Source organism: Streptomyces sp. NPDC093795 (genome assembly GCF_044764665.1).
Classification (GTDB): Bacteria; Actinomycetota; Actinomycetes; order Streptomycetales; family Streptomycetaceae; genus Streptomyces.
The window spans coordinates 168,123-225,793 of sequence record NZ_JBIWIO010000004.1; the positions used below are offsets into that span (position 1 = coordinate 168,123).

General features: G+C 72.2%; 44 protein-coding genes (2 of these 44 cut by a window edge). 21 read left to right on the forward strand and 23 right to left on the reverse strand.

Annotation, left to right across the window (positions count from 1 at the left end; translation table 11 throughout):
• Positions 1-1,070: the 3' portion of a SpoIIE family protein phosphatase gene (locus ACIRB7_RS13030; protein ID WP_403596625.1), read on the forward strand. Its footprint begins 1,249 nt before the window's first position; the window shows 1,070 of its 2,319 coding nt (coding positions 1,250-2,319); the start codon falls outside the window, past its left edge; the stop codon is at positions 1,068-1,070.
• Here the strand turns inward: ACIRB7_RS13030 and ACIRB7_RS13035 are convergent, their stop codons facing one another.
• From ACIRB7_RS13035 to ACIRB7_RS13055, 5 genes are all read right to left on the reverse strand, one after another.
• Positions 1,071-4,016: a HAMP domain-containing protein gene (locus tag ACIRB7_RS13035; protein WP_403596628.1), complete on the reverse strand. Its 2,946-nt coding sequence runs from the start codon at positions 4,014-4,016 to the stop codon at positions 1,071-1,073.
• A 58-nt stretch (positions 4,017-4,074) separates the two neighbouring features.
• Positions 4,075-4,500: an STAS domain-containing protein gene (locus ACIRB7_RS13040; protein WP_403596631.1), complete on the reverse strand. Its 426-nt coding sequence runs from the start codon at positions 4,498-4,500 to the stop codon at positions 4,075-4,077.
• A 56-nt stretch (positions 4,501-4,556) separates the two neighbouring features.
• On the reverse strand, positions 4,557-5,048 hold the full coding sequence (locus ACIRB7_RS13045) for an SRPBCC family protein (protein WP_403596634.1): 492 nt from the start codon (positions 5,046-5,048) through the stop codon (positions 4,557-4,559).
• Positions 5,049-5,137: 89 nt separating this feature from the next.
• Positions 5,138-5,473, reverse strand: coding sequence for a DUF3040 domain-containing protein (locus ACIRB7_RS13050; protein ID WP_403596636.1), 336 nt, complete (start codon positions 5,471-5,473; stop codon positions 5,138-5,140).
• Between the two features lie 135 nt (positions 5,474-5,608).
• Positions 5,609-7,408, reverse strand: a complete 1,800-nt coding sequence (locus ACIRB7_RS13055; protein ID WP_403596639.1) for a thiamine pyrophosphate-requiring protein — start codon at positions 7,406-7,408, stop codon at positions 5,609-5,611.
• A gap of 113 nt (positions 7,409-7,521) precedes the next feature.
• Between ACIRB7_RS13055 and ACIRB7_RS13060 the strand changes: the two genes are divergently transcribed.
• From ACIRB7_RS13060 to ACIRB7_RS13070, 3 genes are read left to right on the forward strand one after another with little or no spacing between them, the layout of a single operon-like run.
• Positions 7,522-7,821 carry a hypothetical protein gene (locus ACIRB7_RS13060; RefSeq protein WP_403596641.1) on the forward strand — a complete coding sequence of 100 codons (300 nt, stop codon included), beginning with the start codon at positions 7,522-7,524 and terminating at the stop codon, positions 7,819-7,821.
• Positions 7,822-7,876: 55 nt separating this feature from the next.
• Positions 7,877-8,581: a nucleotidyltransferase family protein gene (locus tag ACIRB7_RS13065; protein WP_403596644.1), complete on the forward strand. Its 705-nt coding sequence runs from the start codon at positions 7,877-7,879 to the stop codon at positions 8,579-8,581.
• A gap of 49 nt (positions 8,582-8,630) precedes the next feature.
• Positions 8,631-9,011 (forward strand): hypothetical protein, encoded by a 381-nt coding sequence (locus tag ACIRB7_RS13070; protein ID WP_403596646.1) that lies wholly within the window; start codon positions 8,631-8,633, stop codon positions 9,009-9,011.
• 123 nt (positions 9,012-9,134) lie between these two features.
• On the opposite strand, the gene ACIRB7_RS13075 is transcribed toward ACIRB7_RS13070, so the two are convergent.
• On the reverse strand, positions 9,135-10,277 hold the full coding sequence (locus ACIRB7_RS13075; RefSeq protein WP_403596649.1) for an alpha-lytic protease prodomain-containing protein: 1,143 nt from the start codon (positions 10,275-10,277) through the stop codon (positions 9,135-9,137).
• Positions 10,278-10,518: 241 nt separating this feature from the next.
• On the opposite strand from ACIRB7_RS13075, the gene ACIRB7_RS13080 reads away from it, so the two are divergent.
• Positions 10,519-11,478: an adenosine kinase gene (locus ACIRB7_RS13080; RefSeq protein ID WP_403597661.1), complete on the forward strand. Its 960-nt coding sequence runs from the start codon at positions 10,519-10,521 to the stop codon at positions 11,476-11,478.
• A 48-nt stretch (positions 11,479-11,526) separates the two neighbouring features.
• Here the strand turns inward: ACIRB7_RS13080 and ACIRB7_RS13085 are convergent, their stop codons facing one another.
• The 3 genes from ACIRB7_RS13085 to ACIRB7_RS13095 all read right to left on the reverse strand — a co-directional run bounded on the left by ACIRB7_RS13085 (position 11,527) and on the right by ACIRB7_RS13095 (position 15,224).
• Positions 11,527-12,411 carry a geranyl diphosphate 2-C-methyltransferase gene (locus ACIRB7_RS13085; RefSeq protein ID WP_403596651.1) on the reverse strand — a complete coding sequence of 295 codons (885 nt, stop codon included), beginning with the start codon at positions 12,409-12,411 and terminating at the stop codon, positions 11,527-11,529.
• Positions 12,412-12,426: 15 nt separating this feature from the next.
• Positions 12,427-13,656 carry a family 2 encapsulin nanocompartment cargo protein terpene cyclase gene (locus tag ACIRB7_RS13090; protein ID WP_403596654.1) on the reverse strand — a complete coding sequence of 410 codons (1,230 nt, stop codon included), beginning with the start codon at positions 13,654-13,656 and terminating at the stop codon, positions 12,427-12,429.
• A 155-nt stretch (positions 13,657-13,811) separates the two neighbouring features.
• Positions 13,812-15,224, reverse strand: coding sequence for a family 2B encapsulin nanocompartment shell protein (locus ACIRB7_RS13095; protein WP_403596656.1), 1,413 nt, complete (start codon positions 15,222-15,224; stop codon positions 13,812-13,814).
• 341 nt (positions 15,225-15,565) lie between these two features.
• Here ACIRB7_RS13095 and ACIRB7_RS13100 point away from each other — a divergent pair, with 341 nt between their 5' ends.
• Both ACIRB7_RS13100 and ACIRB7_RS13105 read left to right on the forward strand, forming a co-directional pair.
• Complete coding sequence (locus tag ACIRB7_RS13100; RefSeq protein WP_403596659.1) at positions 15,566-17,023, forward strand: basic amino acid/polyamine antiporter; 1,458 nt, start codon at positions 15,566-15,568, stop codon at positions 17,021-17,023.
• 49 nt (positions 17,024-17,072) lie between these two features.
• A complete protein-coding gene (locus ACIRB7_RS13105) occupies positions 17,073-18,335 on the forward strand; it encodes an arginine deiminase (RefSeq protein WP_403596660.1) in 1,263 nt (420 codons plus the stop codon).
• 79 nt (positions 18,336-18,414) lie between these two features.
• On the opposite strand, the gene ACIRB7_RS13110 is transcribed toward ACIRB7_RS13105, so the two are convergent.
• The 5 genes from ACIRB7_RS13110 to ACIRB7_RS13130 all read right to left on the reverse strand — a co-directional run bounded on the left by ACIRB7_RS13110 (position 18,415) and on the right by ACIRB7_RS13130 (position 21,429).
• Positions 18,415-18,921, reverse strand: coding sequence for a DUF1269 domain-containing protein (locus ACIRB7_RS13110; RefSeq protein WP_403596663.1), 507 nt, complete (start codon positions 18,919-18,921; stop codon positions 18,415-18,417).
• 47 nt (positions 18,922-18,968) lie between these two features.
• Complete coding sequence (locus tag ACIRB7_RS13115; protein ID WP_403596665.1) at positions 18,969-19,592, reverse strand: hypothetical protein; 624 nt, start codon at positions 19,590-19,592, stop codon at positions 18,969-18,971.
• 130 nt (positions 19,593-19,722) lie between these two features.
• The gene (locus ACIRB7_RS13120) at positions 19,723-20,817 is read right to left on the reverse strand and encodes a chemotaxis protein (RefSeq protein ID WP_403596667.1); all 1,095 of its coding nucleotides are present in this window, start codon (positions 20,815-20,817) and stop codon (positions 19,723-19,725) included.
• 124 nt (positions 20,818-20,941) lie between these two features.
• The gene (locus tag ACIRB7_RS13125; protein ID WP_403597664.1) at positions 20,942-21,238 is read right to left on the reverse strand and encodes a DUF1269 domain-containing protein; all 297 of its coding nucleotides are present in this window, start codon (positions 21,236-21,238) and stop codon (positions 20,942-20,944) included.
• A complete protein-coding gene (locus ACIRB7_RS13130; RefSeq protein ID WP_403596670.1) occupies positions 21,184-21,429 on the reverse strand; it encodes a DUF1269 domain-containing protein in 246 nt (81 codons plus the stop codon). The genes ACIRB7_RS13125 and ACIRB7_RS13130 overlap by 55 nt, the downstream gene beginning before the upstream one ends.
• A gap of 88 nt (positions 21,430-21,517) precedes the next feature.
• Between ACIRB7_RS13130 and ACIRB7_RS13135 the strand changes: the two genes are divergently transcribed.
• From ACIRB7_RS13135 to ACIRB7_RS13160, 6 genes are all read left to right on the forward strand, one after another.
• The gene (locus ACIRB7_RS13135; protein ID WP_403596672.1) at positions 21,518-21,958 is read left to right on the forward strand and encodes a hypothetical protein; all 441 of its coding nucleotides are present in this window, start codon (positions 21,518-21,520) and stop codon (positions 21,956-21,958) included.
• A gap of 72 nt (positions 21,959-22,030) precedes the next feature.
• Positions 22,031-22,795, forward strand: a complete 765-nt coding sequence (locus ACIRB7_RS13140) for a hypothetical protein (RefSeq protein ID WP_403596673.1) — start codon at positions 22,031-22,033, stop codon at positions 22,793-22,795.
• 127 nt (positions 22,796-22,922) lie between these two features.
• Positions 22,923-27,068, forward strand: a complete 4,146-nt coding sequence (locus ACIRB7_RS13145) for a molybdopterin-dependent oxidoreductase (protein ID WP_403596675.1) — start codon at positions 22,923-22,925, stop codon at positions 27,066-27,068.
• A 138-nt stretch (positions 27,069-27,206) separates the two neighbouring features.
• Positions 27,207-28,298 (forward strand): sugar ABC transporter substrate-binding protein, encoded by a 1,092-nt coding sequence (locus ACIRB7_RS13150; protein ID WP_403596678.1) that lies wholly within the window; start codon positions 27,207-27,209, stop codon positions 28,296-28,298.
• A 99-nt stretch (positions 28,299-28,397) separates the two neighbouring features.
• A complete protein-coding gene (locus tag ACIRB7_RS13155) occupies positions 28,398-29,183 on the forward strand; it encodes an ATP-binding cassette domain-containing protein (RefSeq protein WP_351215717.1) in 786 nt (261 codons plus the stop codon).
• Positions 29,180-30,442: a sugar ABC transporter permease gene (locus ACIRB7_RS13160; RefSeq protein ID WP_403596681.1), complete on the forward strand. Its 1,263-nt coding sequence runs from the start codon at positions 29,180-29,182 to the stop codon at positions 30,440-30,442. Before ACIRB7_RS13155 ends, ACIRB7_RS13160 begins: the two co-directional genes overlap by 4 nt.
• Positions 30,443-30,447: 5 nt before the next feature.
• Here the strand turns inward: ACIRB7_RS13160 and ACIRB7_RS13165 are convergent, their stop codons facing one another.
• Entirely contained in the window at positions 30,448-32,190 is a 1,743-nt protein-coding gene (locus tag ACIRB7_RS13165; protein ID WP_403597667.1) for a BCCT family transporter, read from the reverse strand.
• A gap of 221 nt (positions 32,191-32,411) precedes the next feature.
• Between ACIRB7_RS13165 and ACIRB7_RS13170 the strand changes: the two genes are divergently transcribed.
• Both ACIRB7_RS13170 and ACIRB7_RS13175 read left to right on the forward strand, forming a co-directional pair.
• Positions 32,412-33,095 carry a GntR family transcriptional regulator gene (locus ACIRB7_RS13170; RefSeq protein ID WP_403596683.1) on the forward strand — a complete coding sequence of 228 codons (684 nt, stop codon included), beginning with the start codon at positions 32,412-32,414 and terminating at the stop codon, positions 33,093-33,095.
• Positions 33,096-33,287: 192 nt separating this feature from the next.
• Positions 33,288-34,307: an amidohydrolase family protein gene (locus tag ACIRB7_RS13175; RefSeq protein WP_403596686.1), complete on the forward strand. Its 1,020-nt coding sequence runs from the start codon at positions 33,288-33,290 to the stop codon at positions 34,305-34,307.
• A 69-nt stretch (positions 34,308-34,376) separates the two neighbouring features.
• Here the strand turns inward: ACIRB7_RS13175 and ACIRB7_RS13180 are convergent, their stop codons facing one another.
• Complete coding sequence (locus ACIRB7_RS13180; protein WP_403596689.1) at positions 34,377-34,751, reverse strand: VOC family protein; 375 nt, start codon at positions 34,749-34,751, stop codon at positions 34,377-34,379.
• A gap of 407 nt (positions 34,752-35,158) precedes the next feature.
• Between ACIRB7_RS13180 and ACIRB7_RS13185 the strand changes: the two genes are divergently transcribed.
• The 4 genes from ACIRB7_RS13185 (at position 35,159) to argB (ending at position 39,652) form a co-directional block, all read left to right on the forward strand.
• On the forward strand, positions 35,159-36,739 hold the full coding sequence (locus ACIRB7_RS13185) for a polysaccharide lyase family 1 protein (RefSeq protein ID WP_403596691.1): 1,581 nt from the start codon (positions 35,159-35,161) through the stop codon (positions 36,737-36,739).
• A 189-nt stretch (positions 36,740-36,928) separates the two neighbouring features.
• On the forward strand, positions 36,929-37,648 hold the full coding sequence (locus ACIRB7_RS13190) for a beta-glucanase (RefSeq protein WP_403596694.1): 720 nt from the start codon (positions 36,929-36,931) through the stop codon (positions 37,646-37,648).
• A gap of 146 nt (positions 37,649-37,794) precedes the next feature.
• Positions 37,795-38,526, forward strand: coding sequence for a hypothetical protein (locus ACIRB7_RS13195; protein WP_403596697.1), 732 nt, complete (start codon positions 37,795-37,797; stop codon positions 38,524-38,526).
• 190 nt (positions 38,527-38,716) lie between these two features.
• Positions 38,717-39,652, forward strand: coding sequence for an acetylglutamate kinase (gene argB, locus ACIRB7_RS13200; protein WP_403596700.1), 936 nt, complete (start codon positions 38,717-38,719; stop codon positions 39,650-39,652).
• Positions 39,653-39,703: 51 nt separating this feature from the next.
• On the opposite strand, the gene ACIRB7_RS13205 is transcribed toward argB, so the two are convergent.
• From ACIRB7_RS13205 to ACIRB7_RS13225, 5 genes are read right to left on the reverse strand one after another with little or no spacing between them, the layout of a single operon-like run.
• The gene (locus tag ACIRB7_RS13205; protein ID WP_403596702.1) at positions 39,704-39,934 is read right to left on the reverse strand and encodes a hypothetical protein; all 231 of its coding nucleotides are present in this window, start codon (positions 39,932-39,934) and stop codon (positions 39,704-39,706) included.
• A complete protein-coding gene (locus ACIRB7_RS13210) occupies positions 39,931-41,505 on the reverse strand; it encodes an amidohydrolase (protein ID WP_403596705.1) in 1,575 nt (524 codons plus the stop codon). Before ACIRB7_RS13210 ends, ACIRB7_RS13205 begins: the two co-directional genes overlap by 4 nt.
• A 56-nt stretch (positions 41,506-41,561) precedes the next feature.
• On the reverse strand, positions 41,562-42,443 hold the full coding sequence (locus tag ACIRB7_RS13215) for an ABC transporter ATP-binding protein (RefSeq protein WP_403596707.1): 882 nt from the start codon (positions 42,441-42,443) through the stop codon (positions 41,562-41,564).
• Entirely contained in the window at positions 42,440-43,522 is a 1,083-nt protein-coding gene (locus ACIRB7_RS13220) for a FecCD family ABC transporter permease (RefSeq protein ID WP_403596710.1), read from the reverse strand. Before ACIRB7_RS13220 ends, ACIRB7_RS13215 begins: the two co-directional genes overlap by 4 nt.
• Positions 43,519-44,625 carry a FecCD family ABC transporter permease gene (locus tag ACIRB7_RS13225; RefSeq protein WP_403596712.1) on the reverse strand — a complete coding sequence of 369 codons (1,107 nt, stop codon included), beginning with the start codon at positions 44,623-44,625 and terminating at the stop codon, positions 43,519-43,521. Before ACIRB7_RS13225 ends, ACIRB7_RS13220 begins: the two co-directional genes overlap by 4 nt.
• Positions 44,626-44,786: 161 nt before the next feature.
• On the opposite strand from ACIRB7_RS13225, the gene ACIRB7_RS13230 reads away from it, so the two are divergent.
• Entirely contained in the window at positions 44,787-46,493 is a 1,707-nt protein-coding gene (locus tag ACIRB7_RS13230) for an ABC transporter ATP-binding protein (protein WP_403596715.1), read from the forward strand.
• On the forward strand, positions 46,490-48,376 hold the full coding sequence (locus ACIRB7_RS13235) for an ABC transporter ATP-binding protein (RefSeq protein ID WP_403596718.1): 1,887 nt from the start codon (positions 46,490-46,492) through the stop codon (positions 48,374-48,376). The genes ACIRB7_RS13230 and ACIRB7_RS13235 overlap by 4 nt, the downstream gene beginning before the upstream one ends.
• Before the next feature lie 76 nt (positions 48,377-48,452).
• On the opposite strand, the gene ACIRB7_RS13240 is transcribed toward ACIRB7_RS13235, so the two are convergent.
• Together ACIRB7_RS13240 and ACIRB7_RS13245 are read right to left on the reverse strand one after the other, a co-directional pair.
• Positions 48,453-48,662, reverse strand: coding sequence for an MbtH family protein (locus tag ACIRB7_RS13240; protein ID WP_189830048.1), 210 nt, complete (start codon positions 48,660-48,662; stop codon positions 48,453-48,455).
• Positions 48,659-57,671, reverse strand: the 3' portion of a protein-coding gene (locus tag ACIRB7_RS13245) for an amino acid adenylation domain-containing protein (RefSeq protein ID WP_403596721.1). 5,486 nt of this gene lie beyond the right edge of the window; the window shows 9,013 of its 14,499 coding nt (coding positions 5,487-14,499); its start codon lies beyond the right edge, outside the window — the gene reads right to left on this strand; it ends in the stop codon at positions 48,659-48,661. Before ACIRB7_RS13245 ends, ACIRB7_RS13240 begins: the two co-directional genes overlap by 4 nt.

Below are 57,671 nucleotides of genomic sequence, written 5' to 3' on the forward strand. Positions count from 1 at the left end.
AGACGGTGTGGTCCGAGCAGGCGTACGGAATCTTCGGCATGTCCCGGCACGAGGCCCCGGTGCCGCTCCTGGCCCTCCGCGGGCGGATCCACAGGGACGACGGCGAGGCGCTGACCGGTCTGCTGACGACCCTGACGGAACGCGGGGCGGGCGCGCAGACGGTGCTCAGGGTCCTGCTCCCCGACGGCTCGGTGCGTCATGTCCGGGTGGCGGCGGAGCCGCTTCTCGACGGCGAGACGGTCACCGGCTGCGTCGGGGTCTACCAGGACGTGTCGGCGAGCAGACGCACCGAACTCGCCCTGACGGCGACGTTCGACCACCTCAACGCCGTCCGTGACCAGGCGGACGTCAGGCATCAGCTCGCCCTCCAGCTCCAGCGGGCGATCGTTCCCGAGGTGCCCGCCCTCCAGGAGCTGCCGGGCGGCCTCGTGGTGGCCTCCCGGTACCGGCCGGCGGCCGAGGAGTACCAGGTGGGCGGCGACTGGTACGACGTACTTCCGCTGCCGAGCGGCAAGGTCCTGGTGGCCGTCGGTGACATCGCGGGGCACGGGATCGACTCCGTCACCGGCATGGTCGCCCTCCGCAACGCGCAGCGGGCGCTCGCCTTCACCGGCCGGGGTCCCGGGCAGCTCCTCGGCTGGCTCAACGAGGTCACGTTGCGGACGGGCGGCGGGAGCACCGCGACGGCGGTGTGCGCGCTGTACGACCCCGAGGACGGCGAGCTCGTCTGGTCGAGCGCCGGGCATCTGCCCCTGCTGCTGCTCAGGGAAGGCCGGGCGACGCTGCTCGATCCGCCCCAGGACATCCTGCTGGGGGCGACGGCCTCCTCCAGGTACCAGGAGCGCCGTACGGCGCTACGGCCGGGCGACACCCTGCTGCTGTACACGGACGGCCTGGTGGAGCGGCGCCATGACGGCCTGGGCACCGGGCTCGGCCGGCTGGTCGAGGCGGCGGAGGAACTCGCCGCGGTGGAGGACCTGGAGCAGCTGGTGGACGGTCTGCTCGGGATGGTGACGGGAGACACCGACGACGACACCAGCGTGGTGGCGGTACGGCTCCGGGAGAGGTAGTCAGTGCGCCGGTCTGTTCGTCAGCCCGCGCCGGATCATGACCAGGAGTTCCGTCTGGTCGACCGGTTTGGCGAGGTAGTCGTCGGCGCCCGCCTCCAGGGCGCTCGCCCGGTCGCCTGGCATCGCCTTCGCGGTGACGACGATGATCGGGAGGTCGGCGCGGCCGGGGAGTCGCCGGATCTCCTCGATGGCCCGGTAGCCGTCGGTCCCGGCCATCATGACGTCCATGAGGACCAGCCGGATCTCCTCGTGGGCGGCCACCAGGTCGATGCCGCGGCGCCCTCCGTCGGCCGTGAGGACCCGCAGTCCTTGTGCTTCGAGGACTTCGGTGAGCGCGTACACGTTGCGGGTGTCGTCGTCGACCACGAGGACCGTGCCGCCGGCGTACTCCGGTCCTTCCGCGCCGGCGGACGTGCTCGCGAGGCCGCCGTCGCGTCCCTGCGGGTCGTCGGCCGGGGTGGTGGTGGCCGGTTCGCGGGGCACCGCCCGCTCCGGGAGGTGGAAGGTGAAGGTGCTGCCCCGGCCCGGCATGCTCTCGACGGTGATGGTGCCGCCGAGGAGCCTGGCGACCTCGCGGCTGATGGAGAGGCCGAGGCCGGTCCCGCCGTACTGGCGGGCGGTGGTGCCGTCGCCCTGCTGGAAGGCGTCGAAGATGTGCCGGAGGCGGTCGGCGGGGATGCCGACGCCGGTGTCGGTGACGCGGAAGGCGAGGACGGGGCGGCCGTCGCGCAGGGCGGCCGGGGCCTCGTCGGGGGGTGTGTGGGCGACGGTCAGGTCGACCCGGCCCGTGTCGGTGAACTTCAGCGCGTTGGAGAGCAGGTTGCGCAGCACCTGGCGGAGCCGTCCCTCGTCCGTGGTGAGGTAGCGGGGTACGTCGGGTGCCACGGTCACCGAGAAGTCGAGCCCGCGTTCGTCGGCGACCGGGCCGAAGGTCGACTCCAGGTACTCCAGGAGCTGGGACATGGCGAAGGGCTCGTGCCGGACCTCCATCTTGCCCGCCTCCACCTTGGAGAGGTCCAGGATGTCGTCGATCAGCTGGAGCAGGTCGGATCCGGCGGAGTGGATGACCTCGGCGTAGTCGACCTGTTTCTGTGTCAGGTTGCCGTCGGGGTTCTGGGTGAGCAGCCGGGCCAGGATGAGGAGGCTGTTGAGCGGGGTCCGGAGTTCGTGGCTCATGTTGGCGAGGAACTCGGACTTGTACATGGAGGTGCGGGAGAGCTGCTGGGCCCGGGTCTCCAGCTCCTGCCGTGCCTGTTCGATGACCCGGTTCTTCGATTCGATGTCCTTGTTGCGTTCGGCGAGGAGCGCGGCCTTCTCCAGGAGTTCGGCGTTGGAGCGCTGGAGTTCCCGCTGCCTGGCCTGCAACTCCTCGGTACGGGAGCGGAGTTCGTCGGCGAGGGTACGTGACTGGCCGAGCAGCGCGTCGGTGCGCAGGTTGGCGACGAGGGAGCTGAGGACGGCGCCCGCGCTGTCCACGAACCGGTCGAGGAAGTCGCGGCGCAGGCCGGTGAAGGGGTGCAGGGAGGCGAGTTCGACCGCGCCGAGCACCTGGTCCTCGACCACGATGGGGAGCACGATCAGGGCGCGGGGTTCCGCGGAGCCCACGCCGGAGGAGATCGTGACGTAGCCCGGCGGCACCGGGTCGACGACGAGGGGGCGGCGGCCGTGCGCCGCCTGGCCGACGAGTCCCTCGCCGGGGCGGAACCGGCGCGGTTCGCCGTCCTCCGTCGCGTCGGGGAGTCCGTACGAGGCGGCCATGACGAGGCCGGGGCCGCGCTCGTCCTCCTCGGCGACGAAGAAGGCGCCGTACTGGGCGGAGACGAGCGGCGGTACCTCGGCCATGGTCAGCTCGGCCATCTCGGGGAGGCCGCGGGTGCCCTGGAGGAGTCCGGTGATCCGGGCGAGGTTGGTCTGCAGCCAGTCCTGTTCCTGGTTGGCCTGGGTGGTGGCGCGCAGGGACTCCACCATGGCGTTGATGTTGTCGCGGAGTTCGCCGACCTCGCCGGGGGCGTCGACGGTGATGGAGCGGGTGAGGTCGCCCTCGGCGACGGCGCTGGTGACCTCGGCGATGGCGCGGACCTGGCGGGTCAGGTTCCCGGCGAGCTCGTTGACGTTCTCGGTGAGGCGCATCCAGGTGCCGGAGACGCCTTCGACCTCGGCCTGGCCTCCGAGCTTGCCCTCCGTGCCCACCTCGCGGGCCACCCGGGTCACCTCGGCGGCGAACGAGGACAGTTGGTCGACCATGGTGTTGATGGTGGTCTTGAGTTCCAGGATCTCTCCGCGCGCGGAGACATCGATCCGGGTGGTCAGGTCGCCCTGGGCGACGGCGGTGGTGACCTGGGCGATGTTGCGCACCTGGTTGGTGAGGTTGTCGGCCATGGAGTTGACGTTGTCGGTGAGGTCCTTCCAGGTGCCCGACACCCCGCCGACGGTGGCCTGGCCGCCGAGTTTGCCCTCCGTGCCGACCTCGCGGGCCACCCGGGTGACCTCCTCGGCGAAGGAGGAGAGCCGGTCGACCATCGTGTTGATGGTCTCCTTCAGCTCCAGGACCTCGCCGCGGGCGTCGACCCTGATCTTCTGGGTGAGGTCGCCGCGCGCGACGGCGGTGGCGACCTGGGCGATGGAGCGGACCTGTGACGTGAGATTGTCGGCCATCGTGTTGACGCCGGTGGTGACCTCCTGCCACACCCCGCGCGCCCGCGCTTCCCGGACCCGGCTGCCGAGGAGGCCCTGCCCGCCGACCTCTCCCGCGACGCGGGTGACTTCCGAGGTGAGCAGGGAGAGCCGGTCGACCATGTCGTTGTACACGCCGGCGATCTCGCCGAGGACGCCGTCGGAGCCCTCGGCCAGGCGTACGGAGAGCTCGCCGTCCCGTACGGCGGTCAGCCCGGCGAGCAGGCGTTGAAGCCCGTCGTCACCGATCTCGCCGTTCTCGCCGTTCTCCACCACCCCACACTAGGTCGCGGCCGGAGCGGGGGCCTCCGGAGAACGGCCGCCGCGGGTCCTAGGGCGGATCCGCCAGCGCCTCGTCCGTGTCGCCGTACACGCGGAAGACGGTCCGCGCCCCCGTGATCTCGAACATGCGGTCGACCGGAGCCCGGAGTCCCGCGAGGTCCAGGCGTCCGCCGTCGCCCTGCATCTTCAGCCGTGCCTTGAGGAGCAGGTTGAGTCCGGTCGAGTCGCAGAACCGCAGTCCTGAGCAGTCGACGACGACGCGGCCGGACCCGGTGTTCTCCTCCAGGGCGTCGCGCAGGGGCGCGGACGTCCCGTAGTCGAGCTCGCCCCGGACGGCGAGTACGACGGTCCCCGAGGGGGTGTCGGGCCTGACGAGGACGGCGATGGGCTCCACCGGGTCGTCGTCGGCCGCGCTGTGGGGCGTTCCGACGCGTCCCGTTCCGATGTCTGCCTCCGCACGGTTGTCACCCTGCATAGGATCGCGAGCCTCCTTCCCGTCGCTGGTGTCACCTCGGCGCCGAAGGGCCTCCCCTACGGCTGTGCGTCCCGCCCCTCGGTGGGTTCCTGGGCTTCGCCGGGCCGCAGCCTGCCGCGCCAGCCCCCTGTCGCCCTGTCGTGCTCCTCGATGAACTCCTTGAAGCGGAGCAGGTCGCTGCCGACGCGGCTGTCGACCATGCCCACGGCCGCCGCCGCCTTCTCGGCGACGCCCTCCGGTTCGAGTTCCATCGCCAGCGTCACTTCCGTGTGGGAGTCGTCGAGGCGCTGGAAGGTCACGACGCCCTGCTGCTTCACGTCCCCGCCGACGGTCCGCCAGGCGATCCGCTCGTCGGGCAGCTGGTCGACGATCTCGGTGTCGAACTCGCGAGTCACCCCGGCGACCCGCGTCCGCCAGTGGCAGTGCCGGTCGTCGAGCTGCCGGACCTCCTCCACGCCGTCCATGAACCGGGGGAACTCCTCGAACTGCGTCCACTGGTCGTAGACCTCGCGCACGGGGGCGTCCACCCTGATCGTGTCGTGCACCATCGCGGTCATCTCCCTCGGTCGGTGGAGTACCGGGACGGCTGCGCGGCTACCCGGTGGCGGCTCTCGTAACCCCCGAGGCGGGGCGTGCCTCACTTCTCCGGTGCTCGGGGCGTCCCGGCCATGCGTCTCGTCCAACGGACCACCAGACGCAGCAGGGTGACCAGGGTCAGGACCCAGGTGGCGGCGAAGGCCCAGATGAGGATCGGGGCCTCGGTGGCGACGGCCAGGACGAGCAGGACCAGGGTCGCGGCGCCGAGGGCGCAGAGGCCGAGCACCGTCGGGCCCCGGCGGCCGCCGTCGGCCCGGCGCAGTGGTCCGCGCCGCATCGTGCGCAGCCCGCGGGCGAGCGGCTGATCCTCCTCGAGGCGCTGCTCGATCTCCGCCAGGATGCGTCGCTCACGTTCCGAGAGCCGGGCCTCGTCCATCACGGACACCTCCCGCCGTGCTCCGACCGGCGTCCTGTTCTGCCGCTGCCCAGACGGGCCCGGCTCAACCACGCCGGTACCCGGCCAGGCGCCCGGCGGGCTCCGCGCGGCGAGGGATCTCCGGCGGCGTGTCCTTCACCGCCTGTCGGGGTCGCGCTGCAGCAGCTCCTGCGCCTTCGCCTTGAGTCCCTGCACGACGACGTGGCCGCCTTCGCCGCCGCCGTGCGCCAGGGAGGAGAGTGTGGCCTCCATCTGGTCCCAGGTGGCGTGTGGCGGGATGGGGGGAACGGCGGGGTCGGTACGGAAGTCGAGGACCGCGGGCCCGTCCGCCGCCAGGGCTTCGCGCCAGGCGTCCTCGACGCGGTCCGGGTCGGTGACGCGGATGCCGGTCATCCCGAGGGAGCGGGCGAAGTCGGCGTACGGCACGTCGGGGAGGGACTGCGAGGCCTCGAAGGGCGGCGTTCCCCCCAGGGCCCGCAGCTCCCAGCTGACCTGGTTCAGGTCGCCGTTGTTCCACACGGCCACCACGAGCCGCGGATCGGTCCACTCGCCGGCGTACTTGGCGACGGTGATCAGCTCCGCCATGCCGTTCATCTGCATGGCCCCGTCTCCCACCAGGGCGATCGCTGGCCGGTCGGGGTGGGCGAACTTGGCGCCGATCGCGTACGGGACTCCGCAGCCCATGGAGGCGAGGGTGCCGGAGAGCGAGCCGCGCATGGTGCCGCGCATCGTGAGGTGGCGGGCGTACCAGGTGGCCATGGAGCCGGAGTCCGAGGTGATCATCGCGTCCTCGGGCATCAGCGGGTCGAGGGCCGCCGCCACGTACTCGGGGTTGACCGGATCGGCGGAGAGCGCGGCCCTGCGCTCCATGACCGTCTTCCACTTGCGTACGCCGCCGGTCACGGTCTCCCGCCAGCCGCGGTCCTCCTTGCGGGTGAGCAGCGGAATCAGCCGGCGCAGGGTGGTGGCCGCGTCGCCGACGAGGTTGACCTCGTAGGGGTAGCGCAGTCCGACCATGTGCGGGTCGATGTCGATCTGGACGGCCCGCGCCTGCCCGTACGGGGGGAGGAACTCGGAATACGGGAAGTTGGAGCCGACGGTCAGCAGGGTGTCGCAGTCCCGCATCAGCTCGTACGAGGGGCGGGTGCCGAGAAGGCCGATCGAGCCTGTCACGTACGGCAGTTCGTCGCTCAGCGCGTCCTTGCCGAGCAGTGCCTTCGCGACGCCCGCGCCGAGGGCCTCGGCCGTCTCCTCGACCTCGCGGGCGGCGCCCGCCGCTCCCTGTCCGATGAGCATGGCGACCCGTTCGCCCTCGTTGAGGAGAGCGGCGGCGCGGGCGAGGGAGTCGTCGTCGGGCACTGGGGCCCAGCCGCTCACGTCGAGGCTGGAGGGAACCATCTTGTGGGCGTGTTCCGGTGGGGAGTACGGCAGTTCCTGGACGTCCGCCGGAATGATCAGGGCGGTGGGGGCGCGGCGCGCGTAGGCGGTGCGGATGGCCCGGTCGAGCACGTTCGGGAGCTGCTCGGGGACGGTGACGGTCTCCAGGTAGGCGCTCGCCACGTCCTTGAACAGGGTGTGCAGGTCGACCTCCTGCTGGTAGGAGCCGCCCATGGCGCTGCGGGCCGTCTGGCCGACGATGGCCACGACGGGCACGTGATCGAGCTTGGCGTCGTACAGGCCGTTGAGGAGATGGACGGCGCCGGGTCCCGAGGTCGCCACGCAGACGCCGACGTGTCCGGAGAACTTGGCGTACCCGACAGCTTCGAAGGCGGCCGTCTCCTCGTGCCGCGCCTGGATGAACCGGGGGTCGTCCCCGGCTCGTGACCACGCGGCGAGAAGGCCGTTGATGCCGTCGCCCGGATACCCGAAGACATGGTTGACGCCCCAGGCTCGGAGCCGGTCGAGCAGGTGGTCGCCGACCGTCACCTTGGTCATGATGGGTCGCCTCCGTTCGTTCGGCGCGCTTACGCCCGTTCGGTCAGGTTCGTCGCTCATCGTGCTGGGGTGCGGCTGCCCGGGCGGCCTTCGCGGAAACGCGGCGGCCCGGCGTGAGGGCTTCACAGAAGCCCGGCGGCGGTCCTGAGGTCCGCGCCGCGGTGCGGCGGGCGGTGGGCGAGGTGAGCGACCACCTGGGCAACGCCCCGGCGGTCTGTCGCGGCTCGTACATCGCACCGCGCGTCGTCGAGCGGTTTGCCGAGGGGGCCACGGTCGCCGCCGAGCTCGAACGTCTCGGCGAGCACGGCGTGTTCGGCCATCCGGCGACGCGGGGCACAGTGGAACGCGCCGTGCTCGACCTCCTGGAGGAGCCCGGCCGCCCCCGGAGGCGTTCTTCCCCGCACTCTGGGTAGCCGCTTGTTCCCGCCCCTCGACGAGCAGCGGCGGCACCCGTGAGGAGGATGCTCCATGAACCTTGCCGAAGGCCGCCCCCTGGACGCCCGTATGTCGCCGGGCGATCCGCTACCCGCCCGGATCGCGGGCTTCGCGGCGCGCACAGCGGGGGGTACGCCGGAGCAGGAGCTCCCGCTGGACCACACCCAGGCCATTCTCGAGGTCACCAAGGAGATCGCCGGCGTCCTCAAGGCATCGGAATGCCCGTTCGCCCTGGTGGGGAGCGTCGCGGCGTACGCCTACGGGATCCCCGTGCGGCTCCAGCACGACACGGACTTCGCCGTGCGCCGCGAGGACGCCGACACCGTGAAGGGACTGCTGCGCGAACACGGGATCGAGATCGTCGACCCGCCGGAGGACTGGCTGGTCAAGGCCCGCCGGGGCGGGGAGCACATCGACCTGATCTTCTCCCTCGCGGGCCGGCCCGTCACCAGCGAGCTGCTCGAACGCGCGTGGACGCTTCCTGTGGACTCGGTGCACATGCCGGTCATCGACCCGACCGACCTCATGGTGGGACGGCTCGCCGCCCTGTCCGAGCACCACTGCGACTACGGAAAGCTCCTCCCGGTCGCGCGGGGTCTTCGTGAGCGGGTCGACTGGGACCGCGTACGGAAGGAGACCGGCGACCGGCCGATGGCCGCCGCCTTCCTGTACCTCCTTGAGCTCCTCGACGTCATCCGGCCGCGCGACGACGCCGAGGACGGCGGGCCGGGCGTGTGAGCCGGCTGCCTCCGGGCAGTCGCCCACAGCGAAGAAAGGAGGAGCCGCCATGCTTCTCATCGGACTTCTGCTGCTCATCGCCGCCGGAGCCTTCACCGGTCTCCTCATCGCCGACAACATCTCCGGCGGCCCGGAGTACGAGGCGACGGTGCTCGACCACTCCGTCGGCACGGTCGACACGCTGGGCGCCTTCCTCGCCGGCATCGGTATCGCGCTGGTCTTCTGCCTCGCCCTCGCCATGATCCTCGGCGGCATGGCCCGGCGACGGCGTACGGGTGCGCACGGCGCGCGAGCGACTCACCGCCGGTCGGAGGTCCCGCCGCGCGAGGAGCGCGAGGTACATGACGAGCGGACCGGTCCGCCGGCCGGCGACACCCACCCGGGGCTCTGGGAGCGGATGACCGGCAAGGGGGACGAGAGGCCTCGATGACGAGGCCGCGGCCCCCGGGAGCGCCGATCGAGGAGCCCCCGGGCGTCGGCGCCGTGCCCCGGACCGGTGGTCGCGGGTTCTCGACCCGCCGGGCCGGGGCACGGACGCCGTACCGCAGGAGGATCAGGCGGTGTGGAGCGTCAGCCCGTACCGGCCGAGGATCTCGTTGACGGGCTGGAACCAGGTCTCACCGCCGGTCGAGCAGTTGCCCCAGCCGCCCGAGGTGACTCCCTGGGCCTGGTCGCCGCTGATGAACGCGCCGCCGGAGTCACCGCCCTCCGCGCACACGCTGGTCTTCGTCATCTGGTGCACCGCGCCCTGGCTGTAGTTCACCGTCTGGTTCTTGCCCAGGACGGTGCCGCAGTGCCACCGGGTCGTGGAGCCGGAGCGGCAGATGGACGCGCCGACGGGCGCCTCGGCCGAGCCCCGGACCAGCCGGTCCGGCACCGTGCCCCAGCCGAGCACCACCGGTACCGTCCACCAGCCGCTGTGGATGCTCACGTACGCGTAGTCGTCGCCGGGGAACGAGGAGCCCTGGAAGGTGCCCATCGCGGAGCCGTCCCAGCCACGGACGGCGGCCCCGGCCCGGCCGCAGTGCCCGGCGGTGACGAAGCCGCCGTGCACGGAGAACCCGATGGAGCAGCGGACGTTGCCGGTGTAGTACGGGTCGCCGCCGACGGTTCCCGCGGCGTACGTACGGGGTGCGGTCGGTGTCTCCGCGACGGTGACGGGGCCGGCCCCGCGGGCCTGCTCGACGAAGGCACGCACGGCGGGCGCGTCCCGGTCGGCACGGACGACGGTGACGACGACGCTGTTGGTGCGGGGGTCGACGTGCCAGCCGGCGACCCCGGCCGGGGCGGAGCGGGCGTCGAGGCGGGCCTTGGCGCGGTCGAGTGCGCCGGCACTGTGCCGGACGAGCCGGGTTTCGGCGCCGAGTGCCCGGACCTCCGCCTCCTCGCCCCGGTCGGTGAGACCGACGACGAGCCGTCCGCTGCGCACGTCGAACCAGGCACCGCCGTACGAGTCGCCCGCCGCCCTCTTCGCCTCGGTCTCCACGCGCGCCGCGTCCCGCTCGGCCTTGAGCCGCTCGACGGCCTGCTGGTCCGTGAGCCCGAGGTCCCGGCGCATGGCGTCGAGGAGACCGGCGGATGCGGTGGGCGTGGCCCCGGAGGGTTCGGCGCTCGCGGGGACGGCGTGGGCGGCGCCGAATCCGACGGTGAGCATGAGGGCCGCGACGGCGGCGCGCAGGGCGGATGTACGTCTCACAGGAGCCTCCTGGTGGGGGAAGAGGTCGTTGAGAGCGCTCTCAAGCGAGCACGCCGGTACGCTAGCTCCCTTCACTTGTCAGGTCCATACCAGGCGCGGAAATCAGAGCTGAACACTCCCCCGCTCACCGAACGCCACTCGGCCCGCAATCAGTTGCTGAAATCCCCTGCAACTCCTTGCCGTGATCGGCACCGGCTGCTTGACTCCCCGGGCGAAGAGGCGCATGACGAGAGGAGCCATGATGAGCGGCCCGTACGACGTCCTCGTTCTCGGAGGGTCGGGCGTCGACACGATCGTGTACGTGCCCGAGCTCCCCCTGCCGTACGCGGACAGCTACATGATCCGGCCGGGCATCGAGACCCGCGCCGGGCAGACGGGCGACTTCGTGGCCCTGGGCCTGAGCTCACTCGGCCTGCGGACGCACCATCTCGACATGATCGGCGACGACTCGGCCGGCGACCTCGTCCGGACCTTCCACCGCGACCACGGCATCGCGTTCACGGAGGTGCTCCTGCCCGGTGGCACGAAACGGGCGGTCAACCTCGTCGGGCCCGACGGACGCCGGCTCTCGCTCTACGACGACAGCCGGTCCCGGGAGTCCGACCGACTGCCCGAGGAGCTGGTCCGCTCCCTCGCGTCGGCGAGCCGGCACGCCCACGTCTCGATCACGTACCCCTGCGCCTTCGCCCTTCCGCAGCTGCGTGAAGCGGGCCTCGGCATCTCCACGGACCTGCACAACTGGGACGGCGAGAACCCCTATCACGAGCCCTTCGCCTACGGCGCGGACCTCGTCTTCGTCTCCACCACGGCCCTGGCCGACCCGGAGCGGACCATGCGCCGGATCCTGGAGCGGGGCCGGGCCGAGGTCGTGGTCGCCACGGCGGGAGCCGAGGGCGCGTACGTCCTGACGGCCGACGGGCTCGTCCACGTCCCCGCCGTCGCGCCCCGCGCGCCGGTGGTCGACACCAACGGAGCGGGCGACGCCTTCGCCTCCGGCTTCCTCTTCGGCCGTCTCACCGGCGAGGACCTCGGCCGGTGCGCCCTCTACGGCGCGGTGGCCGGGGCCCACGCCTGCACCGTACCGGCCACCGGCGCCGACGCCATCGACCGCGCCGGACTCCTCAAGGTGGTCGCGGAACTGACGGACCCTCCGGTGCCCGGCGGCGACGTGGCCGACGAAAGGGCCGGGTCCGTCGGCTGACGGACCCGGCCCGAGCGCGTCGGCCGGACCTCGGCCGGCCGGACGCGGTCAGACGCGGTCGGCCGCGATCAGGACGTACTGGAAGGAGCCGTCCTTGTAGGAGTTGATGAACGCCTCCTCGATGCCGGTGACGAGGGACGAGGTGGCACGCAGCTCCCAGTACGGCAGGGTGTCGGGCGTCAGGTCGATGACGGCCTGCGGCACGAGACGGTTGTCGGCCATCGCGCGCAGGTACTCGCGGCGGGAGTGGATGTTGCACTCGAAGTGAGCGTTGATCTGGGAGACCCACTTCGAGGGCTGCCCGTACCGCGGGTTCCAGCAACCGGTGATGGTCACGTAACGGCCGCCGACCGCGAGGACGCGGGAGTGCTCGGCGAAGAGGTCGTGCAGGTCGACGTACATGCTCGACTCGTTGTTCCACGAGCCCGCGGCCTGTCCCGTCTCCAGGGGCATGTCCAGCATGTTGCAGACGCGGGCCCGCACATGGTCCTCGATGCCGAGTTCCTTGGCGCGCTGGTTGCCGAAGTCGGCCTGCTTCGCGGAGAGGGTGACGCCCTCGACCTTGCAGCCGAAGCGCTGGTGGGCCATGACCATCGAACCGCCGCGGCCGCAGCCGGCGTCCACGAGCGTGTCGTCACGCCCGATCGAGCCGAGGTGGTCCAGGAGCACCTCGGCCTGCGCGGACTCCAGCCGGTGCAGCTCGGTGATCAGCTTCTTCTCGTACTCGCTGTCCTCGATGTCCCCGAGGGCGGCGTGGTCGATGTCGCCGATGCCGTAGTGGTGGTGGTAGAGGCCGTCGACATCACCCAGGCGCAGGTTCACGGGCCTGGCCTCGTCGTTCCAGTAGCGGGCGATGTCGCCCTGGTAGGGCGTCGCCGGGGAGGGGACGAACGCGGAGGTGCCGTTGACGGTGGAGTACTCGGTGCTGGTCACAGATAATTCCGTTTCTTACCAGAAATCGGGCAGGCTGTATCGATAGGTGTTGGTCTGGTGCCAGTAGTGGTTGCCGTCGACCCACACGGCCACGCCCCGCAGGAAGCGCAGCACGCTCGGGACGGGGCAGGCGGCGGCGAGGTCGGCGGCCGCGGCCTCGAAGTCGCGCATGAGGTCGTTGTGGACCTCGACGGCCTTCAGGTACCCCTCCTTGTCGGAGAGGTTCTCCCGTTCGGCGATCACCACGGGCAGGTTCAGGTGCTTGCCGGGACTGGCGAGTTCCTTCGTGTACGAGTACAGGTCGTTCACGATGGTGGTGGCGTTCCCGGCGAGCGCGAGGACGCGCTGCATGGCCGGCTGGGCGTGCAGGTCCGCGGGCAGTTCGTAGCCGCCGACGGAGTCCGTGATGGTGGGGCAGGGGCGGAAGTTGTTGAACTGGCGCATCGCCAGGTACTCCCACACCTCCGGCACGTGGTTCGTCTCGGTCCAGGCCGCCTCGGCGAGGTACCCCAGGTGCAGCCGGGCCATGTCGTGCCGGTACCGGTCGGCCTGGGAGGGGGTGGCCTGGCCGGTGAAGTACTCCATGGCGGAGCGGTAGGCGCGCCGGGGGGCGTCCGCGTGGAGCGACTCCGCCCACGCCGGCTGGTACTCCCCCGTCGTGTGCAGCGGGTCGAGCGCGGTGTGCGCGAGGAGGAGGCGGCCGCCGAGACCGACGGGCGAACCGCCGTGGTCCTCGCAGTAGCAGTCGTCGACGGCGTTCTCGGCGACCATGAGGCGGGTGGCGAGCATGAGGTGCTCGACGGTCGGGGCGTCCGGGTGACAGGCGACCATGTAGCGCCCGACGGAGAAGCCGTCGAACTCGCCCTCCCAGTCCTCGGGGTAGAGCTGGACCTCGTCCTGGGCCCACGCCTTGATCCGGCGACTGACCTCGTCCACCCGCGCCGGGTCCGGTTCCGGTACGGGGTGGAAGTAGAGGCCCGGGATCGGTCGCCCCGCAACCGGTGCCCCGGGGGCCGGTGCCGCCTCGTGCCGGGCGAGGGACAGGGCCGCCGTGCCGAGCCCGGTGGGGCCGTGCGGGACCCATCCCAGGCCGGGGAGGGGCGGCGCGGCGGCGGTGGCTTCGGCGGTCGCGCCGGTGTCGGTGGGCTCGATGGGCGGGGCCGACCGGCCGAGGACGTGGGCCCCGAAGTGGGTGGCGGCGGTGGGCAGGCTCGACTGCAGAGGGGAAGGCCCGGGTTCGGGCATCCGTGACTCCTTGGTGAGGGGGTGAACTGTCCGGGCTCCCGGGCACGCTGGACCGGCCCGGGAGACCCCCGGGCCGTCGTTGCTGTCGTTGCTGTCGTTGCTGTCGTTGCTGTCGTTGCTGTCGCGGGGCGGCTCGCGCCCCGGACGCGGCCTAGTTAGTCGCGCCTGCGGGCGATCTGCACGTTCTCCAGGACCCCGAGCGCGTTGGGCACGAGGATGGCGGCGGAGTAGTACGTGGTGACGAGGTACGACATGATCGCCTGCTCGCTGATGCCCATGAAGCGCACCGACAGGCCCGGCTCGTACTCCTCCGGCAGTCCGGTCTGGCGCAGACCGATGACGCCCTGGTTGTCCTCGCCGAGGCGCATGGCGAGGATCGAGCTGGTGTTCTCCTTGGTGATGGGGATCTTGTTGCAGGGCAGGATCGGGACCCCGCGCCAGCCCAGGACCCGGTGCCCGTCGAGCTCGACGGTGTCCGGGTACAGCCCGTGGGCGTTCCACTCGCGTCCGATCGCGGCGATGGTCCGCGGGTGGGCGAGGAAGAGCTTGGTGGCGCGGCGGCGGCAGAGCAGCTCGTCGAGGTCGTCCGGGGTGGGCGGGCCGGAGTGGGTCTGGATCCGCTGCTTGAAGTCGGCGTTGTGGAGGAGGCCGAACTCCCGGTTGTTGATCAGCTCGTGCTCCTGGCGCTCGCGCAGCGCCTCGATGGTGAGCCTGAGCTGCTCCTCGGTCTGGTTCATCGGTCCGTTGTAGAGGTCGGCGACCCTCGTGTGGACCCGCAGCACGGTCTGCGCGACGGAGAGTTCGTACTCGCGCGGCTTGAGCTCGTAGTCGACGAAGGCGCCCGGCAGGTCGACCTCGCCGGTGTGGCCGGCCGACATGGCGATCTCGGCCTCGCCGTGACGGTTCTGCCGCTGCTGGGGGAGCGAGCTGAACTCCTCGATGTGGGCCTGGAGGGCCGGTGCGGAGGACAGCACGGCGGCGAACTCGGCCCGGGAGAGGGTGAGGAGGGTACCGGAGGTCTCGGCGGTGGCGGTGTAGTCCCATCGGGCGTCGGCGTCCAGAAGGGCGTTCTCACCGAACCGGTCACCGTCGGCGAGTACGGCCACGGCCACCTCGTCGCCGTACTTGCCGAGGGAGGTCTGCTTGATCCGGCCGTGGGCGATCAAGTGGATCTGCTCGGCGGGGGCGCCGCGCTCGACCAGTACCTCACCGACGCCGAAGTCGCGCTGGACGCACCGGGCGGCCAGTGCGTTCAGCACCTCCTCGTCCTCGAAGTCACGCAGCAGCGCGAGTTCGCCGAGTTCGCGGGGGATCACCCGGACGTGTGCACCGTCCTGGACGAACTCGACGCGACCGTCCCCGACCGTGTAGCTCAGTCGGCGGTTGACCCGGTAGGCGCCACCCTTGGTCTCCACCCAGGGGAGCATCCGCAGCAGCCAGCGGGAGCTGATCTCCTGCATCTGCGGGGCGGACTTGGTCGTGGTGGCGAGGTTCCGGGCGGCCGCGGTGCTCAGGCTGGACTGCTTCGGGGCGTCCAGCTGTGCGTCCGGGCTCGTGTCAACGGTCATGGGGGCGGGCTCTCCTTGGGAGGGGGGTGGTGGCGCGCGCACGGGTGCGCAAGCCGATGAGGAGGAGAAAGGGGAAGGAAAAGGAGGAAGGGGGTGAATCTCTGGGAATCCGTCCAGATCCGGGGGAACAGTAACGGTCGGTGATCCCGCCACGCCCGATCGGACCGGGGGCATTACCCCGAAACGGCGATCTTGCTCCGTGCGAGGTTTAACCGCGCGAACGGCGATTTTCGGCCCGACTCAACGGATCTCGCGTAGGCGCAAAGGGTGCCTTACTGCGACAAATGCCTACCACCGGGCTAGATTCGGCTAGCCCGGCGAACCCGTCGAAGAGGTAGGTCATGTCGAACGCCGATACCAGTACGGGTACCGCCACCGGTTCCACGCCCACCGCCAAGCTCACGCTCGTCACGCTCACCGCGATGGTCGTCGGGTCCATGGTCGGAGCCGGCGTGTTCTCGCTGCCGCGCCGGTTCGCGCAGGAGACCGGTGTCGCGGGCGCCCTGATCGCCTGGGCCGTCGCCGGCTGCGGCATGCTGATGCTGGCGTTCGTCTTCCAGACGCTCGCGGTGCGCCGCCCCGACCTGGACGCCGGTGTCTACGCGTACGCGAAGGCCGGCTTCGGCGAGTACCTGGGGTTCTTCTCGGCCTTCGGCTACTGGGCGAGCGCCTGTGTCGGCAACGTGACGTACTGGGTGCTCATCATGTCGACGATCGGCGCGATCGCGCCGGCGCTCGGCGACGGCGACACGGCCCTCTCCATCATCCTGTCCTCGGCCGGGCTGTGGGCGTTCTTCCTGCTCGTCAGGCGAGGGGTGAAGGAAGCCGCGGCGATCAACCGGATCGTGACCGTGGCCAAGGTCGTACCGATCATCGTCTTCGTCATCCTGGCCCTGTTCTATTTCAAGCCGTCCGTCTTCGCCGACAACTTCGGCGGCGCGGACTACGCCGGCTCGCTGTTCAACCAGGTCCGCGGCACCATGCTCGCCACCGTCTTCGTCTTCCTCGGCGTCGAGGGCGCCAGCGTGTACTCACGGCACGCCAAGCGCCGCGAGGACGTGGGCCGGGCCACGATCCTGGGTTTCCTCAGCGTCTTCGCCGTCTTCGCCTCGGTGACCATCGTGTCGTACGGGATCATGCCGATGAGCGAGATCGCCGAGCTGCGGCAGCCCTCCATGGCGGGTGTCCTGGAGGCCGCGGTCGGCAACTGGGGCCAGGTCTTCGTCAGCGTCGGCCTCATCGTCTCCGTACTCGGCGCCTATCTCGCCTGGACCCTCATGGCCGCCGAAGTGCTGTTCGTGGCGGCCAAGGACGAGGACATGCCGCGCTTCCTGGGGCGCTCCAGCGGCGACGACGTCCCCGTCCCGGCCCTTCTGATGACCACGGCCCTCAGCCAGGTCGTCCTGGTCGTCACGGCGTTCTCCGACGACGCCTTCAACTTCGCCCTGGACCTGACCAGCTCGCTCAGCCTGATCCCGTTCCTGCTGGCCGCCGGGTTCGCGGTGAAGATCGCCCTGCGGCCCGCGCAGGAGAAGGTGGCGGGGGAAAGCACCCGGCGGGAGCTGGTCGTCGCCATCCTCGCCACGGTGTACACCGCGTTCCTGCTGTACGCCGCCGGGCCCAAGTTCGTCCTGGTGTCCTTCATCCTCTACGCCCCCGCGACCTTCCTGTTCGTCAAGGCGAGGCGGGAACAGGGCAGACAGCTCTTCTCCGCGCGGGAGTTCGTGATCCTGGCCGTCTCCGTCGCCGGCGCGGTCCTGGGGATCGTGGCCCTCGCGACCGGCTGGATCAGCCTCTGAGCCAGGCCGGCCCCTTCACCTGTCCCCCGCCCCTGGAAAGGCCCGCCGCATGACCAGCAACGACGCTTCCGCCAAGCCCGCGCTCGGCGTGCACTCCGAGGTCGGACGACTCCGCAAGGTCCTCGTATGCTCCCCGGGGCTCGCCCACCGCCGGCTGACGCCGACCAACTCGGACGACCTCCTCTTCGACGACGTGATGTGGGTGGAGAACGCACAGCGCGACCACGCCGACTTCGTCAACAAGCTGACCCAGCGGGGCGTCGAGGTCGTGGAGCTGCACAACCTGCTCACCGAGACCATGGCCATCCCCGAGGCACGGGCCTGGCTCCTCGACCGGAAGATCACCGCGAACGAGGTCGGCCTGGGCCTCATCGACGACACCCGGGCCTTCCTCGACTCCCTCGCACCGCGCGATCTGGCCGAGTACCTCATCGGCGGTCTGTCGACGGCCGACCTGCCCGACGCGTTCCGTTCCGGATACGTCTCCCTGGCCCGCGAGGCGACGGGGGCGCGCGAGTACCTGATGCCACCGCTGCCGAACACGCTCTACACCCGGGACACCACCTGCTGGCTGTACGGCGGGGCGACCCTGAACCCGCTGTACTGGCCCGCCCGGCACGGCGAGACCCTCCTCATGAAGGCGGTCTACTCCTTCCACCCCGACTACGCGGACGCCACCGTCTGGTGGGGCGACCCCGAGGAGGACTGGGGCCAGGCCACCTTCGAGGGCGGCGACATCATGCCCGTCGGCAACGGTGTCGTCCTCATGGGCATGAGCGAACGCACCTCGCGCCAGGCCATCACCCAGGTGGCCGCCTCCCTCTTCAGGAACGGCGCCGCCGAGCACGTCATCGTCGCCGGCATGCCGAAGCTGCGCTCCGCGATGCACCTGGACACCGTCTTCACCTTCGCCGACCGTGACATCGTCACGCTGTACCCGAAGATCATGGACGCGGTCCACACCTTCTCGCTGCGCCCCGGCGACAAGGCGCCCGGGGTCGAGATCACCGACGAGGGCAGCAAGCCCTTCGTCGACGTGGTCGCCAAGGGCCTCGGCCTGCCCCAGCTCCGGGTGATCGAGACCGGCGGCGACGTGTACGCCTCCGAGCGGCAGCAGTGGGACAGCGGCAACAACGCCGTCGCCCTCGAACCCGGTGTCGTCTTCACGTACGACCGCAACACCCAGACCAACACGCTGCTGAGGAAGGCGGGCGTCGAGGTCATCACCATCGTCGGCGCCGAACTCGGCCGGGGGCGCGGCGGCGGCCACTGCATGACCTGCCCGCTCGTCCGGGACGCGGTCGACTTCTGAGGACGCGGAGAACCGGCCGCCCCTCCCGGGGCCGGCCGGTTCTCCGCGTTCCTCTCGCGGTGGGCGACGGGGGTGCGCGTCAGTCGTCGCTCGCGGCGGGGCCGGCCAGCTGCGTGGCGAGTTCGCGTTCGCTCTGCTCCGGGAGCGAGGTCTTGAGCACCGTTCCCCCGAACTGCTCCATGGCGGAGGCGAACGTGTCCTCGGTGACCTTCGAGGCCATGATCACGACGGCGGCCGAGCCGGGTTCGAGCAGTGACCGGACCTTCTCGCGGAAGGAGTTGTCGACGCCCATCTGGTTCAGCTTGCCGATGAGCCCCCCGACGGCGGCGCCCACGACGCCGATTCCCGGGGTGAGGATCAGCATGCCGAGGACCATGCCCCACAGGGCGCCGGCGGTGGCCGAGAGGGCCGCCTTGCCCTCCCTCTTGCCCGGGGTGTCCACATGGGTCTCGCCGTCCGCGTCCACGGAGACGACGGCGAGGCCCTTGAGTTCGACCACGTGGCTGTCCTCCAGCTCCTGGACCGCGGCGAAGGCCCGGCGCGCGACAGCGGGATCGTCGTAGCCGAGGACGATGAGTTCGGACATGCGGTTCTCCTCCTGTGTCGGTACCGCTTCTGTCGGTACCGCTTCCGTCAGTACCTCTGGGCCTTGACGAGCTTCGGGGTCAGCACCGGCTCCGCGGGCTGCCGGCTGATGACCACCGGCTGCTCGCGTCCGCCGGGTTCGAGGTCCTCGACGCCGACGAACTGCGTCTCGACGGCCTTGCCCGAGGGGTCGAGGAAGTCGACCTGGACGGCGTAGGAGGCTTCCTCGTCCGTCTTGTTGGTGATGTTCAGGACGACGGCGAGGCGGCCGCCGGTGTCGGCCCGGGGCTTGCCCGTCATGGCGACCTCGTTCAGGGCGTTGCCCCGCCCCTGCACGTCCTTCAGGGCGTCCTCGGCCTCCTGGCGCGAACGCTCGATCTCGGCCCCGATGGACGCCTTGCGCGATGCCTCACGCTCGGATGCCGAGGCCGCGGCGGAGGAGGCGGAGGCGCGCGCCGACTCGACCGCCTCCGCCGCCGAGGAGGCGAGGGCCGACGGCGGTTCACCCGTGAAGCCGCCCGTGTCGGGGGCCGTGACGCGTGGGCTGAACGTGGGGCCGCCGGTGTCGTCGCCGCCGGTGTCGCAGGCCACCAGGCCGGTCGCGCCGAGGGCGACGGCGATCACGGCCGCGGCCGCGCTCGCCGCGCGTGCGCGCGCCGTTGAAGGGTTCACGGGATGCGTCCTCTTCTCGTTTCCGTGCCGTGGTCGTGCTCGGGTCAGTGGTCGGGGTCGGGTCGTGGTCGGGGTCAGGGCGGGTCGTGGTCGGAGTCGGGGTCAGGGCGGGTCGTGGTCGGAGTCGGGGTCAGTAGCGGAGTACGCCGGCGATGCGGTCCATGTCGAGCAGGGTGTCGTCGCGTACGAACTGGACCTCGGCTCCGGTGTCGAGGGCCCGCTCGACGATCTCGTCGACCATGTCGTCCCGCGCCCCGGCCTCGGAGGGTTCGGCGGGCTCCAGATGGCCGCCGTCGTCGCGTACGACGGGCCGGTAGTGGTCCTCGACGGCGAGCAGCCGGACCCGGCCCTCCTTCACGGCCTGCCACACCTCGTCGATCCCTCCGGCGTACTCCCGCCGCCCGCGGGCGGCGTCGAGTTCGGCGACGACCGTGGTCGACGCGGCGGCCTCGCGGGCGACGCGGGCGGGCTCGAGGGCCTCCCGCACCGCCGTGGCCGGTCCTCGCGCGAGCCCGCCGTGCTGGACCGGCGTGGTGCCCGGCAGGAGCGGCCCGGTCTCCTCCAGGAGGGCGAGGGCGGCGGGTTCACCGACCACGTACAGCGGGCGTGGCCGGGCGGCGAGGACCGCGCGCAGTGCCTGGTGCGCCTCGCGCAGGAACTGCCGGGTGGCCTCGTCCCGGAAGGTGCTGGGCACCTCGCCGACGCGTTCCTCGCGTTCCACGTCCTGGGGGTCGAGGTCGCGCGTGAACGGGAAGCCGTCTCCGGTGTGCTCGGTGACCCGCTCGGGGTCGCCGCTCCACAGCGAGACCCGGTCGGCCGCCACGGCGAGCGTCCAGGAGGGCTGTTCGGCGGCCTGGGCGGCGACGAGGTTCCGGGTGAGGAAGGTGTCGGCGAGGACGACGCGCTCCGGGACCGTCCGGGCCACCGACCACACGTGGTACTCCCCCGGCGCGACGAAGATCACCAGACCGTCCTCGGCGTGCGCGAGGTCGACCTCGGCCACCGCCCGCCGCAGCTGGTCCAGGACGTCGGCGCGCCGCTCCCGGGTCACCGCCGGGTCGTCGTGGACAGCCTTCTCCGCCGCGGCCACGAGGTTGCGGAGGCGTACGAGGTCCTGCGCGTTCTCCGGTTCGCGGCGGTGCGTCGGCATCACGAGGGAGACGGCGGGGTACGGGCGGGGCTGTCGCAGCTTCGCGAGCACGTCGCTGTTGAGCGCGGGGTCCATGGGGCAGCCTTCCTGGCGGTTCCGGCGGTTCCGGCGGTTCTGCGGGGAGGTCCGGGCAGGTGGACACGGGGCCGGGCGGGTGGGTACGGCCGGGCGGGGGTCACGGCCGGGCCGGTCGGGGCGGCTACTGGGGCCCGGCGAGCTGGTCGGCCAGTTCCTTCTCGTCCTCGTCGCTGAGCGAGGTCTTGAGGACGGTGCCGCCGTGCGGCTGCATGGCCACCGTGAACTTGTCGTCGGTGATCTTCGACGCCATGATCACGACGGCGGCCGCGCCGGGCGTGAGGAGGTCCTCCACCTGCCGGCGGAACCGATCGTCGACTCCGGACTTGCTGAGCTTGCCGACGAGGCCGCCGAAGGCCGCTCCGGTCAGGAGGCCGACCCCCGGCAGCAGGAAGAGAATGCCGAAGATCGCTCCCCACAGGCCCCGGAGGCGGCGGAGACGCCGACGATGCGGCTGGTGGTGTCGACGTGCGTCCTGCCGTCGGCGTCCACGGAGACGACGGCGAGACCGTTCAGATGCACCACGTAGTCGCGTTGCAGATCCTGCACCGTGGCGAACGCCCGCTCGGCCGCTTCCTGGTCGTCGTACCCGATGACGATGAGCTCAGACATTCCCGCCTCCTGTAGCGGCGGCAGCGCGCCGGACGTCCGCGTCGCCCTGCGGTGGAGAGGCCCGAGCGACCTCTCCGGGGGCCACAAAATGTCATCTTGTACCGATATACACACCCTCGCGACTCGATGGTTCCCCTCAGCGGGCGTACGGGCGATCCCCGCCGCCCCCCCGCTCGTACCGCACGCTGCTCGACCGGGGACGGTCGGGCTCGGGGGCGCGACCGCGAAGTGCCCCGCCTCCATCTGCCTGAAGCAGACGGAGGCCGCGCACTTCGGTCTCGGGGTCCTCGTGATCAACGGCTGGGTCCTGCAGAACCCGTCGTTCTCCGGTTACGCGGCGATCCAGGCCTACCTTCCCTCCAAGCGTCTCGCCCTCGCCGTCTCCACGACGAAGACCTCGACCACGCCCGACGGCAACACGGCCGAAGTGGTCGCCCGGCGCATCGCCGCCGCCCGGAGGCCCCGCTCGGGGTCGGCTGACGGGTCCGGACGGGGGTGCGCCGGCCGGGCGGCACCCCTGTCTGAGTAGCGGTACTCATGCCAGGGCCCGGCCCCGGCGGGACCATGTCGCCAGGGTGTGAACCGGCTCGGAGGGGGCGGCATGAGCAAGGTCGTGGGTGTGTTCGTGGCTGCGGGGCTCGCGGTCGGCGCGCTGGTGCTGGCGTACGCGGTGGGGGCACCGCCCGGCACGGTGCTCGCCGTGGGGGCGGGCGTCCTCGGGCTGCTCTGGCTCCTGCTGCTCCTCACGGCCCCGTGGAATCTGTACTTCCGGGCCCATGCGGTGCTGGCCGAGATCGCCCTCAGCAGGGAGAAGGGCCTCGCCGTCGCCGGGGAGCGGGACACCGAGGCACGGCGCATCGCGCGCGTGATGCTGCGGGTCGCCGTCGCCGGGCACGGGGTGACGGCGGCCCTCGCGCTCGCCGTCGCCGTCGCGACCGGCCGCGAGGCGGCCTACTGGTGTGCCGGGTTCTTCCTCCTGAGTACGTCCTTCAGGCCGGCCGGCGCGTACTTCGGGCAGTTGCGGGGCCGGCTCGGCGTGCTCCTGAGAGAGGTGACGTTCCCGCGTGACGACGTGGTGGCGCTGACCGGGCGCGTCGCGGCGCTCGAGAACGGTGCCACGGTCCTGGACGACAAGGCGGAGGAGCAGTACCGGGCCCTCGCCGAGCTGCGCCGTACGGTCGACGCCGTCGCGCTCTCCGCGGACCGGCGTGCCGACGGGACCGACCGGAAGGTCGCCGCGCTGGCGCGGGAGTTCGAGGCGACGGTGAACCGGCTCACCGACAACGAGGAGATCATCACCGGTCTGAAGGCCTTCCTGAGGCTCCTGCGCGCCACGGACGTCGCCGACGGCTCCGCCTCCTCGTGAGGTGCTCACACAGTGCCCCGGGCCGCTGTGTGATCGGTGTTACGGGCCATGATCGACCCGGTTGACACAGGTGTAACGGGGATTGCGTACGGTCGGGGCTCGAACGGTTCCACAGAGAGGCGCCCCGGTGACCCCACAGGACTCGGCGGACCCCCGGGGCGGTACGGCCGCACAGGTGCGGACCGTCTGCTCGTACTGCGGTGTGGGGTGCGGCCTGCTCCTCGACGTCGGCGCGGGGCCCGACGGGCGCCGTACGGTCCTCAGGGCGACGGGCGACAAGGACCACCCGGCCAACCGGGGGCGGCTCTGCACCAAGGGCGCCACCACCGCCGACCTACTCGCCGCCCCGGGCCGCCTGACCACCGCGCTCGTACGGGAGGAGCGGGGCGCCGACCCCGTGCCCGCGGACACCGACCGGGCCGTCGTCGAGACCGCCCGCCGGCTGCGGGCGATCGTCGACGAGCACGGGCCCGACGCGGTCGCGCTCTACGTCTCGGGTCAGATGAGCCTGGAGGCGCAGTACCTCGCCAACAAGCTGGCGAAGGGCTTCATCGGTACCAACCAGATCGAGTCCAATTCCCGGCTCTGCATGGCGAGCGCCGGCACCGGCTACAAGCTCTCCCTCGGCGCCGACGGGCCGCCCGGCTCCTACGACGACCTCGACAAGGCGGACGCCTTCCTCGTCATCGGCTCCAACATGGCCGACTGCCACCCCATCCTGTTCCTGCGCATGATGGAGCGGGTCAAGGCGGGGGCGAAGCTGATCGTCGTCGACCCCCGGCGCACCGCCACCGCCGACAAGGCCGACCTCTTCCTGCGGATCAGACCGGGCACGGACCTCGCGCTGCTCAACGGACTGCTGCACCTGCTGCACGAGAACGGGCACACCGACCCCGACTTCGTCGCCGCGCACACCGAGGGGTGGGAGGCGATGCCGCCGTTCCTCGCCGACTACCCGCCGCACGCGGTCGCCCGTATCACCGGCATACCCGAGGAGGACATCCGTACCGCCGCCGAGTGGATCGGCACGGCGGCCGAATGGACCAGTTGCTGGACCATGGGCCTCAACCAGTCCACCCACGGCACCTGGAACACCAACGCCCTGGTCAACCTGCATCTGGCGACGGGCGCCATATGCCGTCCCGGCTCGGGCCCCTTCTCCCTGACCGGTCAGCCCAACGCCATGGGTGGACGCGAGATGGGGTACATGGGCCCCGGCCTGCCCGGGCAGCGCTCGGTCCTGGTCGCGGAGGACCGGGCGTTCACCGAGGAGCTGTGGGACCTGCCGCCGGGCACGATCCGCGAGGACGGCTCGGGGCGGGGCACGGTCGACCTCTTCCGGCGCATGGCGGACGGCGAGGTCAAGGCGTGCTGGATCATCTGCACCAACCCGGTCGCCTCCGTCGGCAACCGCTCCACCGTCGTCGACGGCCTGCGGGCGGCCGAACTCGTCATCACCCAGGACGCGTTCGTGGAGACCGAGACCAACGCCTACGCGGACGTCGTGCTGCCCGCCGCCCTCTGGACCGAGACCGAGGGCGTCCAGATCAACAGCGAGCGCGGCCTCACCCTCACCCGGCCCGCCGTCGACCCGCCGGGCGAGGCCCTCGCGGACTGGCGGATCATCGCCCGCGTCGCCTGCGAGATGGGGTACGAGAAGGCGTTCGCGTACGACAGCGCCGAGGAGATCTTCGACGAGATCAGACGGGCGGGGAACCCGAAGACCGGATACGACCTGAGCGGGGTGTCGTACGAGCGACTGCGTGCCACCCCCGTCCAGTGGCCCGCCGCGCCCGGGGGCCCCGCGCGGAACCCGATCCGGTACGTCTCCGGTGACGGCGCGGGGCCCGTCTTCCCGACGGCGAGCGGCCGTGCTGTCTTCCACGCCCGGCCGCACATCGACCCGGCCGAGATGCCCGACGACGCCTATCCGTTCGTCCTCAACACCGGCCGCCTCCAGCACCAGTGGCACACCCTCACCAAGACGGGGAGGGTCGCCAAGCTCAACCGGCTCAACCCGGCGCCGTTCGTCGAACTGCATCCCGAGGACGCCCTGCGGCTCGGCATCGCGGAGGGCGACCCCGTGGAGATCGCCTCGCGGCGCGGCAGGGCCGTGCTCCCGGCGGTGGTCACCGACCGGGTCGGTCCCGGCAACTGCTTCGCCCCCTTCCACTGGAACGACCTCTTCGGCGAGGACCTGTGCGTCAACGCCGTCACCCAGGACGCCGTCGATCCCCTCTCCTTCCAGCCCGAGCTGAAGGTGTGCGCGGTGGCGCTGGCGAAGGCGGCGGCTCCGGCGGCCGTGGTTCCGGCGGTCCGGGTTCCGGCGGCTTCGGTACCGGCCGTGGTTCCTTCCGCCGTCGTCCCTGCCGCCTCCGTGGTCCCACAGGTGGTGATTCCCGGCGGTGGTCCGACGGCCGGGTCGGCCGCCGTCTTCGGCCTCGAACCGACCCCGCCGCCCGCCCTGACCGCCGAGGAGCGGCAGTACCTCGTCGGCTTCCTCGCCGGTCTGGAGACGGGCGCGCCGGGGGTACCGGTGCTGCCGCCCGGCGCGCCCTTCCGTGAGGATCACGCCCGCTGGGTGAACGGCGTCCTGGCCGGGCTCTGCTCCCGTGCGCCGCAGGCCCCGGCCGCCGGCGGGACGGACACGGCGGGCCGCGAGGTCGTCGTGCTGTGGGCCTCCCAGACCGGGAACGCCGAGGTCTTCGCCGCCGCCACCGCCGAGCGGCTGCTCTCGGCGGGCCATCGGACCGCGCTCGCGGGCATGGACGAGACCGACCTAGGCGCGTTGCCGCCCGCGGCCGACCTCCTCCTGATCACCAGCACGTTCGGGGACGGGGACGCGCCCGACAACGGCTCCGGGTTCTGGGACGCGCTCGCCGCGCCCGACACCCCGCGCCTGGACGGTCGCCGCTATGCCGTGCTCGCGTTCGGGGACTCGTCGTACGGCGACTTCTGCGGGCACGGGCGGCGCCTCGACCGGCGCCTCGACGAGCTCGGGGGCGTCCGCCTGGCCCCCCGTACCGACTGCGAACCCGACTACGAGCCCTCCGCCCTCGCCTGGCTCGACCAGGTCCTCGCCGGTCTGTCCGAGGCGACGGAGGCCGCGCCGGCCCCCCTCTCCCCCGCCTCCGCCCCCGCGCGCCGGCCGGGGCCTGCCACCACGCCCGCCCGGCTCGTCGGGAACCGGCTGCTCAGCCGGCCGGGGGCGGGCAAGGAGGTCCGCCGGTTCACCTTCGACACGAGCGAGACCGGGACGCCGCTCGGCTACGAGAGCGGCGACGCCCTCGGCGTGCAGCCCGTGAACTGCCCGGAGCTCGTCGCCGAATGGCTGGCCGTGACCGGTCTCGACGCGGACGCCCCCGTGGAGCTGCCCGGAACCGGCCCGGTGCCCTTCGGCGAGGCACTGCACCGGCATCTGGACATCACCGGCGTCTCGTCCGCGCTCCTCGGCTTCGTCTCCGACCGGACCGGCGACAACCGGGACCTGAAGAGGCTCCTGCGGCCCGACAACAAGGACGGGCTCGCCCAGTGGACGTGGGGCCGGCAGGCCGTGGACGTCCTGGCCGAGCATCCCGTCCGCGCCTCCGCGCAGGAGTGGGCCGATGTCCTCGGCCGCCTCAGGCCCCGGCTGTACTCGATCTCGTCCAGTCCGCTCACCGACCCCCACCGGGTGTCGCTGACCGTCTCCGTCGTCCGCTACGAGAACCGTCACGGACGGCCCCGCAAGGGCGTCTGCTCGCCGTTCCTCGCCGACGCCGAACCCGGCGCGGAGGTCCCGGTCCTCGTCCAGCGCGCTCCGCGTTTCCGGCCCCCGGCGGACCCCACGACGCCGATGGTGATGGTGGGTCCCGGCACGGGCGTGGCGCCCTTCCTCGGGTTCCTCGAGGAGCGCCGGGCGCTCGGCCACCGGGCTCCGAACTGGCTCTTCTTCGGTGAGCAGCACCGCGCCACCGACTTCTACTACGAGGAGGAGCTCACCGCCCTCCTCGCCGACGGCACCCTGGACCGGCTCGACACCGCCTTCTCCCGCGACCAGCGCGCCAAGGTCTACGTCCAGGACCGGATGCGGGAGCACGGACCGCAGCTGTGGTCCTGGCTCCAGTCCGGCGCGCACTTCTACGTGTGTGGGGACGCCGCCCGGATGGCGAAGGACGTCGACCGCGCCCTGCGCGACATCGCCGTCACCCACGGCGGCCTCGACGAGGAGTCGGCGGGGGTGTACGTCAAGCAGCTGGCCGCCGACAAGCGGTACGTCCGGGACGTGTACTGAGTCCGGCGCCGGGGGCTCGGCGGCGTCACCCGCTTGCCGGTCTGCAGGTTGACGCTAATGTCGATATATGGCTACATGCGCATCTTGGTTGCCGCGCTCCCGCGGCGGCGGGGTGGGGGCGTACGGAAGGAGCCTCCCATGACCCGTACATTGCGTGGCGCGATAGCCCTGGCCGGAGCGACCGCCCTCTGTCTCGGAGCGGTGGCGACCAGCGGGGCGAGCCAGCAGGGTTCGGCGTCGGCGGCCCAGGGCGAGGTGAAGATCGGCCTGCTGCTGCCGGAGAGCAAGACCACGCGGTACGAGAAGTTCGACCGGCCGTACATCGAGGCCAAGATCAAGGAACTCGCGCCCGACGCCCAGATCGACTACTACAACGCCGCCGAGAGCGCCACCACCCAGCAGCAGCAGGTGAACACGGCGCTCGCCAAGGGCGACAAGGTCCTCATCCTGGACGCCGTGGACGCGAAGTCGATCCAGTCGTCGGTGCAGAAGGCCCGTGACGCGGGTGTGAAGGTCGTCGCCTACGACCGCCTCGCGCAGGGCCCGGTCGACGCGTACGTCTCGTACGACAACCGCAAGGTGGGCGAGCTGCAGGGCCAGGCGCTCCTCGACGCGCTCGGCGACAAGGCCGGGAGCGGCGAGATCGTGATGCACAACGGGTCGCCGACCGACCCGAACGCGGCGGAGTTCAAGGCCGGGGCGCACTCGGTCCTGGACGGCAAGGTGAAGATCGGCAAGGAGTACGACACGCCGAACTGGGACCCGAACAACGCCAACCAGCAGATGTCCGGTGCGATCAGCGCCCTGGGCAAGGACAGGATCGTCGGTGTCTACTCGGCCAACGACGGACTGGCCGCCGGCATCGCCACCGCCCTGAAGGCGGCGGGCATGAACGTGCCGCTGACCGGCCAGGACGCGCAGCTCGACGCGATCCAGCGGATCCTGCTCGGCACCCAGACGATCACGGTCGAGAAGCCGTACAAGCCGGAGGCCGACATCGCGGCCACGATGGCCGTGAACCTCGCCGAGGGCAAGCCGATCCCGGCCGACCTGACGCCCACGACCGTCACCAGCGGCAGTGGCGAGAAGGTTCCCGCCAACCTCCTGACCCCGGTCGTGGTCGACAAGGGCAACATCAAGGACACCGTCGTGAAGGACGGCCTGTACACGGTCAAGGAGATCTGCACCCCGACGTACGCCGCGGCCTGCAAGGCGGCCGGCCTCCAGTAGCCGCGCGGTCTTCCATCCCGGTGGGGCGGAGCGGCCCGTGCGAGCGGGCGAGCGGAGGAGGCGGTTCCGTTGCCGGAGTCACCTGTGTCGGAGTCACCGCTGTCGGGGTCACCTGTGCTGACCCTGCGGGGGATCTCCAAACGGTTCGGCGCGGTCCAGGCGCTGAAGGGGTTCGACCTGGACGTGCACGCCGGTGAGGTGGTCGCGCTCGTCGGTGACAACGGCGCCGGCAAGTCCACCGCCGTCAAGGCGATCGCCGGGGTGAACCCGCCCGACGAGGGTGTCATCACCTGGGAGGGCCGCCCGGTCTCCATCCACCGGCCGCACGACGCCCAGAACCTCGGGATCGCCACGGTCTACCAGGACCTGGCCCTGTGCGACAACCTCGATGTCGTCGCGAACCTGTTCCTCGGCCGGGAGCTGCGCCGCTTCGGCGTCCTCGACGAGGTGCGCATGGACCAGCGTGCGCGCGAGCTGCTCGACACCCTGTCCATCCGCATCCCGAGCGTACGCATCCCCGTCGCCTCCCTCTCCGGCGGTCAGCGTCAGACGGTGGCGATCGCGCGCTCGCTGATCGGCGCGCCGAAGGTCGTCATCCTGGACGAGCCCACGGCCGCTCTGGGCGTGGAGCAGACCGCCGAGGTCCTCGACCTGGTCGAGCGGCTCCGCGGTCAGGGCCTCGGCACCATCCTGATCAGCCACAACATGGTGGACGTGATGGCCGTCGCCGACCGGATCGCCGTGATGCGCCTCGGCCGGAACAACGGCTTCTTCGACAAGCGGTCCACGTCCACCGAGGAGATCATCTCCGCCATCACGGGCGCCTCCGACAGCGCCGTCACCCGCCGCCAGGCCCGTAAGCGGGAGGAGGGCGAGGAGCGATGAGCCGCGACCGCGACGCCCAGGAGCCGGCGCCCGGCGCCGTCCCCGCCGTCGACACGCGTCTCCTCGTCCGGGAGGAGGGCCTCAAGGGGTACCTGGGTGAGTTCCGGCGCAAGCTGCGCAGCGGTGAGCTGGGCTCGCTGCCCGTCGTGCTCGCCGTGATCATCATCTGGACGGTCTTCGGCAGTCTGAACAGCACGTTCCTCTCGGCCCAGAACCTCTCCGACCTGAGTCAGCAGATCGTCGGCACCGGCATGATCGCCGTCGGGATCGTCTTCGTGCTGCTGCTCGGCGAGATCGACCTCTCGGTCGGCTCGGTCAGCGGGCTCTGCGCCGCGATCTTCGCGGTGCTCAACGTCCTGAACGGCATGAACGAGTGGCTGGCGCTCCTGGTCGCCGTCGCGGGCGGGGCGGCCGTCGGGCTCATCCACGGCTTCTTCTTCGCGAAGGTCGGCGTGCCGGCGTTCGTGGTCACCCTCGCGGGCAATCTCGCCTGGAACGGGCTGATGCTCCAGGTGCTCGGCACCAGCGGCACGGTCAACATCCCGAGCGAGAGCGTCGTGTCGAAGCTCTACTCGACGATCTTCCACAGTCCGGCCGCCGCCTATGTGACGGCGGCCGTCGGGGTCGCGCTGTTCCTGGCGGCCTCGCTCCTGGACGCCAGGCGCCGCCGGGCGGCCCGGGTGCCGTTCCGGCCGGTCGCCGAGATCGTGCTGCGTACGGTCGTCATCGCCGCGCTCGCCTTCGCCGCCGCGTACATCCTCAACCAGTACCAGGGGCTCCCCCTGGCGCTGCTGATCTTCCTGATCCTGCTGGTGCTCCTGGACTTCGTGCTGCGGCGCACCACGTACGGCCGTCGGATCTTCGCGGTGGGCGGCAACATCGAGGGCGCGCGCCGGGCCGGCATCAGCGTGCCGTTCGTCCGGATGTCCGTCTTCTCGATCGCCGGGACCATGGCGGCGATCGGCGGAATCTTCCTGGCGGGCCAGATCCAGTCGGCGAGCCAGACCTCCGGCGGCGGCAACCTCCTGATGAACGTCATCGCCGCCGCCGTCATCGGTGGCACGAGCCTCTTCGGTGGCCGCGGCTCGGTCTGGTCCGCCCTGCTCGGCGCGCTGGTGATCGGCTCCATCCAGTCGGGCATGAACATCATGGGCGTCAGCAACGCCGTCCAGTTCATGATCACGGGCTCGGTCCTGCTCGCGGCCGTGGTCGTGGACTCCCTGTCCCGCCGGAGCCAGAAGGCTGCCGGCAGGGCGTGACCGGACTACTTCGAGGTGTCCGTAGGGCCGGGGCCGATGCGGAGCTCGAAGTCGCCGTCGTACTGCTCGTGGCCCGCGATCACGGCGAGTTCGACGACTTCGAGGCCCACCTCGCCCCGGACGATGAGCGGGTCCTCGCGCAGGTCGCGCATGAGTGCCACGCACATGCCGATCATGACGAGACCGAACGGCGCGGCCACCAGGATCGTGAGGTTCTGCAGGCCGGCCAGGGCGTCGCCCTGGCCGTCGCCGATGAGGAGCATGATGGCGGCGACCGCTCCGGTCACCACGCCCCAGAACACGACGACGGGGCGGGTGGGCTCGAAGGCGCCACGCTGGGACAGCGTGCCCATGACGATCGAGGCGGCGTCCGCGCCGGACACGAAGAAGATGCCCACGAGGATCATCACGAGAAGGCTCATCGCGCCGGCGATCGGGAACTCCTGGAGCACGCCGAAGAGTTGCCCCTCCGGGGTGGTCTCCCCCGCGAGTTCGCCCTGTTCGCTGAGCTTCATCGCCGTGCCGCCGAAGACGGCGAACCACACCAGGCTGACGGTGCTGGGCACCAGGATGACTCCGCCGACGAACTGGCGGATGGTCCGGCCCCGGCTGATCCGCGCGATGAACATTCCGACGAAGGGCGTCCAGGAGATCCACCAGGCCCAGTAGAAGACCGTCCAGCTGCCGAGCCAGTCGTGGATGTTCGCGCCGCTGGTCGCCTCGGTGCGGCCGGCGAGCTGCGGCAGGTCGCCGATGTACGCGGCGAGCGAGGTGGGCAGCAGGTCGAGCACGATGATGGTGGGGCCGGCCACGAACACGAAGACGGCGAGCACGGCGGCCAGCACCATGTTGGTGTTGGAGAGCCACTGGATGCCCTTCTCCACACCGGACACGGCGGAGAGGACGAACGCGGCGGTCAGGACCGCGATGATGGCGACGAGCAGCCCGGTGCCGGTCTTCTCCATCCAGCCCAGTTCCTGGAAGCCGCTGCCGATCTGGAGCGTGCCGAGGCCCAGCGAGGCCGCGGAGCCGAACAGGGTGGCGAAGATGGCCAGGATGTCGATGAACCGGCCGGGCCCGCCGTACGCCCGCCGCTCGCCCATCAGGGGGACGAAGACGGCGCTGATCGTCTGGCGGCGGCGCCGCCGGAACGTGGAGTACGCGATGGCGAGTCCCACGACGGCGTAGATCGCCCACGGGTGGAGCGTCCAGTGGAAGAGCGTGGTGGCCATGGCGGTCTGCATACGCTCGGCCGAGTCGGCGGGGTGGGTGCCGGGCGGCGGGGTGGCGTAGTGGGCGAGCGGCTCGCTCACGCCGTAGAACATGAGGCCGATACCCATACCCGCGCTGAACATCATGGCGATCCATGACACCGTGCGGAACTCCGGGCCCTCGCCCTCCTGGCCGAGGGTGATCCGCCCGTAGCGGCTGATGGCCAGCCAGAGCGCGAAGACGACGAAGCCGGACGCGGCCAGCATGAACGCCCAGCCGCCGTTGGTGATCAGCCCTTCGAGGAGTCTGCTCGACGTGCTCTCCAGGCTCTCCGTGGCCGTGGCGCCCCAGACGACGAAGGCGACCGTGAGGACGGCGCTGACCCCGAACACGATCCGGTCGGTACGGGCGCGATGGTGGTGGTCGGGGCGACGGGGCAGGTTCGCCGTCACCGACAACCGTCGCTTGGCGCCCCGCTCGGCGCCCCGCTCGGCGCCGGCTCCGCGGCCCTCCGGCCTCTGATCCTCCTGCAACAGATGACACCTTTCCCTGCGGTACGACGGTACGGAACTACGCGATCTCGGCATGACGCCATAAAGGTGACGATGTCCTGGTAAGGCAGTACCACAGTCGAGGCCGAACTCCGGGGACCAACAGACCTCCACGGCCTCACCGATGACCGTCGGCGGGCCGACGTATCCTCGGCCCCGGGGCTCCCCGAACGCAGGGCGGAAGAGAACGGAAGAGGTCGGCACAGGTGGCGGACAGACACGGGACCGGCTCGACGACCGGGGGCGGCGGCTCGGTTCCGCTCAGTACGCGCGCGCGTGAGGCCGTCCTTCAACGGATCGTCGACCGGCGGTACGCACAGGGGGCCCGGCTCGTGGAGCGGGAGGTCGCCGAGGAGCTCGGCATGTCCCGCGTCCCGGTGCGCGAGGCACTGCGCGCGCTGGTCACCGAAGGGCTGCTCGAACTGCTCCCGCACAGCGGCGTCCGTGTGCGCCGCCTCGCGCGCACCGACGTGGAGCACCTCTACGAGGTGTGGGAACCGCTGGCGGTCCAGGCCTCCCGGCTCGCCGCACGGGCGCGCGCGGCGGGCGACACGCAGGGCGTCTCCGCCCTCCGGGCCGCGCTCCGGCAGGCCGAGTCGGCTGCCGCGGCGGACGAGGGGACGCGCGAGGTGGCCGCCCACACGGCGTTCCACGAGTGCGTCGTCGCCATGTCGGGCAACCCCCTGCTGGCCCGCACCATGGAGCAGCTGAGCTGGCAGCTGCGGCTCGTGTTCGGGCTGCGCGAGGAACCCGAGCACATGCGGGCCCAGCACGCCGAGATGTACCGGCACATCGAGGCGGGAGACATGGAGGCGGCCGCGGCCAGCACGCTGCTGCACGTGCGGGACAGCAGGGCCGTCGCCCTGCGGTCCATGTTCGGCGACGCCTGACGTCGTTCGGCGTCGCCTGACTCTATTCGTATACCAAGGAGCGCGTTCACGCATCCATGCGTGACATCGAAGGCCTTGGAACGGGTGTTTGTGCAGGGAGGGACGGTCGGTCTTGTCCGGCGCCTGAGGTTGGTATACAAAATGGAGACCCCCCCGACCTCTTCCTCCTCACCCGCCCTCTCAGGAGTCCCCGTGCAGCCCTCCTCGTCCTCCCCCGGCGCGGTCTCCCGCCGTTCCATGCTCGCCGGTGCCGCCGCCCTCGCCGGTGCGACGGCCACTGCGGCCGCCACGGCCGTGCCCGCCCAGGCCATGTCGGCTTCCGCTTCCACCCCCACGGCCGATTCCGCTTCCGCCTCCGCTTCCGCCGACGTGGCGGCCTCCGCCGACTCGGGGCGCCGCGCTCGGGCCGTGGAGGGCGTGGCGGAGGCCCGGGAGCGGCTGCGCCACGCGCTCGACGTCCAGATCGTCGCCTTCCCGCAGCACGGCGTCGTCCGCACCCCGGGCACGGCGGCGCTGCTCGAGAAGGCCGCGCGCGAGGGGCTGATCGACATGATCGGCGGCATCGACCCGATCGGCTTCGACGAGGCTCTCGACGAGCAGCTCGACGTGGTCTTCGGCATCGCGGACCGCCACGGCGTGGGCGTGGACATCCATCTGCACGATCGCGGCGAGAAGGGCATGAAGGCCATGCGCGGCATCGTCGACCGGACGCGCGCCCTCTCCCTCGCCGGAAAGGTGACGGTCAGCCATGTGTTCTGCCTGCCCGGCCTGTCGGACCGTGAACTCGGGTCCATCGCGGCCGACTTGGGTGAGCAGGACATCGCCCTTACGACGGTCTCGCCGTCCGACTCCCTGGTCCTGCCGATCGCCCGTCTGCGTGAGCACGGGGTGCGGGTCGGGCTCGGATCCGACGGTGTGCGCGACTCCTGGAGCCCCTTCGGCAACGCCGACATGATGCACCGCGCGCACATCCTCGGGTGGGTGACGGACGTACGCCTCGACGAGGAGCTGACGGGCTGTTACGACGTGGCGGCGCACGGCGGTGCGGACGTGATGGGTCTCGCGCACGCCGACTTCACAGCGGGCTCGCCGGCCGACTTCGTCCTGGTCCGGGGTGAGTGCCTGCCGCAGGTCGTCGTGGACACGCCCCGCCGGGACATGGTGGTGCACGGTGGTGTCGTCGTGGCCCGTGACGGGGAGTTCGTCGGCTGAGCGTCGCCGAGCCGAGGGCCGGCCGGACACCCCCACGGGTGCCCGGCCGGCCGTCTTGGCCCACGGGGTCTACAGGTACGGCCGCGTGATCAACTCGAAGGCGTGACCGGCGGGGTCCTTGAAGTAGACGCCCCGACCGCCGTGTTCGGTGTTGGTCTCACCGGGACGCTGCATCTGCGGGTCGGCCCAGTGCTCGATCCCCTGGTCGCACAGCCGCCCGTACGCGCGGTCGAACAGCTCGTCGTCGACGAGGAACGCGTAGTGCTGCATCTGGATCTCGACCGGGGGCTCGGCGAACTGGATGAGCACGCCGTCGGCGAGCTGGACGTTGAGGAAGGGGCCCCAGGACGGCGCTTCGGGGAGTTCCAGCAACTCCCGGAAGAACTTCGCCGATTCGTGGCGGTCCTTGGCGGCGATGATGGTGTGGTTGAACGTGACTGCCATGTGGATGACCTCGCTGTTGATTCGACACGGAAACGGACTCGCAGTGCTTGAGCACTGGGGAGGTCCGCGTGCCGAACCGAGGGGGTGCTTGCGGCGCACCCGCTGAGCGATCAGTCGTCCACCGGATGGCCCGTCTGTGTATGGCGTCGAGTCGCCGGTCCGGTGTTCACGTCGAGCGACGCTACTTGATCAAGGGCGGAGTGGCAAGGGATCGGGACTGCCGGCCGTTCCCATCACCGCCCTTGCGCGAACCCTTGCCACGCTTCGGAGGGCACCCTATCGTCCCGGGCAGAAAGCGCTTTCCATCCGTTCATGGGCGCCTCCCCCGAGGCTGCCCGTGAACGGTTTCTTCTGGACCGAACGGCGTACCGACCCCCTAGCGTTCAAAGACGAGAAGGACGGCGAGCATGAGACGACCAGTCGCATTTCGACTCCACGCGGCAGCGGCCGCGATGGCCCTGGCGGCCGCTGCCGGTGTGGTGATCTCGATGCCCCAGGCATCGGCCGCGACCGGCGGCGCCACCGGTTACGCGACGCAGAACGGCGGGACCACCGGCGGCGCGGGCGGACAGACGGTGCGGGCCACGACCGGCACCCAGATCCACGCGGCCCTGTGCGGCCGGGCCAGCAGCAGCACCCCGATCACCATCGAGGTCGAGGGGACCGTCAACCACGCCAACACCGCCAAGGTGTCGGGCACCAGCTGCAACACGGCGGCCGGTGTGATCGAGCTCAAGCAGATCAGCAACGTCACCCTCGTCGGCGTCGGGGCGGGTGCCGTCTTCGATCAACTCGGCATCCACATACGCGAGTCGAGCAACATCATCATCCAGAACGTGACCGTCAGGAACGTGAAGAAGTCGGGCTCGCCCATCTCAAACGGCGGGGACGCCATCGGCATGGAGAGCGGCGTCCGCAACGTCTGGGTCGATCACGTCACCCTGGAGGCGTCCGGCGGTGAGTCGGAGGGCTACGACGGCCTCTTCGACATGAAGGACAACACCCAGTACGTGACCCTGTCGTACAGCATCCTGCGCAACTCCGGCCGCGGCGGCCTCGTCGGGTCGAGCGAGACGGAGCTCTCGAACAGTTTCATCACCTACCACCACAACCTGTACGAGAACATCGACTCACGCGCGCCCCTGCTCCGCGGCGGCGTCGCGCACATGTACAACAACCACTACCTGCGGATCAACGAGTCCGGCATCAACTCCCGTGCCGGGGCCCGCGCCAAGGTCGACCACAACTACTTCGAGGACTCCAAGGACGTCCTGGGCACCTTCTACACGGACGCCGCCGGGTACTGGCAGGTCAGCGGCAACGTCTTCGACAACGTGACCTGGTCCGCCCGCGGCACCGACAACAACCCGGCCGGCCCGGACCCGCAGTCCAACACCACCGTCGCCATCCCGTACGGCTTCACCCTCGACGCCGCCGGCTGCGTGCCGGACGTCGTCGGCCGAACGGCCGGTGCCGGTAAGGGACTTCAGGTGTCGAACGGCAGCTGCTCGCCGCAGACGCCCACCCCCACACCGACGACGACGTCCACGACGCCCGCGCCGACGCCGACCGCCACCACGCCCACTCCCACCACGCCCACGCCGGGTCCGACCCAGCCGGGCGGAACCAACCTCAGCATCGGGGCCGGCTCCGACGGTTCCAGCAAGGCCGACGGCACGAGTTACGGCAACGTACGGGACGCCGACCTGAGCACCTACTGGTCGCCGGCCGGTTCGACCGGCTCCGTGTCCATCAAGTGGGGCTCCGCCACCACCGTCTCCTCCCTCGTCATCCGCGAGACGGCGGGCGCGACGGGCGCCATCGGGTCCTGGCGGGTCCTCAACGGCGACACCGGAGCCGTTCTGACGTCGGGCAGCGGAGCGGGCGTCATCGCCGTACCCCGCACCACGCTGAAGAAGATCACCTTCGAGATCGTCAGCTCGACCGGCACCCCCCGGGTCGCCGAGTTCGAGACGTACGCCGGATAGCCGCCGCCGTACGGGGCGTCGCTCGCCGGTGCCCGGTGATCGCGACGGCGTGAGCCGGTGGCACCGGGGGGCGCGCTCGGCGACGCCCGTGACGACTTGTCGCCAACGGGCGGCCTGCCGCGTACGCGCGGTGCACGGTGGGCAACATCCTTCGCATGCCGGGCCATACCCGCGCGAAAGGAGCACGCCATGCTGTCCGACTTCTTCGACCGGCTGCGGAGACGCGGGGGAACCGACCCGAGCGGACCCGCACGGTCACCGGGGACCCTCGTGCTCGACGCGGACTTCTCCTCCGCCGAGCAGTGGGCCGCGGGCCGGACCTGGGCATATCCCGACGGCGGGCCGACCAACCCGGGCGACAACAAGCTCGACCACCTCGTGGAGGACCCGTCGTACAGCAGGACGGGCACCTTCCGGGCGACGCGGCGGTCCGACGGCTACTGGGACGCGGGGCTGCTCACGACGGAGGGAAGCCCTGAGGGCTTCCTGGTGCGGGCGGGCGACGTCCTGGAGGCGCGGGTGCGGCTGCCCGTGGAGACCGGCGCCTGGCCGGCGATCTGGACCTGGCTCGACGGCGGGCAGGAGATCGACGTCTTCGAGTACCACCCCGACAACCCGGACCTGCTCGAACTGTCGAACCGGATCCGGGGGCGCCACCACTACTTCCGGGACCCGGCCGTCCAACCCGGGGCGTGGGTCGACTTCCGGGTCGAGTTGGGCGCGCGCAACGTGGTGTGGTGGGTCAACGGCGCCCGGGTCTTCGACGACCGGCGCGGGGTGGGGCGCTCCTGGCGGGCCCATCTCATCGTGAACCTGTCGGTGTGCGCGGGCCGCTACCACCCGGCGCCGGACGCCGGCACGTCGGAGATGTCGTACGAGGTGGCGGAGTTGCGCGTGTACCGGGGCTGACCGTGTCCGGTACGTGCCGGCGGTGATCGTCCTCGATCAGGAACACGAGGGGGAGGCGGGCCCTCGGGGTGCGGGCGTTGCGTAGGCTCCGACGGAGCGTTCCGCGCGCCCGCACCGGGCCGTCCGCACGACGAGGAGGACTCCCCATGAACACCGCCGACGAGGGACGGCAGCAGCTCGACGAGGCCAGTGTGCTCAACGCCAAGAGCACGCTGCTCCAGCTTCTCGCCCGCGCGGGGGTCTACACCGGCGACGCCGAGGAGCTGATCGGGCTCGTCGAGGCGGGCGCCCTCGCCCTCGCGCACACGGAGCTCGGCGGCGCCGGGCGGAGCGCGCCGGAGGGGAAGGGGGAGCTGTACGCGTCCGGCTGGGCGGACGGCGCCCGGGCCGTCACCGACGAACTCGGGGCCGTCGCCGAGCGGGCCCTGGTCCGCGCCGTCACCTCCGGGCCTTCGGCCTCCTCCCCCGACGAGCGTTCCCCTGTCGGGCGGGCGGAGATGGAGCGGGCGAAGGTGGCGGTGACGCCGCTCTATCTGTCGTTCGCGGATGTCTCGGACCTCGATCCCGAGGTGACCGAGCAGGTGCTCGGCGCCGTCCTCCGCACGATGAGCCCCCGGCAGCGGGCCGGGTATCCGGGGCGCCTCACGGAGTTCGCGTCGGCGCACCACGGGCACCTGGAGCGGCTGTACGCGGAGTACGGCCCGGGCAGCCCGATCGCGATCCACGGCCGCTACTCCCTCGTCCACTCCGCCACCAGCGTCGCCGTGCTGGAGCGCCTCGCCGTGACGCCGTCGGCGCTGCACGAGGAGTGGGACGCGGCCGAGCTTCCGCCCGCGTGGCTCGACGGCCTGACGGCGGCGTGGGGCTCTCCTGCCTGAACAGCCGGTGTCAACTCGCCTTTTGAGATGAACAGTTGGACCCATCGACCCGAAGGTTGGGCGGCGGTACGGCAGTTCCGCCCCGCAGGAGCTTAGGTTAGGCTAAGTTAAGTCGCTGTGTGCCGACTTGGAGTGTCTGTCGGCATCCAGAAGTCCGGCGACTACTGCTCATGAGCGAGGGGAAACGGCGATGAGGACGCTCGACGGGCAGCGCACTGCCGGTGCCGGTGCCGTGGAAGCCGTGGAAGCCGTGGACACGGCGGAGCTGCTGTCCACCCGGGAGGGTTCGCGGGGCCGGACCGTCGTCATCAAGTGTGGTGGCAGCACTCTCGTGGACGCCGCACTCCGGCAGTCCTTCGCGCAGGACGTCGTCGAACTGTGGCACGCGGGCCTGCACCCGGTCGTGGTGCACGGTGGCGGCCCCCAGATCAGCGCGATGCTCGACCGTCTCGCCCTGGAGGTCCGGTTCGAGGCGGGGATGCGGGTGACCACGCCGGAGGCCATGGACGTGGTCCGTATGGTGCTGACCGGACAGGTGCAACGGGACCTCGTCGGCGCCATCAACGCCCACGGGCCCTTCGCCGTCGGCATGTCGGGCGAGGACGCGCACACGCTGACCGCCGTGCGCCGCCCGGCCTGGGTGGACGGCAGGGCCGTCGACATCGGTCTCGTCGGCGACATCGTGACCGTGGCCCCGGACACCGTACGGAACCTCGTCGCCGGCGGCCGTATCCCGGTCGTCTCCCCCGTCGCGCGGGGCGCGGACGGGCAGGTCTACAACGTGAACGCCGATCTCGCGGCCTCGGCGCTCGCCGTGGCCCTCGGCGCCGACCGGCTCGTGATGCTCACGGACGTCCCCGGGCTCTACGCGGACTGGCCGCGGAGCACCGAGGTGATCCCCCGTCTGACCGCGGGTGAACTGGACGCCCTGCTCCCCGGGCTCGCGGGCGGGATGCTGCCGAAGATGGAGGGCTGTCTGCGGGCGGTCCGGTCGGGAGTCGGCCGGGTCCACGTCCTCGACGGACGTACGCCGCACGCCGTACTCCGGGGCGTCCTCACCGAGGAGAACCCCGGCACCACGGTCCTGCCCGGCGACGCGCCGCACGACGAAGGTGCCCTCGTCTGACCGTTCGGCCCTCGCCGCGGACCCCGCGCCCGACCGGCCGCGGGGGGCTCTCTAGCCGCACGCGCGTCCCGGGTAGTCGGCGCTCTCCGGGGCGCCGGCCTCGCGCATGCGGCGGCACACCTCGGCCAGGGACGCGTCGTCGATGGGGACCGGGAGGTTGAGGTGCCGGTCGAAGACCATCGTGTCGGCGTCCGGGTGCCAGATCACCCAGCGGGGTGGTGACGCGGGCGTCTCCCACAAGGGGGCGAATCGTTCGAGGTCGTGGTGGTCCGGCGTGCTCACAGGTTTCCCTTCTCCGTGTGCCCGTTCACGTACGTCGCCACGACCTCGATGTCCCCGATGCGCGAGGTGTCGACCCGTCGGGGGTCGTCGCCGAGGATGACGAGGTCGGCGCGCTTGCCCGGGGCGAGGGTGCCCGCGGTGTCGTCCCAGTGGCAGGCGTACGCGCCCGCGGTGGTGTAGGCGTGCAGGGCCTCGTCGACCGTGAGGGACTCCTCCGGTCCGATCAGGCGGCCGGAGGTGGAGGCGCGTTCGACCATGAACTGGATCGCCCGGAGCGGCGAGCCGTCCGTGACCGGCCGGTCGGAGCTGCCGACGAGGGTGACGCCGTGGTCGAGGAAGCCCCGGCCCCGGTACATCCAGGGCGCCCGCCGCTCCCCCATGACGTCCGCGTAGTCGTCGCCGAAGTAGCGGAGGAAGTTGGGCTGGACCACGGCGCTGACGCCGAGCCGGGCGAAGCGCGGCAACTGGTCCGGGCGGATCAGGCCCGCGTGTTCCACCCGGTGCCGGGCCGTCGGGCGGGGCCGTAGCCGCTGGGCCCGCTCCAGGGCGTCGAGGGCGAGGTCGGCGGCGCGGTCGCCGATGGCATGGACGGCGAGCTGCCAGCCGGCGAGGTGGCCGTCGACGACGAGGTCCGCGATCCGCTCCGGGTCGTCCTGGAACTGCCCGGTGTGGGACATGCCCTCGTACGGGTCGGTGAGCGCCGCCGTACGGGCCATCATGCCGCCGTCGGTGTAGATCTTGAGGGCGCCGATGGAGAGCCAGTCGTCGCCGAAGCCGGTGCGGAGGCCGAGGTCGAGGGCGCGCGGGATGCCGTCGTCGCGGTGGGAGGCGCGCGGGCGCAGGGTGTCGCCCGCGGCCATGAGCTGGACCCGGAGGGGCAGCCGGCCCTGGTCCCCGAGGAGTTGGTAGGCGCCGAGTTCGACGGGGCTGTGACCGAGGAGGCCGCCGCCGATGCCCGCTTCGGCGCAGGCGGTGATCCCTTCGGCGAGGCAGGTGCGCCCTGCGCGCTCGATCGCGTCGGCGAGTTCCTCCTGGGAGTACGGGAGCCGGAGCTGCCGTACGGCGGTCATGGCGCTCTCCGCCAGGAACCCGTCCTGGTGCGGGATCTCGGCCGGGAGCAGGTCGAGGACCGCGCTGTTCACGACGCAGGCGTGGCCCGAGTCGTGCATGAGGAAGATCTTGCGGCCCTGGCTGACCCGGTCGAGTTCCGTGGCGGTGAGGTGGCGCCCGAGGGCCCGCTGGTCGTAACCCGCGATGTCCACCCAGTCTCCGGGCCGGGCCTCGCGGGAGACGGCTCCCGCGACGACGGCGAGTACGTCCTCGACGCGCTCGCAGGGCGCGATGCTCGGGGTGTTCGCCTTCAGGCCCGCCCAGGCCAGGTGGACGTGGCTGTCGATGAAGCCGGGGAGCACGGTGGCGCCCTGGAGGTCGACGACCTCGCGGGCCGGCAGCGAGGTCACCTCCTCGTCGAGGCCCACGATCCGTCCCCGCCAGATGCCGAGGTCGTGGGCGACGGGGCGGTCCGGGTCCATGGTGAGAAAGCGCGCGTTCGTCAGCCTCGTACAGAGCATGGGTCGTCCGTTCCCGTTGCGGTCGCCGTTCTCGGTCGCTGTCGCCGTCGCCGTCGTCAGGGGGTCTTGGCCATCACCGTGCCGGGGGCGTCTTCCGCGACCGGGTCCGGCGCGGTGTCGGCGGGCTCGTACCGCTTGGGGGCCGCCGGGACCATCAGCGGGGTGCCCGTCTCCGGGTCGTCGATGATCCGGCAGGGCAGGCCGAACACGTCCTCGACCAGCTCGGCGGTCATGACGGTCGACGGGTCGCCCTCGGCCGCGATCACCCCGCCGGGGCGCATCACGATGAGGTGCGTGGCGTAGCGGCAGGCCTGGTTGAGGTCGTGCAGGACCGCCACGATCGTGTGGCCCCGGCGGGCGTGGAGTTCGGCGCAGAGGTCGAGGACCTCGACCTGGTGCGCGATGTCCAGGAAGGTGGTGGGCTCGTCGAGGAGCAGGATCGAGGTCTGCTGGGCCAGGACCATGGAGAGCCAGACGCGCTGGCGCTGGCCTCCGGACAGGTCGTCGACGGGCCGGTCGGCGAGGTCGAGCACGCCGGTCTGCCGCATCGCCTCGACCACGGCCGCCTCGTCGTCGGCGGACCACTGCTTCAGGAGGCCCTGGTGCGGATACCGGCCGCGGGCGACGAGGTCGCCCACGGTGATGCCGCCGGGGGCGGTCGAGGACTGCGGGAGCAGGCCGAGCCGGCGGGCGACCTCACGCGAGCGGTACGAGGCGATGGCGGCGCCGTCCAGGTAGACCTGCCCGGCCCGTGGCTTGAGCATCCGGGCGAGGGCGGTGAGCAGCGTGGACTTGCCGCAGGCGTTCGGTCCGATGATGACCGTGAAGGAGCGGTCGGGGATCTCGACGGCGAGGTCGGTCGCCACGGTCCGCTGGTCGTAGGAGAGGGTCAGGTTCTCGGCGCGCAGGCGGGAGGCCGGACGGTTCGTTGCTGTCATGCGCGGCTCTTTCGCGACTCGGAGACCAGTAGCCAGATGAGGTAGAGCCCGCCGACGCAGCCGGTCGCCGTGCCCACCGGGAGGAGCGCGGGGGCGAAGAGGCGCTGCACGGCGAGGTCGCTGAGGGCGAGCATGACCGCGCCCATGAGCGCGGACGGCAGCAGCGCGGGGCCGGACGACCGGGCGAGTCTGCGGGCCACCTGGGGCGCGGCCAGGGCGATGAACCAGATGGGGCCGGTGACGGCCGTGGCGAACGCGGCCAGGGCGACGCTGATCACGAGCAGGACGGTGCGGGTGCGTGTCACGTCGACGCCGAGGGCCATGGCGGTGGTGTCGCCCATCTCGACCATGGAGAGTCGGCGGGAGAGGAAGAAGGCGAGGGGCAGCAGGACGGCGACGGCGAGGCCGATGGCGTGGGCGTGCGTCCAGAGCCGGTTGCCCAGGCTGCCGATCAGCCAGGCCTGTGCCTCCAGGGCTTCCTGGAAGGTGGCGCGGGTGATCAGGTACGAGTTGACGGCGAGGAGCAGGGCGCTGACGCCGATGCCGATGACGACGAGCCGGAAGCCCTGGATGCCCCGGCCGAGCATGAGGAGGTGGACGGCGAGGGCCGTGGCGAGGCCGCCGATCAGCGCGCCGAGCGCGATCTGCGCCATGCTGCCGTGCACCACGACGATGACGAACAGGGCGCCTGCGGCGGAGCCGTTGGTGAAGCCGATGATGTCGGGGCTGCCGAGGGGGTTGCCGGTGATGCTCTGCAGGATGGCCCCGCTGACCGCGAGGGCCGCGCCGACGCACAGCGCGGTGACGAGTCGCGGCATGCGGAGGGTGTTGACGACGAAGTCGGCGATTCCGGTGTCCTGGCCGGTGAGGGCCCTGTAGACCTCCCCGACGGTCAGGTCGAAGTCACCGGTGGTCAGGGTGACGCCCATGGTGGCGACGAGCGTGACGAGGAGGGCCGCGGTGACGGCGACCGTACGGCTCCGGACCAGCAGGGAGATGCCTCCGGCCCGGGTCCGGACGACCCGGCCGCTGACGACACGGGGGCGGTCGGGGGCCTTCTCGGCCCGTACGGCGGTCACAGCATGACCAGCTTTCGGCGACGGCACAGGGCGATGAACAGGGGGGCGCCGATGAACGCGGTGACGATGCCGACCTGCACCTCGCCGGGGGCGCCGATGACCCTGCCGATGATGTCCGAGCCGATGAGCAGGACGGGCGCGATCAGCATCGAGTACGCGAACACCCAGCGCTGGTCGGGGCCGACGACGAAGCGGGCGATGTGCGGTACGGCGAGGCCCACGAAGCCGATCGGTCCGGCGGCGGCGGTGGCGGCCCCGCACAGGAGCATCACGGCGACGGCGCCGAGCGCGCGGGTCCGGCCGACGTTCACGCCGAGGGCCCGGCCCATCTGGTCGCCCATGGCGAGGGCGTTCAGGGAGGGGGCGAGGACGAGGGCGATGACGAGGCCCACGCCGACGAACGGCAGGGTCATCAGGACGATGTCGTGGTAGCGGCCCGCGAGGGAGCCCACGGTCCAGAAGCGGAACTGGTCGAAGGCCCTCGGGTTGAGCAGCAGGATCGCCCAGTTGAAGGCGTAGAGGACGGCGGTCACGGCGGCGCCCGCGACGACGAGCCGCTCGGGGGAGGCGAGTTTCCGGCCGGAGGAGCCGAGGAAGTGGACGCCGACGGACGCGGCGGCGGCGCCCGCGAGGGCGAACCACACGTAGCCGAGCGGCGCCGCGACGCCGAAGAAGGCGATGGCCACCACCACACCGGCGGAGGCGCCCAGGTTGACGCCGAGCATGCCGGGGTCGGCGAGCGGGTTGCGCGTGAGGGCCTGCATCAGGGCGCCGGCGAGGCCGAGGGCCATGCCGACGAGGAGGCCGAGGAGGGTCCGGGGGATGCGGTAGTCGTGGATGATCACCGAGGTCTCCGAACCGTCCGGGTTCCACAGGACGTTCCAGGTGGCGGTGAAGGGGATGCCCCGGGTGCCCACCCAGACGCTGAGGAGTCCCACCAGGACGAGGGCGGCGAGGGCCAGGACCAGTCCTAAGCCCCGGAACGCCGCTCCGGCGCGGCCCGTCCGCGGCGGCGCGGCCGGATCGGGGGCCTTCTCCGCGGGGTGCTCCTCGGTCGGCTGTCCCGTCGCCGACACCACCCGGGATTCGACGGACAACGACAACTCCCCCTGGCGGCGGTTCAGATGTACGGCGAGAGCCCATGGCGCACGGGCGCCCAGCGGATCACGACTTAGGTGAGGCTAACCGAAGCGTATCCCGTGGTCAATGCGCGTGATCAGAGTAGGCTTACCTAACCATTCGCTCACCTCCGTGAAGGAGTCACATGCCAACGGGCGGACCGACGGGGGGACTTGTCCTCCGCCAAGCGATCAGAGGACAACGCCGCCGTGTGATCGCGGCATCCCTGCTCGGCATGACCCACCAGGGCTGTGAGGCCCTGGTGCCGGTGGTCATCGGCGCCACCATCGACACGGCGGTGGCGACCGGGTCCTCCGACGCGCTCCTGCGCCTGCTGCTCGTCCTCGCGGTGCTCTTCCTGGTCCTGTCGACCTGCTACCGCACCAGCGCCCGGATCACCGAGGGCAGCGGCGAACTCGCCGCGCACCGGCTCCGGCTCGACCTGGCCGCGCGGGTACTCCACCCCCGGGGCGGCGCCGACGCGAACCGGCTCCCCGGCGCGCTGACCAGCATCGCCACCAACGACGCCCGCCGTGTGGGGTCGGTGGCCACCGTCATCTCGTACGGCGTGTCGGCCGTCGCCGCGCTCGTGATCAGCGCCGTCGCCCTCCTCAGGATCTCCGTCCCGCTCGGCCTGCTCGTGCTGCTCGGCATCCCGCCGCTCCTCTGGCTCGGGCACCGCATCAGCCGGCCGCTCGAACGGCGCAGCGAGACCGAGCAGGAACGCGCGGCCCACGCCTCGGGCGTCGCCGCCGACCTCGTCTCCGGCCTGCGGGTCCTCAAGGGCATGGGCGCCGAGTCGGCGGCCGTCGCCCGCTACCGCACCACGAGCCAGGACTCGCTGTCCGCCGCGCTGCGGGCGGCCCGCAGCCGGGCCGGGCACGAGGGCGCGGTCCTCGCGCTCACCGGGGTCTTCATCGCCGTGATCGCCGTCGTCGGCGCGTATCTCGCGATGGACGGCACCATCAGCGTCGGTGACCTGGTGGCCGCCGTGGGGCTCGCCCAGTTCCTCCTCGGCCCGTTCCAGCTGCTCACCTACGTCAACGCCGAACTCGCGCAGGGCCGGGCGTCGGCCCGGCGGATCGCCGAGGTGCTCGCCTCCCCCGTCACCGTCGCGGACGGCGACGACGTACCGGACGGCCCGGCCGCGGGAGGCCACCTCGCACTGCGCGGGGTGACGTTCGGCGCGCTCCGGGGTGTGGATCTCGACCTGCCGGCCGGCAGCCTGACCGGGGTCGTCACCCGGGACCCGGCCGCCGCCCACGACCTCCTCGTCTGTCTGGCCCGCGAGGCCGATCCCGCCGAGGGTGCGGTCGAGCTGGACGGCTCACCCCTGACCTCGCTCGATCCCGACGCGCTGCGCCGGGTGGTCCTGGTCGCCCACCACGACGCCGACCTGTTCGAGAGCACGCTGCTCGACAACGTCCGGGCCGGCGCCGGGGCCGACGACGGCACCGGTGCGGTCGAGCGGGCCCTCAGGGCCTCGGCCGCCGACGACGTCGCCCGGCTCCTTCCGGACGGCGGGGACACCCTGCTCGCCGAGCGCGGGCGGTCCCTCTCGGGCGGCCAGCGCCAGCGCGTCGCACTCGCCCGGGCGCTCGCCGCCGACCGGCCGGTGCTCGTCCTGCACGATCCGACGACCGCCGTCGACACCGTGACCGAGTCCCGTATCGCGGCCCGGCTGCGCGAGGTCCGCCGGGACCGCACCACGGTCCTGGTCACCACGAGCCCCGCGCTCCTGGCGGTGACCGACCGGGTGGTGGTCCTTGAGGACGGCTCCGTACGGGCCGCCGGACACCACACCGAACTCCTCGCCGCCGACGCGACGTACCGAGCGGCGGTGCTGGCATGACACCCGCCGACGAGACGAAGCCCGAGGGGCGTACGAGAGGGACGGAAGAGACCATGAGCGGAACCCGCCAGGACCGGGTGCTCCTGCCGACCGCCACCGGCGCCGAGTCCCTCGCGGCGCTCCGCGCCATGCTGCGCGGCCACCGGCTCCTCGCGGTGGCCGCACTCACCGTCCTGGTCGCCGGCACCGCCGTCGGGCTGCTGACCGCTCCCCTGCTCGGGCACATCGTCGACCTCGTGGTGGACCGGAAGGGCGCCCCCGCCCTGACGCTTCCGCTGGTGCTGCTCGTCGTCGTCGCCGTCGCGCGGGGCGCGGCCGCCACCGTCGGCAGCACCCTCGTGGCCCGGCTCGGCGAGACCGTACTCGCGACTCTGCGGGAGCAGTTCATCGAGCGGGCGCTGCGGCTGCCGCTCGACCGCGTCGAGGCGGCCGGCTCGGGCGACCTGGTCTCCCGGGTCACCAGCGACGTGTCGATGATCGGGAAGTCGGTCCGGCAGGCGCTGCCCGAGTTCAGCCGCTCCGCCCTGACGATCCTGCTGACGTTCGTCGGACTCGCCGTCCTGGACTGGCGGTTCCTGCTCGCGGCCCTGCTCGCGGCGCCGGTGCAGGCGCTCTCGGTGCGCTGGTACCTGCGCCGCGCCGCCCCCGTGTACGGCGAACACCGGATCGCGACCGGCGCGTTGCAGCACCAGCTGCTCGACAGCGTCGGCGGGGTCCGTACCGTACGCGCGTTCCGGCTGAACGGCACGCACGCGGGCCTCCTGGAACAGCGGTCCGAGGCGGCGCGCGACCTGGGGCTGCGGGGGATCCACATCGTCACCGGGTTCTTCTCGCGGCTCAACCTCGCCGAGTTCATCGGGCTCGCCGCGATGCTCGCGACCGGGTTCGTCCTGGTCGACAACGGCTCGGTCAGCATCGGTACGGCGACGGCCGCCGCGCTGTACTTCCACAGCCTCTTCAACCCGATCAACGCGACCCTGTTCCTCCTGGACGACGCCCAGTCGGCGGGGGCGAGCTTCGCCCGCCTGGTCGGTGTGTCGGACCTTCCGGCGGAGCGGGCGCCCAGTGGGCACCACACCCTCGCGGACGGTTCGGTCGAGGTGTCCGCGCTCAGCCACGCGTACGGCTCAGGGGCGCCCGTGCTGCACGAGGTCGACCTCACGGTGCGCAGCGGGGAGCGGGTGGCCCTGGTGGGTGCGAGCGGGGCCGGCAAGACCACCCTGGCCAAGCTCGTCGCGGGCGTCCACAGCCCCACCGGGGGTTCGATCAGGCTCGGCGGGGTCGACGCCCGGGAGCTGGGTCCTGCCGGGGTCCGCCGCGCGGTGGCGCTCATCAGCCAGGAGGTCCACGTCTTCGCCGGGACCCTGGCGGACGACCTGCGTCTCGCCCGGCCCGACGCCGACGGCGAGGCGCTGCACGCGGCGCTGGACCGGGTCGGGGCCCTGGAGTGGGCGCAGGCGCTGCCCGAGGGCCTGGACACGGTCGTCGGCGAGGGCGGGCACCGGCTGACGGTGACGCAGGCGCAGCATCTCGCGCTGGCCCGGCTCGTGCTCGCGGACCCGCCCATCGCGATCCTCGACGAGGCCACCGCCGACGCGGGGAGCGCCGGCGCCCGGGTCCTGGAGGAGGCGGCCGCCCGCGCCCTCGAAGGGCGTACGGGGCTGCTCGTCGCGCACCGGCTGCCGCAGGCGGCGGCCGCCGACCGGGTGGTCGTCCTGGATCAGGGCCGTGTGGTGGAGACCGGCACCCACGAGGAGCTGGTGGCGGCGGGCGGCCGGTACGCCGACCTGTGGGCCGCCTGGTCCGCCAGCCGCCGGGACCCCGGGGAGAAGGTGCCGCACCCGGCCCCGGACGCGGACGTCCCGGTGCCCCAGGCCCGCTGAGGAACCTCCCGCGCACGCGGGAAGGGGGCGGCACGACGATGCGTCGTGCCGCCCCCTTCGGCTGTCCGCCGGTGGGTCAGTCCTGCACGGCGATGAGGCTCGCCGGGCGCAGGTCGGTCCAGTGGGACTCCACATAGGCCAGGCAGCCCTCGCGGGTGTCCTCGCCGAACACGGTCCGCCAGCCGGCGGGGACCTCGGCGAAGGAGGGCCACAGCGAGTGCTGGTTCTCGTCGTTGACCAGAACCAGGAAGCGGCCCTGCGGGTCCTCGAACGGGTTGGTGCTCATGCGTTCTCACTCCTCTTGTGTGTCACGTGTGTCACGTGTGTCACGTGTGTCACGCCGAACAGCTGGGACAGGGGCTGTGCGGAGTCGGCTGTCACGGTGCGCAGCAGGGTCTGGAGTTCCTCGGCGAGCCGGCGGGCCTTCGCCGCGCCGAGCCGGTCCGTCGCGTGGACGAGCGCGCAGTGCACGGGCCCTTCGCCACGGGGCTCGTGGAAGCCGAGGGTCAGGTCCGCCCGCGTCGATCCGGTGGGTAGGGCCTGGAGCGCGCCCACACCGCCCTCGAGTCGCTCCAGGTCCGCCTGCTCGTGGTGGACGACCATCACCTGCGGGCCCTCCGGCCGCAGCCCGGCCGCCCGGACCACCTCGTCGAAGGGCACCTCCTGCCGGTCCAGGGCGCTCAGCGTGGTCTCCCGTACCCGGGTCAGGAGCTGGGCGAAGGTCGGGTCACCGGCGGTGTCGGTGCGCAGCAGGACCGTGTTGAGGAAGCAGCCGACGAGCTCGGTGAGCTGCTCGTCGTCGCGGCCGGCGACCATCGTGCCGATGGGCAGGTCGGTGCCGGCGCCGTGGGCGGTGAGCAGCGCCGCGAGGGCCGCGTGCAGCACCATGAACATGCTGGTGCCGGTGGTGCGTGCCAGCCGGTCCACGTCGGCGTGGAGCCGCTCGTCGAGGACGAACTCGACGACTCCCGCCGCCCGGCGGCCGCCGTGGGTAGCGGCGGTCGTCCCGGCAGTACCGGTCGTCCCGGCCTCCGCCGGCAGGGCGAGCTCGCGCGGCGCGTCCTTGAGCGTCCGCTGCCAGTACGCGAGTTGGCGGCCACCCCGGCTGTCGGGGTCGGTGAGGTCGCCGAGGACCTCGCGCGCCCAGCGGGCGTAGTCGCTGTACGTGACCGGGAGCGGTCGCCAGTCGGGTGCCCGGCCGACCGTGCGGGCGCCGTACGCCGTGGTGAGGTCGCGGAAGAGCGGGACGACCGACCACTCGTCGACCGCCAGGTAGTGCGGGGTGAGCAGGACCGCCTGGGCGCCGTCGGGGCCGGTGAGCAGCCGGGCCCTGAGGGGGGCCTCCGTCTCCAGGTCCGGTGCGGAGGCGGCGAGTTCGGCCAGACGGGCGTCCAGGTCCGCGCACTCCTCCACGGCCAGGACCGGGGCGTCGACGGGCCGGCGGACCAGCTCCCCGTCGTGTTCGGCGAATGCGGTGCGGAGCGGTTCGTGGCGGGTGGTCACGTCGGCGAGCGCCGCCGCGAGCGCGCCGGCGTCGAGGCCGCCGGGCGAGCGCAGGACCAGGGCGTGGTCGAAGCCGGGGCTCCGCCGGTACGCCTGCCACTGCCAGCCCTGGACCGGGGCCGCCGGCAGGTCGGCGCCGTCGGCGGCCGGGCGGTCGGCGGCCCGGCCTTCGGCGGCGCGCAGTGCCGGCCGGGCGGCGGAGGCGCCGTCCAGCTTGCCCGCGATGCCGGCGACGGTCAGCGCGTCGAAGACGTCGCGGATGCTCAGCTCGACACCGAACTCGGCGCGGATACGCCCGAGGAGTCGCATGGAGGCCATGGAGTGGCCGCCGAGGGCGAAGAAGCTGTCGTGCACGCCGACGCCGTCGAGCTTGAGGATCTCGCAGAACAGTTCGGCGATCCGCGCCTGGGTCTCCGTCGCGGGTCGTGCGTCGCCGGTCATGGCGGACCAGTCGGGCGCGGGCAGCGCCTTGTGGTCGAGCTTGCCGTTCGGCGTGAGCGGCAGCGGGCCGTCGAGCGGGACGACGAGGGCGGGGACCATGTACTCGGGGAGCAGCGCGGCGACGTGGGCACGCAGCTCCTGCGGGTCGAGGTGCGCCTGCGGGCCCGTACCCGGCTCGGGTACCGCGTAGCCGACGAGGCGGACGATGTCGCCGTCGCGGTCGGGCAGTACGGCGGCCTGGGCGACCGACGGGTGCCCCGCGAGGGCGGCCTCGATCTCGCCCAGTTCGATGCGGAAACCGCGGATCTTCACCTGGGTGTCGACCCGGCCGAGGAAGTCGAGGTTCCCGTCGGCGCGCCAGCGGGCGCGGTCGCCGGTGCGGTACATGCGGCCGCCGGGTGCGCCGTACGGGTCGGCGACGAACCGCTGCGCGCTGAGCCCTGCCTGGCCGAGGTAGCCGCGGGCGAGGCCGCGCCCGGCCACGTACAGCTCGCCGACCACGCCGGGCGGCACGGGGCGCAGGTGCTCGTCGAGGACGTAGCAGCGGGTGTTGGGGTCCGGGCGGCCGATCGGCACCCGGCCGGTGGGGCGGCCGCCGTGCTCGCGGGCCGGCCACAGGGTGGAGTTGACGGTCGCCTCGGTGAGTCCGTACGCGCAGATCAGGTTCGCCGTGGCGCCGAAGCGTTCGAAGAGGTCCGGCGGCACGGTCTCGGTGCCGACGAGGACGGTCGATCCCTCGGGCAGTCGGCATCCGGCGGGCAGCGCCGACACCAGGGACGGCGGCAGGATCATATGAGTGATCCGCTGGTCGGCCAGGAAGTCGGTGAGGGCCGGTCCTGCGACGCGGGCCTCGTCGGTGATGAGGACGAGCCGTCCGCCGTGGCAGAGCGCCATGGCGAGTTCGAAGACGAAGACGTCGAAGCCGATGGACGCGAACTGGAGGACGTGGCTGTCGTGCGCGAGGCCCATCCGGTCGACGGCGGTGGCGACGAGGCTGGCGATGCCCTCGTGCGGGACGACGACGCCCTTGGGGCGGCCGGTGGAGCCGGAGGTGTAGATGACGTACGCGGCCTGGTCGAGCCCGGCCGGGCCGCCGGGCGGGGGCGTCCCGGGCAGTGCGTCGAGGGCGGCGGCCGTGTCGGGGGCGTCGAGCAGGAGTACGGGGACGCCGGGCACGTCCGGGATCTTGCCGGCGACGGGTTCGGTCCCGACGACGACGGCCGCGCCCGAGTTCTCGATCATGTAGCCGAGGCGGTCGCCCGGGTGGACGAGGTCGAGCGGCAAGAACGCGGCGCCCAGCTTCAGGGCGGCGAGGACCGTGGCGACCATGTCCACCGATCGCGGCACGGCCACGCCGACGACGCTCTCGGCGCCGACCCCGCGGGCGGCGAGCAGCCGGGCGAGGCGGTTGGCGCGGGCGTCGAGCTGGGCGTACGTCACCGAGCGGGAGCGGTCGACGACGGCGATCGCGTCGGGGCGCTCGGCGACCCGGCGGGCGAAGAGCGCCGGCAGGGTCTCCTCGTCGACGTCGCGGGGCGCCCCGTTGAAGCCTTCGAGGACGAGCCGCTGTTCCCCGTCGGTGAGGATCACGGCCTGGGACAGCGGCTGGTCGGGGGCCGCGACGAGGGCTTCGACGAGCCTGCGGAGTCGGTCGCCGATGCGCTCGGCGGTCTCCTGGTCGAAGAGTTCGGTGGAGAACTCCAGGCGGCAGCCGAGCGAGTCGCCCGAGCCGTCGGCGGTGGTGTGCTCGGTGAAGCTGAACACGAGGTCGAACTTGGCGGTGCCGATCCGGTGCGGCAGGTAGGCGGCCCGGAGTCCGGGCAGGCGCAGGGTGTCGTCCGTACGGGTGTGGTGGCCGACCATGACCTGGAACAGCGGGTTCCGGGAGAGGGAGCGGGTCGGGTTGAGCTTCTCCACGACCGCTTCGAACGGCACGTCCGCGTGGGAGAAGGCGGCGAGGTCGGTCGCGCGGACCCGGGCGAGGAGCTCGGTGAAGCTGGGGTCGCCGCCGAGGTCGGTGCGGAGGACAAGCGTGTTGACGAAGAAGCCGACGAGATCGTCCAGGGCTTCGTCGCCGCGGCCGGCGATGGGCGCGCCGAGGGGGATGTCGGTGCCCGCGCCGAGGCGGTGGAGGAGGGCGGCGACGGCCGCGTGGACCACCATGAACATACTGGCGCCGGTGTCCCGTGCGAGCCGCCTGAGGCCCTCGTGGACGGTGGGGTCGAAGGCGATGTCGGTCTCGGCGCCGGTGAACGCCGGGCGGGCGGGCCGGGGCCGGTCGGTGGGCAGGTCGAGTTCCTCGGGGGCGCCGGCCAGGGCCGTCCGCCAGTGCTCCAGCTGCCGGGCGGCGAGGCTCGCCGGGTCGGCGGGGTCGCCGAGGAGCCGCTGCTGCCAGAGGGCGTAGTCGGCGTACTGGACGGGCAGCGGCTCCCAGTGGGGTGCGGCGCCGCCGAGTCGGGGCGTGTAGGCGGTGGTCAGGTCGCGCAGGAAGGGGCGGTCGGACCACTCGTCGGTGGTGATGTGGTGGAGCAGCAGCACGACGACGTGCTCGTCGGGCGCCACCTCCACGACGGTGGCGCGGATCGGCAGTTCGGCGGCGAGGTCGAAGGGCCGCTGGACGGCGGCGTCCACGATGCCGGGGACCTCGTCCTCGGTGGCGCGCAGGTGTTCCACGAACGGCGCGGCCGAGCCGGCGGGCAGGATCCGCTGGTACGCCTGCCCGTCGCGCTCGGTGAACAGCGTGCGCAGTGCCTCGTGGCGGTCGGTCACGTCGGCGAGGGCGGCCCGCCAGGCCTCCCCGTCGAAGGTGCCGCGCAGCCGCATGACGAGGGGGAAGTTGTAGGCGGCGGAGGTGCACTCGATCTGCTGGATCACCCAGAGACGCTGCTGGGCGTGGGAGAGCGGCAGCTCGTCGGGGCGTTCGGCCGCGACGAGCGCCGGGCGGGCGGAGCCGCGTGAGGCGGTCGCGCGTTCCACGAGTTCGGCGACGGTGGGCGCCTCGAACAGGTCACGGATCGCGAGCTCGGCGTCGAGCGCGGTACGGGCCCGGCTGACGAGCCGGGTGGCGAGGAGCGAGTGGCCGCCGAGGTCGAAGAAGTCGCTGTCGATGCCGACGCTGCCCTGGGCCAGGCCGAGGACCTCCGCGAAGAGCCCGCACAAGGTCTCTTCCCGCGGGGTGCGGGGGGCGCGGCCCGCGCCCGTGCCGGTGAGGTCGGGGGCGGGCAGGGCCTTGACGTCCAGCTTGCCGTTGACGGTCAGGGGGAGGGTGGGGACGGTGACGAGGGCGGCCGGGACCATGTAGTCGGGGAGCAGGGACTTGAGGTGGTCGCGGAGGCGCTGGACGAGCGCGTCGTCGGGCTCGGCGGTCTCCTCCCGTACGAGCGCGGTCTCTTCCCGTACAAGCGCGGCCTCCTCCCGTACGAGCGCGGCCTCCTCCCGTACGACGTAGCCGACGAGGCGCTTGGTGCCCGCGGTCTCGTGGACGACGACGGCGGCGTGGGCGACCTCGGGGTGCGCGGACAGGGCCGTGGAGATCTCGCCGAGTTCGATGCGGTAGCCGCGGATCTTGACCTGGTCGTCGGTGCGGCCGAGGAAGTCGAGGAGGCCGTCGGGGCGCTGCCGTACGAGGTCGCCGGTGCGGTACATGCGCTCGCCGGGCGCGCCGAAGGGGTCGGCCACGAAGCGTTCCGCGGTCGTCCCGGCCCGGTCGTGGTAGCCGCGGGCGAGGCCGGTGCCGGCGATGTACAGCTCGCCGGGGCAGCCGGGCGGGACGGGCCTGAGCATGGCGTCGAGGACGTGGGCGCGGGTGTTGCGGATGGGCCTGCCGACGGTGGGTGTGGCGCTCTCGGTGGTGGAGCCGCCGAGCGTGTTGATCGTGTACTCGGTGGGGCCGTAGAGGTTGTAGCCGTACGTGCCCTCGGTGTCGCGCAGCTCGGTCCAGACCGTGTCGGACACGGCCTCGCCGCCGAGCAGGACGAGGGCGGGCCGGTGCTTCCCGGCGGACTCGTCCTGGTCGAGGAGGCCCTGCTCGATGAGGAGTTGGGCGTAGGTGGGCGTCACGTTGACCACGTCGACGCGGTGGGCGTCGCAGTAGGCGACGAGTGCTTCGGCGTCGCGGCGGAGGTCCTCGTCGCAGACGTGGACCTCATGGCCCTCGACGAGCCAGAGCAGTTCCTCCCACGACATGTCGAAGGCGAAGGAGACGGTGTGCGCGATGCGCAGGCGCCGGCCGCCGGCGGAGGCGATGGCCGGGTCGAAGATCTCCCTCTGGTGGTTGAGCTGCATGTTCGTCAGTCCCCGGTAGGGGGTGACGACGCCCTTGGGGCGGCCGGTGGAGCCGGAGGTGTAGATGACGTACGCCGGGAACTCCAGGCGGTCCGGCACCCCGTGGGCGAACGCGGGCCGTTCGGCGTCGCTGATCCCGTCGCCGGACAGCGCGGCGAGTTCGGCGAGCACGGCCTCGTCGTCGAGGAGGAGTTCGGGGGCGACGGGGTCGTCCTCGCGTCGCAGCGTGGGGGCGACGGCGGTCGTGGAGACGAGGCAGAGCGGTCCCGTGTCCTCGGCCATGAGCCGCAGCCGGTCGGCGGGGTGGTCGAGGTCGAGCGGCAGGTACGCGGCGCCGGTCCGCAGGACGGCGAAGAGGGCGGCGACCATGTCGATGGACCGGGGCAGCGCGAGCGCCACGACCTTCTCGGGTCCCGCGCCCCGGGCGAGCAGCAGCCGGGCGAGCCGGTTGACGTGCGCGTCGAGTTCGGCGTACGTGAGGGCGCGGTCGCCGAAGACGAGGGCGACCGCGTCGGGGGTACGGGCGACCTGGGCGGTCAGCATGTCGGCGACGGTCTCGTCCGGCACCGGCTCGCGGGTGGCCTCCCGGCCGGTGGCCAGGGCGGCGCGTTCGGCGGGGAGCAGCAGGTCGACGCCGACGGTCCGGGCGGTGCCGGCGGCCGGTCCGTCGAGTGCTTCGCCGAGCCGGTCGAGGACCGTGGTGAAGCGGGTGAGGATGGTGGTGGCGGCCTCGGCGTCGAAGAGGTCGGGCCTGGCCGCCAGGGTGATCCGCAGCCGGGTTCCGGGCGTGACGATGAGCGTGAGCGGGAAGTGGGTGCCGTCCACGTTGGACACGCCGGTGATGCCGTGCCGCTCGCGCAGCGCCGCGGCCCGGTCCTCGCCGTCGGCCGAGCGGAGCACGAAGAGGGTGTCGAAGAGCCTGCGGTGGCCGGACTCCTGCTGGAGGGTGCCGAGGCCCACGTACTCGTACGGCATGACGGCCGCCCGCTCGGACTGCATCCGGCGCAGCAGGTCGAGCAGGGGCTCGTCGGGGGCGAAGGCGACCCGGGCGGGGATCGTGTTCAGGAACATGCCGATGATGCCGGCGACGTTCGGGACGTCCGCCGGGCGGCCCGCGACCGCCGTGCCGAAGGCGACGTCGCCACGGCCGGTCATCGCCGAGAGGACGAGGGCCCAGGCCGCGTTGAGGACGGTGTTCACGGTGAGTCCGTGCCGGCGGGCGGCGGCCCGCAGCCGGTCGCCGGCCTCCTGGCTGAGGAGGGCGTCGAAGTCCACCGGGATGACCGGGCCGGTGTCGCGGCCGGTCGGGGCGAGCAGCGTCGGCTCGTCGAAGCCGGCGAGCGCCCCGCGCCAGGCGTCGAGCGCGACTGTCGTGTCCTGCGCGTCCAGCCAGGCGAGGTGGTCGCGGTACGAGCCGGGCAGCGGCAGGCCCGTGGGGTCGCCGGCCCGCTCGTACAGGGTGAACAGCTCCTCCAGGAACAGCCAGGCGGACCAGCCGTCCCAGAGGATGAGGTGGTGGGTGACGACGAGCCGGTCACGGCCGTCGCCGAGCCGGATGAGGAGCAGGCGGCAGAGCGGCGCGGCGGACAGGTCGAAGCGCTGCCTGCGGTCGGCGGCGAGCAGTTCCTCGGTGCGGGTCCGCTGCTCGTCGGCGGGGAGTGCGGAGAGGTCGGCCTCGACGAGGGGGATCTCGGCGCCGTCGACGATGAACTGCACGGGGCGGGGCAGGCCGTCGCTGGTGAACCCGGCGCGCAGCCCGGTGTTGCGGTCGAGGAGGGTGCGGCAGGCGGCGCGCAGCCGGTCGGCGTCGATCCGGCGGTCGAGGTCCAGGGTCTCCTGGGACTGGTAGACGTCGAGTGCGTCACCGGCGTCGTAGGTGGCGTGGAAGTACATGCCCTCCTGGAGCGGGGAGAGCGGCCAGATGTCCGCGACGGGGAGCCCGGCGGCGGCGTGGACGCGCGCGGTCTCCTCGAGGGTGAGGTCCGGCCCGCCCAGGGGGGCGGGGAGTTCGGATGCCGGCTGCGGGGTCGGCGGCGCGGCGGCGGTCAGCTGGTCCAGCAGGGCCTTCAGGGCGGGGTCGACGGCGGCGCCCGACTGCTGCTGGAGCGCGAGGACGGCCTGGAGGGCGGCGGCGGCCTGCCCGGCGTCGGAGGCGGAGACGGTCACTCCGTCTGGGTGCACGGGTACCTCGGGGGTGTCGGACGGGTCGGGTGTACGGAGAGTCGGGGAGTCCCCGTCGGTGCGGCTCGCGGCGGCCGCGAGCGCGGCCGGGGTGCGGTACTCGAACACGTCGCGGGGGCTGAGCGTCAGCCCCTTCTCACGCGCGCGCGTGGCGACGGTGATCGAGCTGAGGCTGTCGCCGCCGAGCATGAAGAAGTCGTCGTCGACGCCCGTCCCCGGCACGCCGAGGACATCGTCGAAGATCGCGCACAGGGCGTGCTCGCGCGCGTCGCGGGGCGCGCGGCCGCCGCCCGTCCGGGGGGCGGCCTCCGGGGCGGGCAGGGCGTTCTGGTCGAGCTTGCCGCTGGGGGTCAGCGGCAGTTCGGCGAGGACGACGACGGCACTCGGCACCATGGCGGCGGGCAGCGCTTCGGTGAGCGCGCTGTGCAGCGCCTCGGTCGTGGGCGCGGCGCCGGGGGCGGGGACGGCGTAGCCGACGAGGGCGCCCTCGCGGACGACGACGGCCGCGCGGATCACGCCGGGGAGCGCGGCGAGGGCGGCCTCGATCTCGCCCAGCTCCACGCGGTTGCCTCGGATCTTGACCTGGCGGTCGGTACGGCCGAGGTACTCGACGGCGCCGTCGGCGCGGCGGCGCACGAGGTCGCCGGTGCGGTACATCCTCTCCCCCGGCGCCCCGGACGGATCGGCCACGAACCGCTCGGCGGTCAGCCCCGGCCGGTCGTGGTAGGCGCGGGCCAGCTGGACTCCGGCGAGGTACAGCTCGCCCGGCACCCCGTCCGGGACGGGGCGGAGGAACGGGTCCAGTACGTGCAGCCGGGTGTTCCACACGGGCCGGCCGATCGGCACGGCCGGCTCGTCGCCGCCCTCGTACGGGAAGAACGTGACG

Excerpts from the sequence above, each read along its gene's own strand:
- ACIRB7_RS13040 (WP_403596631.1), bottom strand. The coding sequence starts at position 4,500 with ATGCAGGGTGACAACCGTGCGGAGGCAGACATCGGAACGGGACGCGTC.
- ACIRB7_RS13045 (WP_403596634.1), bottom strand. The coding sequence starts at position 5,048 with ATGGTGCACGACACGATCAGGGTGGACGCCCCCGTGCGCGAGGTCTAC.
- ACIRB7_RS13050 (WP_403596636.1), bottom strand. The coding sequence starts at position 5,473 with ATGGACGAGGCCCGGCTCTCGGAACGTGAGCGACGCATCCTGGCGGAG.
- ACIRB7_RS13055 (WP_403596639.1), bottom strand. The coding sequence starts at position 7,408 with ATGACCAAGGTGACGGTCGGCGACCACCTGCTCGACCGGCTCCGAGCC.
- ACIRB7_RS13065 (WP_403596644.1), top strand. The coding sequence starts at position 7,877 with ATGAACCTTGCCGAAGGCCGCCCCCTGGACGCCCGTATGTCGCCGGGC.
- ACIRB7_RS13070 (WP_403596646.1), top strand. The coding sequence starts at position 8,631 with ATGCTTCTCATCGGACTTCTGCTGCTCATCGCCGCCGGAGCCTTCACC.
- ACIRB7_RS13080 (WP_403597661.1), top strand. The coding sequence starts at position 10,519 with ATGAGCGGCCCGTACGACGTCCTCGTTCTCGGAGGGTCGGGCGTCGAC.
- ACIRB7_RS13090 (WP_403596654.1), bottom strand. The coding sequence starts at position 13,656 with ATGCCCGAACCCGGGCCTTCCCCTCTGCAGTCGAGCCTGCCCACCGCC.
- ACIRB7_RS13095 (WP_403596656.1), bottom strand. The coding sequence starts at position 15,224 with ATGACCGTTGACACGAGCCCGGACGCACAGCTGGACGCCCCGAAGCAG.
- ACIRB7_RS13100 (WP_403596659.1), top strand. The coding sequence starts at position 15,566 with ATGTCGAACGCCGATACCAGTACGGGTACCGCCACCGGTTCCACGCCC.
- ACIRB7_RS13105 (WP_403596660.1), top strand. The coding sequence starts at position 17,073 with ATGACCAGCAACGACGCTTCCGCCAAGCCCGCGCTCGGCGTGCACTCC.
- ACIRB7_RS13110 (WP_403596663.1), bottom strand. The coding sequence starts at position 18,921 with ATGTCCGAACTCATCGTCCTCGGCTACGACGATCCCGCTGTCGCGCGC.
- ACIRB7_RS13120 (WP_403596667.1), bottom strand. The coding sequence starts at position 20,817 with ATGGACCCCGCGCTCAACAGCGACGTGCTCGCGAAGCTGCGACAGCCC.
- ACIRB7_RS13130 (WP_403596670.1), bottom strand. The coding sequence starts at position 21,429 with ATGTCTGAGCTCATCGTCATCGGGTACGACGACCAGGAAGCGGCCGAG.
- ACIRB7_RS13135 (WP_403596672.1), top strand. The coding sequence starts at position 21,518 with ATGTCATCTTGTACCGATATACACACCCTCGCGACTCGATGGTTCCCC.
- ACIRB7_RS13140 (WP_403596673.1), top strand. The coding sequence starts at position 22,031 with ATGAGCAAGGTCGTGGGTGTGTTCGTGGCTGCGGGGCTCGCGGTCGGC.
- ACIRB7_RS13150 (WP_403596678.1), top strand. The coding sequence starts at position 27,207 with ATGACCCGTACATTGCGTGGCGCGATAGCCCTGGCCGGAGCGACCGCC.
- ACIRB7_RS13160 (WP_403596681.1), top strand. The coding sequence starts at position 29,180 with ATGAGCCGCGACCGCGACGCCCAGGAGCCGGCGCCCGGCGCCGTCCCC.
- ACIRB7_RS13180 (WP_403596689.1), bottom strand. The coding sequence starts at position 34,751 with ATGGCAGTCACGTTCAACCACACCATCATCGCCGCCAAGGACCGCCAC.
- ACIRB7_RS13185 (WP_403596691.1), top strand. The coding sequence starts at position 35,159 with ATGAGACGACCAGTCGCATTTCGACTCCACGCGGCAGCGGCCGCGATG.
- ACIRB7_RS13190 (WP_403596694.1), top strand. The coding sequence starts at position 36,929 with ATGCTGTCCGACTTCTTCGACCGGCTGCGGAGACGCGGGGGAACCGAC.
- ACIRB7_RS13195 (WP_403596697.1), top strand. The coding sequence starts at position 37,795 with ATGAACACCGCCGACGAGGGACGGCAGCAGCTCGACGAGGCCAGTGTG.
- argB (WP_403596700.1), top strand. The coding sequence starts at position 38,717 with ATGAGGACGCTCGACGGGCAGCGCACTGCCGGTGCCGGTGCCGTGGAA.
- ACIRB7_RS13210 (WP_403596705.1), bottom strand. The coding sequence starts at position 41,505 with ATGCTCTGTACGAGGCTGACGAACGCGCGCTTTCTCACCATGGACCCG.
- ACIRB7_RS13215 (WP_403596707.1), bottom strand. The coding sequence starts at position 42,443 with ATGACAGCAACGAACCGTCCGGCCTCCCGCCTGCGCGCCGAGAACCTG.
- ACIRB7_RS13230 (WP_403596715.1), top strand. The coding sequence starts at position 44,787 with ATGCCAACGGGCGGACCGACGGGGGGACTTGTCCTCCGCCAAGCGATC.
- ACIRB7_RS13235 (WP_403596718.1), top strand. The coding sequence starts at position 46,490 with ATGACACCCGCCGACGAGACGAAGCCCGAGGGGCGTACGAGAGGGACG.
- ACIRB7_RS13240 (WP_189830048.1), bottom strand. The coding sequence starts at position 48,662 with ATGAGCACCAACCCGTTCGAGGACCCGCAGGGCCGCTTCCTGGTTCTG.